General features: G+C 69.5%; 60 protein-coding genes and 1 pseudogene (2 of these 61 cut by a window edge). 27 read left to right on the forward strand and 34 right to left on the reverse strand.

The window, feature by feature from the left end; all coding sequences use genetic code 11:
- A protein-coding gene (locus IE307_RS01385) for an SDR family oxidoreductase (protein WP_191295593.1) crosses the window boundary here: on the reverse strand, positions 1-327 show its beginning. Its footprint begins 417 nt before the window's first position; the window shows 327 of its 744 coding nt (coding positions 1-327); its start codon is at positions 325-327; its stop codon lies off the left edge, out of view.
- Positions 324-1397 (reverse strand): acyl-CoA dehydrogenase family protein, encoded by a 1074-nt coding sequence (locus tag IE307_RS01390; protein WP_191295594.1) that lies wholly within the window; start codon positions 1395-1397, stop codon positions 324-326. Before IE307_RS01390 ends, IE307_RS01385 begins: the two co-directional genes overlap by 4 nt.
- Here IE307_RS01390 and IE307_RS01395 point away from each other — a divergent pair.
- The 6 genes from IE307_RS01395 to IE307_RS01420 all read left to right on the forward strand — a co-directional run bounded on the left by IE307_RS01395 (position 1396) and on the right by IE307_RS01420 (position 7514).
- On the forward strand, positions 1396-2916 hold the full coding sequence (locus IE307_RS01395) for a FadD3 family acyl-CoA ligase (RefSeq protein WP_191295595.1): 1521 nt from the start codon (positions 1396-1398) through the stop codon (positions 2914-2916). The genes IE307_RS01390 and IE307_RS01395 overlap by 2 nt on opposite strands.
- On the forward strand, positions 2913-3743 hold the full coding sequence (locus tag IE307_RS01400; protein ID WP_191295596.1) for an enoyl-CoA hydratase: 831 nt from the start codon (positions 2913-2915) through the stop codon (positions 3741-3743). The genes IE307_RS01395 and IE307_RS01400 overlap by 4 nt, the downstream gene beginning before the upstream one ends.
- On the forward strand, positions 3743-4834 hold the full coding sequence (locus IE307_RS01405) for an acyl-CoA dehydrogenase family protein (RefSeq protein WP_191295597.1): 1092 nt from the start codon (positions 3743-3745) through the stop codon (positions 4832-4834). The genes IE307_RS01400 and IE307_RS01405 overlap by 1 nt, the downstream gene beginning before the upstream one ends.
- Positions 4831-5784: an acyl-CoA dehydrogenase family protein gene (locus IE307_RS47230; RefSeq protein ID WP_191295598.1), complete on the forward strand. Its 954-nt coding sequence runs from the start codon at positions 4831-4833 to the stop codon at positions 5782-5784. Before IE307_RS01405 ends, IE307_RS47230 begins: the two co-directional genes overlap by 4 nt.
- Positions 5781-6749, forward strand: coding sequence for an acyl-CoA dehydrogenase family protein (locus IE307_RS01415; RefSeq protein WP_191295599.1), 969 nt, complete (start codon positions 5781-5783; stop codon positions 6747-6749). The genes IE307_RS47230 and IE307_RS01415 overlap by 4 nt, the downstream gene beginning before the upstream one ends.
- A gap of 171 nt (positions 6750-6920) precedes the next feature.
- Positions 6921-7514 (forward strand): hypothetical protein, encoded by a 594-nt coding sequence (locus IE307_RS01420; RefSeq protein WP_191295600.1) that lies wholly within the window; start codon positions 6921-6923, stop codon positions 7512-7514.
- On the opposite strand, the gene IE307_RS01425 is transcribed toward IE307_RS01420, so the two are convergent.
- Positions 7511-7900 carry a helix-turn-helix domain-containing protein gene (locus IE307_RS01425; protein ID WP_229904273.1) on the reverse strand — a complete coding sequence of 130 codons (390 nt, stop codon included), beginning with the start codon at positions 7898-7900 and terminating at the stop codon, positions 7511-7513. The genes IE307_RS01420 and IE307_RS01425 overlap by 4 nt on opposite strands.
- A 42-nt stretch (positions 7901-7942) precedes the next feature.
- On the opposite strand from IE307_RS01425, the gene IE307_RS01430 reads away from it, so the two are divergent.
- Positions 7943-8758, forward strand: coding sequence for a class I SAM-dependent methyltransferase (locus tag IE307_RS01430; RefSeq protein ID WP_191295601.1), 816 nt, complete (start codon positions 7943-7945; stop codon positions 8756-8758).
- Here the strand turns inward: IE307_RS01430 and hsaB are convergent.
- From hsaB to IE307_RS01470, 8 genes are read right to left on the reverse strand one after another with little or no spacing between them, the layout of a single operon-like run.
- The gene (hsaB, locus tag IE307_RS01435; protein ID WP_229904274.1) at positions 8744-9316 is read right to left on the reverse strand and encodes a 3-hydroxy-9,10-secoandrosta-1,3,5(10)-triene-9,17-dione monooxygenase reductase subunit; all 573 of its coding nucleotides are present in this window, start codon (positions 9314-9316) and stop codon (positions 8744-8746) included. The two genes, IE307_RS01430 and hsaB, sit on opposite strands and share 15 nt — an antisense overlap.
- A complete protein-coding gene (gene hsaC / locus IE307_RS01440; RefSeq protein WP_191295602.1) occupies positions 9280-10182 on the reverse strand; it encodes an iron-dependent extradiol dioxygenase HsaC in 903 nt (300 codons plus the stop codon). The genes hsaB and hsaC overlap by 37 nt, the downstream gene beginning before the upstream one ends.
- Complete coding sequence (gene hsaD, locus IE307_RS01445; RefSeq protein WP_191295603.1) at positions 10182-10991, reverse strand: 4,5:9,10-diseco-3-hydroxy-5,9,17-trioxoandrosta-1(10),2-diene-4-oate hydrolase; 810 nt, start codon at positions 10989-10991, stop codon at positions 10182-10184. The genes hsaC and hsaD overlap by 1 nt, the downstream gene beginning before the upstream one ends.
- Before the next feature lie 10 nt (positions 10992-11001).
- Positions 11002-12168: a 3-hydroxy-9,10-secoandrosta-1,3,5(10)-triene-9,17-dione monooxygenase oxygenase subunit gene (gene hsaA, locus IE307_RS01450; RefSeq protein WP_191295604.1), complete on the reverse strand. Its 1167-nt coding sequence runs from the start codon at positions 12166-12168 to the stop codon at positions 11002-11004.
- A complete protein-coding gene (dmpG, locus tag IE307_RS01455; protein ID WP_191295605.1) occupies positions 12165-13184 on the reverse strand; it encodes a 4-hydroxy-2-oxovalerate aldolase in 1020 nt (339 codons plus the stop codon). The genes hsaA and dmpG overlap by 4 nt, the downstream gene beginning before the upstream one ends.
- Positions 13141-14028: an acetaldehyde dehydrogenase (acetylating) gene (locus tag IE307_RS01460; protein ID WP_191295606.1), complete on the reverse strand. Its 888-nt coding sequence runs from the start codon at positions 14026-14028 to the stop codon at positions 13141-13143. The genes dmpG and IE307_RS01460 overlap by 44 nt, the downstream gene beginning before the upstream one ends.
- Before the next feature lie 9 nt (positions 14029-14037).
- Positions 14038-14808: a 2-keto-4-pentenoate hydratase gene (locus tag IE307_RS01465; protein WP_191295607.1), complete on the reverse strand. Its 771-nt coding sequence runs from the start codon at positions 14806-14808 to the stop codon at positions 14038-14040.
- Positions 14802-16268 carry an FAD-binding protein gene (locus IE307_RS01470; protein ID WP_191295608.1) on the reverse strand — a complete coding sequence of 489 codons (1467 nt, stop codon included), beginning with the start codon at positions 16266-16268 and terminating at the stop codon, positions 14802-14804. Before IE307_RS01470 ends, IE307_RS01465 begins: the two co-directional genes overlap by 7 nt.
- A gap of 115 nt (positions 16269-16383) precedes the next feature.
- Between IE307_RS01470 and IE307_RS01475 the strand changes: the two genes are divergently transcribed.
- From IE307_RS01475 to chsH3, 5 genes are read left to right on the forward strand one after another with little or no spacing between them, the layout of a single operon-like run.
- On the forward strand, positions 16384-17955 hold the full coding sequence (locus tag IE307_RS01475; RefSeq protein WP_191295609.1) for an FAD-dependent oxidoreductase: 1572 nt from the start codon (positions 16384-16386) through the stop codon (positions 17953-17955).
- Positions 17952-19079, forward strand: a complete 1128-nt coding sequence (locus IE307_RS01480; RefSeq protein ID WP_191295610.1) for a 3-ketosteroid-9-alpha-monooxygenase, oxygenase component — start codon at positions 17952-17954, stop codon at positions 19077-19079. The genes IE307_RS01475 and IE307_RS01480 overlap by 4 nt, the downstream gene beginning before the upstream one ends.
- A complete protein-coding gene (locus IE307_RS01485) occupies positions 19076-19315 on the forward strand; it encodes a hypothetical protein (RefSeq protein WP_308436327.1) in 240 nt (79 codons plus the stop codon). The genes IE307_RS01480 and IE307_RS01485 overlap by 4 nt, the downstream gene beginning before the upstream one ends.
- Positions 19308-20270, forward strand: coding sequence for a ferredoxin--NADP reductase (locus IE307_RS01490; RefSeq protein WP_191295611.1), 963 nt, complete (start codon positions 19308-19310; stop codon positions 20268-20270). Before IE307_RS01485 ends, IE307_RS01490 begins: the two co-directional genes overlap by 8 nt.
- A 10-nt stretch (positions 20271-20280) precedes the next feature.
- Positions 20281-21114, forward strand: coding sequence for an enoyl-CoA hydratase ChsH3 (chsH3, locus tag IE307_RS01495; RefSeq protein ID WP_191295612.1), 834 nt, complete (start codon positions 20281-20283; stop codon positions 21112-21114).
- On the opposite strand, the gene IE307_RS01500 is transcribed toward chsH3, so the two are convergent.
- The 6 genes from IE307_RS01500 to IE307_RS01525 are packed head-to-tail and all read right to left on the reverse strand — an operon-like array spanning position 21094 to position 27480.
- Positions 21094-22236, reverse strand: a complete 1143-nt coding sequence (locus IE307_RS01500; protein WP_191295613.1) for a lipid-transfer protein — start codon at positions 22234-22236, stop codon at positions 21094-21096. The genes chsH3 and IE307_RS01500 overlap by 21 nt on opposite strands.
- Entirely contained in the window at positions 22233-22616 is a 384-nt protein-coding gene (locus IE307_RS01505) for a MaoC family dehydratase (RefSeq protein WP_191295614.1), read from the reverse strand. Before IE307_RS01505 ends, IE307_RS01500 begins: the two co-directional genes overlap by 4 nt.
- Positions 22603-23499, reverse strand: coding sequence for a Zn-ribbon domain-containing OB-fold protein (locus IE307_RS01510; RefSeq protein ID WP_229904433.1), 897 nt, complete (start codon positions 23497-23499; stop codon positions 22603-22605). Before IE307_RS01510 ends, IE307_RS01505 begins: the two co-directional genes overlap by 14 nt.
- Entirely contained in the window at positions 23499-24626 is a 1128-nt protein-coding gene (locus tag IE307_RS01515) for an acyl-CoA dehydrogenase family protein (protein WP_191295616.1), read from the reverse strand. The genes IE307_RS01510 and IE307_RS01515 overlap by 1 nt, the downstream gene beginning before the upstream one ends.
- A complete protein-coding gene (locus IE307_RS01520) occupies positions 24616-25578 on the reverse strand; it encodes an acyl-CoA dehydrogenase family protein (protein WP_191295617.1) in 963 nt (320 codons plus the stop codon). Before IE307_RS01520 ends, IE307_RS01515 begins: the two co-directional genes overlap by 11 nt.
- Positions 25579-27480 carry an acyl-CoA dehydrogenase family protein gene (locus tag IE307_RS01525; protein WP_191295618.1) on the reverse strand — a complete coding sequence of 634 codons (1902 nt, stop codon included), beginning with the start codon at positions 27478-27480 and terminating at the stop codon, positions 25579-25581.
- A gap of 159 nt (positions 27481-27639) precedes the next feature.
- On the opposite strand from IE307_RS01525, the gene kstR reads away from it, so the two are divergent.
- The 3 genes from kstR to IE307_RS01540 all read left to right on the forward strand — a co-directional run bounded on the left by kstR (position 27640) and on the right by IE307_RS01540 (position 30113).
- Positions 27640-28218, forward strand: coding sequence for a cholesterol catabolism transcriptional regulator KstR (gene kstR, locus IE307_RS01530; RefSeq protein ID WP_229904434.1), 579 nt, complete (start codon positions 27640-27642; stop codon positions 28216-28218).
- Between the two features lie 10 nt (positions 28219-28228).
- Positions 28229-29638, forward strand: coding sequence for a hypothetical protein (locus IE307_RS01535; protein ID WP_191295620.1), 1410 nt, complete (start codon positions 28229-28231; stop codon positions 29636-29638).
- A 73-nt stretch (positions 29639-29711) separates the two neighbouring features.
- Positions 29712-30113 carry a hypothetical protein gene (locus IE307_RS01540; RefSeq protein WP_191295621.1) on the forward strand — a complete coding sequence of 134 codons (402 nt, stop codon included), beginning with the start codon at positions 29712-29714 and terminating at the stop codon, positions 30111-30113.
- Positions 30114-30193: 80 nt separating this feature from the next.
- On the opposite strand, the gene IE307_RS01545 is transcribed toward IE307_RS01540, so the two are convergent.
- From IE307_RS01545 to IE307_RS01565, 5 genes are read right to left on the reverse strand one after another with little or no spacing between them, the layout of a single operon-like run.
- Positions 30194-31561, reverse strand: a complete 1368-nt coding sequence (locus IE307_RS01545; RefSeq protein ID WP_191295622.1) for a cellulose binding domain-containing protein — start codon at positions 31559-31561, stop codon at positions 30194-30196.
- Complete coding sequence (locus IE307_RS01550; RefSeq protein WP_191295623.1) at positions 31546-32949, reverse strand: beta-N-acetylhexosaminidase; 1404 nt, start codon at positions 32947-32949, stop codon at positions 31546-31548. Before IE307_RS01550 ends, IE307_RS01545 begins: the two co-directional genes overlap by 16 nt.
- Positions 32946-33767 carry a carbohydrate ABC transporter permease gene (locus IE307_RS01555; RefSeq protein ID WP_229904275.1) on the reverse strand — a complete coding sequence of 274 codons (822 nt, stop codon included), beginning with the start codon at positions 33765-33767 and terminating at the stop codon, positions 32946-32948. The genes IE307_RS01550 and IE307_RS01555 overlap by 4 nt, the downstream gene beginning before the upstream one ends.
- On the reverse strand, positions 33764-34708 hold the full coding sequence (locus IE307_RS01560; protein ID WP_191295624.1) for a carbohydrate ABC transporter permease: 945 nt from the start codon (positions 34706-34708) through the stop codon (positions 33764-33766). The genes IE307_RS01555 and IE307_RS01560 overlap by 4 nt, the downstream gene beginning before the upstream one ends.
- A complete protein-coding gene (locus IE307_RS01565; RefSeq protein WP_229904276.1) occupies positions 34705-35940 on the reverse strand; it encodes an extracellular solute-binding protein in 1236 nt (411 codons plus the stop codon). The genes IE307_RS01560 and IE307_RS01565 overlap by 4 nt, the downstream gene beginning before the upstream one ends.
- Positions 35941-36118: 178 nt before the next feature.
- Here IE307_RS01565 and IE307_RS01570 point away from each other — a divergent pair, with 178 nt between their 5' ends.
- Both IE307_RS01570 and IE307_RS01575 read left to right on the forward strand, forming a co-directional pair.
- Positions 36119-36880 carry a GntR family transcriptional regulator gene (locus IE307_RS01570; RefSeq protein ID WP_191295625.1) on the forward strand — a complete coding sequence of 254 codons (762 nt, stop codon included), beginning with the start codon at positions 36119-36121 and terminating at the stop codon, positions 36878-36880.
- Between the two features lie 82 nt (positions 36881-36962).
- A complete protein-coding gene (locus tag IE307_RS01575) occupies positions 36963-38027 on the forward strand; it encodes a hypothetical protein (RefSeq protein ID WP_191295626.1) in 1065 nt (354 codons plus the stop codon).
- Here the strand turns inward: IE307_RS01575 and IE307_RS01580 are convergent.
- From IE307_RS01580 to IE307_RS01595, 4 genes are all read right to left on the reverse strand, one after another.
- Complete coding sequence (locus IE307_RS01580; RefSeq protein ID WP_191295627.1) at positions 38020-39717, reverse strand: cation:proton antiporter; 1698 nt, start codon at positions 39715-39717, stop codon at positions 38020-38022. The genes IE307_RS01575 and IE307_RS01580 overlap by 8 nt on opposite strands.
- Positions 39718-39768: 51 nt before the next feature.
- The gene (locus tag IE307_RS01585) at positions 39769-41382 is read right to left on the reverse strand and encodes a purine-cytosine permease family protein (RefSeq protein ID WP_191295628.1); all 1614 of its coding nucleotides are present in this window, start codon (positions 41380-41382) and stop codon (positions 39769-39771) included.
- 137 nt (positions 41383-41519) lie between these two features.
- Positions 41520-43490 (reverse strand): WD40 repeat domain-containing serine/threonine protein kinase, encoded by a 1971-nt coding sequence (locus IE307_RS01590; protein ID WP_191295629.1) that lies wholly within the window; start codon positions 43488-43490, stop codon positions 41520-41522.
- Between the two features lie 124 nt (positions 43491-43614).
- A complete protein-coding gene (locus IE307_RS01595; RefSeq protein WP_191295630.1) occupies positions 43615-44199 on the reverse strand; it encodes a class I SAM-dependent methyltransferase in 585 nt (194 codons plus the stop codon).
- A gap of 70 nt (positions 44200-44269) precedes the next feature.
- On the opposite strand from IE307_RS01595, the gene IE307_RS01600 reads away from it, so the two are divergent.
- Positions 44270-45190 carry a helix-turn-helix transcriptional regulator gene (locus IE307_RS01600; RefSeq protein ID WP_229904277.1) on the forward strand — a complete coding sequence of 307 codons (921 nt, stop codon included), beginning with the start codon at positions 44270-44272 and terminating at the stop codon, positions 45188-45190.
- Positions 45191-45265: 75 nt separating this feature from the next.
- On the forward strand, positions 45266-45754 hold the full coding sequence (locus tag IE307_RS01605) for a GtrA family protein (RefSeq protein ID WP_229904278.1): 489 nt from the start codon (positions 45266-45268) through the stop codon (positions 45752-45754).
- Position 45755: 1 nt separating this feature from the next.
- On the opposite strand, the gene IE307_RS01610 is transcribed toward IE307_RS01605, so the two are convergent.
- Positions 45756-46001, reverse strand: coding sequence for a DUF2630 family protein (locus IE307_RS01610; protein ID WP_191295631.1), 246 nt, complete (start codon positions 45999-46001; stop codon positions 45756-45758).
- 209 nt (positions 46002-46210) lie between these two features.
- Here IE307_RS01610 and IE307_RS01615 point away from each other — a divergent pair, with 209 nt between their 5' ends.
- From IE307_RS01615 to IE307_RS01635, 5 genes and pseudogenes are all read left to right on the forward strand, one after another.
- Entirely contained in the window at positions 46211-47065 is an 855-nt protein-coding gene (locus IE307_RS01615; RefSeq protein WP_229904279.1) for a lytic polysaccharide monooxygenase auxiliary activity family 9 protein, read from the forward strand.
- The gene (locus IE307_RS01620) at positions 47065-47598 is read left to right on the forward strand and encodes a DUF305 domain-containing protein (RefSeq protein ID WP_229904280.1); all 534 of its coding nucleotides are present in this window, start codon (positions 47065-47067) and stop codon (positions 47596-47598) included. The genes IE307_RS01615 and IE307_RS01620 overlap by 1 nt, the downstream gene beginning before the upstream one ends.
- A gap of 40 nt (positions 47599-47638) precedes the next feature.
- Positions 47639-48061, forward strand: a complete 423-nt coding sequence (locus IE307_RS01625; protein WP_191295632.1) for a hypothetical protein — start codon at positions 47639-47641, stop codon at positions 48059-48061.
- Positions 48062-48072: 11 nt separating this feature from the next.
- Entirely contained in the window at positions 48073-48468 is a 396-nt protein-coding gene (locus IE307_RS01630) for a PRC-barrel domain containing protein (RefSeq protein WP_191295633.1), read from the forward strand.
- Between the two features lie 21 nt (positions 48469-48489).
- A pseudogene (locus IE307_RS01635) lies at positions 48490-48856 on the forward strand (VOC family protein).
- Here the strand turns inward: IE307_RS01635 and IE307_RS01640 are convergent.
- Positions 48853-49227 carry an STAS domain-containing protein gene (locus IE307_RS01640; protein ID WP_191295634.1) on the reverse strand — a complete coding sequence of 125 codons (375 nt, stop codon included), beginning with the start codon at positions 49225-49227 and terminating at the stop codon, positions 48853-48855. The pseudogene IE307_RS01635 and the gene IE307_RS01640 sit on opposite strands and share 4 nt — an antisense overlap.
- A 173-nt stretch (positions 49228-49400) precedes the next feature.
- Between IE307_RS01640 and IE307_RS01645 the strand changes: the two genes are divergently transcribed.
- Positions 49401-50318: an anti-sigma factor RsbA family regulatory protein gene (locus tag IE307_RS01645; RefSeq protein WP_229904281.1), complete on the forward strand. Its 918-nt coding sequence runs from the start codon at positions 49401-49403 to the stop codon at positions 50316-50318.
- On the opposite strand, the gene IE307_RS01650 is transcribed toward IE307_RS01645, so the two are convergent.
- The 6 genes from IE307_RS01650 to IE307_RS01675 form a co-directional block, all read right to left on the reverse strand.
- The gene (locus tag IE307_RS01650) at positions 50252-50752 is read right to left on the reverse strand and encodes an MSMEG_6728 family protein (RefSeq protein WP_191295636.1); all 501 of its coding nucleotides are present in this window, start codon (positions 50750-50752) and stop codon (positions 50252-50254) included. The two genes, IE307_RS01645 and IE307_RS01650, sit on opposite strands and share 67 nt — an antisense overlap.
- A gap of 3 nt (positions 50753-50755) precedes the next feature.
- Positions 50756-51193 carry a general stress protein gene (locus IE307_RS01655; RefSeq protein WP_229904282.1) on the reverse strand — a complete coding sequence of 146 codons (438 nt, stop codon included), beginning with the start codon at positions 51191-51193 and terminating at the stop codon, positions 50756-50758.
- A gap of 61 nt (positions 51194-51254) precedes the next feature.
- On the reverse strand, positions 51255-51443 hold the full coding sequence (locus IE307_RS01660; protein ID WP_191295637.1) for a DUF3072 domain-containing protein: 189 nt from the start codon (positions 51441-51443) through the stop codon (positions 51255-51257).
- Between the two features lie 57 nt (positions 51444-51500).
- A complete protein-coding gene (locus IE307_RS01665) occupies positions 51501-51842 on the reverse strand; it encodes a hypothetical protein (RefSeq protein ID WP_191295638.1) in 342 nt (113 codons plus the stop codon).
- 169 nt (positions 51843-52011) lie between these two features.
- Positions 52012-52188, reverse strand: coding sequence for a hypothetical protein (locus IE307_RS01670; RefSeq protein ID WP_191295639.1), 177 nt, complete (start codon positions 52186-52188; stop codon positions 52012-52014).
- 124 nt (positions 52189-52312) lie between these two features.
- Entirely contained in the window at positions 52313-54091 is a 1779-nt protein-coding gene (locus tag IE307_RS01675) for a hypothetical protein (protein WP_191295640.1), read from the reverse strand.
- Positions 54092-54226: 135 nt separating this feature from the next.
- Here IE307_RS01675 and IE307_RS01680 point away from each other — a divergent pair, with 135 nt between their 5' ends.
- Together IE307_RS01680 and IE307_RS01685 are read left to right on the forward strand one after the other, a co-directional pair.
- The gene (locus tag IE307_RS01680) at positions 54227-55216 is read left to right on the forward strand and encodes a LacI family DNA-binding transcriptional regulator (protein ID WP_191295641.1); all 990 of its coding nucleotides are present in this window, start codon (positions 54227-54229) and stop codon (positions 55214-55216) included.
- A gap of 14 nt (positions 55217-55230) precedes the next feature.
- Positions 55231-55887, forward strand: partial view of an FAD-dependent oxidoreductase gene (locus IE307_RS01685; RefSeq protein ID WP_229904283.1) — the beginning only. Its footprint extends 939 nt past the window's final position; the window shows 657 of its 1596 coding nt (coding positions 1-657); it begins with the start codon at positions 55231-55233; the stop codon falls past the right edge of the window.

A 55887-nucleotide genomic window follows, 5' to 3' on the forward strand; every position in this document is an offset into this window, starting at 1 on the left:
GCGCGACCACTCGTCGTCGGCCATCTCCAGCACGGACTTCTCACCGCCGAGGCCGGCGTTGTTGACCATCACGTCGATGCGGCCGTACCGCTCGACCGTCTCGTCGACCAGGTACTGCACCTGCTGCTCGTTGGTGACGTCGCACGGGATGGCGTGCGCGGTGCCCAGTGCTTCGTGGGTCTCCTTGAGGCGGCGCTCGTGCCAGTCGCTGATCACGACCGTCGCGCCTTCCTCGAGACACCGCTTCGCCGTCGCCGACCCGATGCCGGTGCCCGCCGCGGCCGTGACCACGACGATCTTGTCCTTGAGCAGGTCGTGGCCGGTCATCGCGGCAGCCCCAGGATCCGGTGGGCGATGATCTCGCGCTGGATCTCGTCCGAGCCGCCGTAGATCGTCTCCGCGCGGCTGAACAGGAACAGGCGCTGCCACTCGTTGTCGTCGATCATCGACTCGGGACCGAGCGAGTCCATCGCGAGCTCACCGAGCCTGCGGTGCCAGCCCGCCCAGAACAGTTTCAGCACGGACGCCTCCGGCCCGGGGTCGTCGTTCAGCGTTCTCATCGTGTGCGAGCGCATGACGTGCAGTTCGAGCCACGCCCTGGTGAGGCGTTCGTCCTCGGGCGCCTGCGCTCTGATGGCGTCGAGCTGCCGCCGGAAGCCGACCTGGTGGCCGAGCATGGCGGTGCCGCGCTCGAAGCCGAGGGTGGCCATGGCGATCTTCCAGCCCTCGCCGGGCTCGCCGACGACGTTCTCCCGCGCCGTGACCGCGCCGTCGAAGAAGACCTCGTTGAACTCCGACGTGCCGGTGAGCTGGCGGATCGGGCGCACCTCGATGCCCGGCTGGTTCATCGGCACCAGCAGGTACGAGAGGCCCTTGTGCCGCTGCGAACCGGGTTCGGTGCGGCACAGGACGAAGATCCAGTCCGAGTAGTGCGCGTTCGACGTCCAGATCTTCCGGCCGTTGATCACCCACTGGCCGCCTTCGAGGGTGGCCCTGGTGGCGACCGAGGCGAGGTCCGATCCGGCGCCCGGTTCGGAGTAGCCCTGGCACCACAGCTCGTCGAGCGTGCGGATCTTCGGCAGGAAGCGCGCCTTCTGCTCCGGCGTGCCGAACGCGACGAGCGTCGGGCCGAGCAGGCCCTCCCCGACGATGTCGACCTTCGCCGGGGCGTCGGCCTCCGCGTACTCCTCGTGGAAGATCACCTGTTCTTCCACGCTGCGCTCACCGGGCCAGCCGAGGCACGTCCACCCGCTCCGCGCGAGGTGCCGGTGCCAGCGCAGCCTGCCCTCGAACGCCTCGTGCTCGCGACCCGGTCCACCCAGGCCGCGCAGCTCAGCGAACTCACCGACGAGGTTGGCGGACAACCATTCCCGCACCTCGCGCCGGAAGGACTCCATGCGCCATACTCTAACCTACCAAGCACTTGCTTTGGAGGGCGTCGTGTCGAACGTTCCAAGCAGGCAAACGGTTTCAGCCGTGCTCGACCGCGCAGCTGCTTCGTACATCGACGCGGAGGCGTTGGTGGACGGGGAGGTTCGCCTCACCTGGCTGGAGCTGCGCTCGGCGGTGCGGGACGCCGCCCGCGCGCTCGCGGGAATGGGCGTGCTGCCCGGCGACCGGGTGGCGTTGTGCGCGCCCAACTCGGCGCAGTGGGTGGTCGCGGCACTCGGAGCGTTGCACGCCGGCGCGGCGCTCGTGCCGATCAACACGCGGTTCACCGCGACCGAAACGCTGGACGTGGTGCGGCGCAGCGCCGCGCGTGTGCTGGTCGTGGAGGGCGAGTTCCTCGGTCGTGACCGCGAGGAGGAGTTGCGGGCGTTGTCACCGGAACTCCCGGCCGTGGTGCGATTACCGGCGTCGTGGGTCGCTTCTGAGGTAGACCTTCCCGCGCTGTCGGAAGATCAGCTGTGCGACGTCATGTACACGTCGGGCACGACTGGGCGCAGCAAGGGTGCGATGAGCGCGCACAGGCAGTCGCTGGGGGTGGCCGAGGCCTGGGCGTCCTGTGGTGAGCTGACGGCCGCTGATCGCTACCTTATCGTCAACCCCTTCTTCCACACCTTTGGTTACAAGGCCGGGATCCTGGCCTGCCTGCTGACGGGCGCGGCGATCGTGCCGCAGCCGGTGTTCGACGTCGTGGAGACGATGCGGCTGATCGAACGGGAACGGATCACCGTGCTGCCCGGGCCGCCGACGATCTTCCAGGCGTTGCTCGACCACCCCGAGCGCGCCTCGTTCGACCTGTCGAGCCTGCGGCTAGCGGTCACCGGAGCGGCGGTGGTGCCCGTGGTGCTGATCGAACGGATGCGGGCGGAGCTGTCGCTGACCGTGCTGACCGCGTACGGGCTGACCGAGGCCGTCGTCGCCACCATGTGCCGTCCCGGGGACTCACCGGAGACCGTCGCGCACACGTGCGGTGCGCCGACGGCCGGGTTCGAATTGCGGTTGGGCGCCCAGGACGAGGTGCTGTTGCGCGGCCCGAACGTGATGCTCGGTTACCTGGACGACCCCGGGGCCACCGCGGCCGCGATCGACGCCGACGGCTGGCTGCACACCGGTGACGTCGGGAAGATCGACGAACGCGGCTACCTCTCGATCACCGACCGGCTCAAGGACATGTACATCTGCGGCGGCTTCAACGTCTACCCCGCCGAGATCGAGCAGGCGCTGGCACGGCTGCCGGGGGTCGCGGAGTCGGCCGTGGTCGGGATGACCGACGCACGGCTCGGCGAGGTCGGCGTCGCGCACATCGTTCTGGGCGCTGGTTCTTCGCTGACGGCGGACGAGGTGATCGCGTTCTGCCGTTCGTTCCTCGCGAACTACAAGGTGCCGCGCGCCGTCGAGTTCCACCCCTCACTCCCCCGCAACGCCATGGGCAAGGTCCTCAAGACCCAACTGCGCAAGGAGAACGCGTGACAGTCTCGTATGAGCGGCGGGACGCGGTCGCCGTCGTGACCATGAACCGCCCGGAGTACCGCAACGCGCAGAACTCGGCGATGACCTACGCGTTGGACGAGGCCTTCACCCGCGCGGTGGACGACGACGAGGTCAAGGTGATCGTCCTGGCCGGCGCCGGCGACCACTTCTCCGCGGGCCACGACATCGGCTCGCCCGGCCGTGACGTCGGCACCTCCTTCGAGCGCAAGGCCGTGATGTGGTGGGACCACGTCGGCCGCGAGGGCGGTGACCTCCGGTTCGCCCGCGAGATGGAGGTCTACCTCGGCATGTGCCGGCGGTGGCGGGAGATCCCGAAGCCGACGATCGCGATGGTGCAGGGCGCTTGCGTCGCCGGTGGCCTGATGCTCGCGTGGGTGTGCGACCTGATCGTCGCTGCCGAGGACGCGTTCTTCGCCGATCCCGTGGTGCGCATGGGAATTCCGGGCGTCGAGTACTTCGCGCACCCGTGGATGCTCGGCCCTCGCGCCGCCAAGGAGGTGCTCTTCACCGGCGACCGGTTCTCGGCCCAGCGCGCCTACGAGTGGGGCATGGTGTCGCGCGTCGTTCCGCGTGCCTCGCTGGAGTCGTCGACCTTCGAGCTGGCCGGGCGGATCTCGGCGATGCCCCGGTTCGGGCTCGCGCTGGCCAAGAAGGCGGTCAACCAGTCCGAGGACCTGATGGGGATGCGCGCCGGGATGGACTCGGTGTTCGGGTTGCACCACTTCGCGCACGCGCACAACGCCGAGGTGAGCTCCGACGCGCTGGCCGGGATGGACGCCCGTTCGATGAAGAAGGCCTCCGGCTGATGGACCTCTCGCTGGACGCCGGGACCCTGTCGTTCCAGGCCGAGGTGCGCGCCTGGCTGGCTTCGCACGTCCGTCCTCTGTCCTCGATGGACACCGCCGGCGGGTTCGAGGAGCACCGCTCGTGGGAACGGCTGCTGGCCTCCGAACGGCTGTCGGTGGTCTCGTGGCCCGCTGAGTTCGGTGGCAGGGAGGCGTCTTTGCTGCAGTGGCTGGTGTTCGAGGAGGAGTACCACGCCTCGGGGGCGCCGGGCCGCGTCTCGCAGAACGGCATCTTCCTGCTGGCGCCGACGTTGTTCGCCCACGGCACCGACGAGCAACGTGCCCGGATCCTGCCCTCGATGGCCCGCGCGGACGTGGTGTGGGCGCAGGCCTGGTCCGAGCCCGAGGCCGGGTCGGACCTGGCATCGTTGCGCAGCACGGCCGTCCGCTCCGACGGCGGCTGGCTGCTGCGCGGCCAGAAGACCTGGAGCTCACGCGCGGCATTCGCGGACAGGGCGTTCGGCCTGTTCCGCACCGGCCCCGGCGAACGACACCGCGGCCTGACCTACCTGCTCTTCGACCTGCGCGCCCCCGGCGTCACGGTCCGCCCGATCACCCAGCTCGACGGCGAACCGGGCTTCGCCGAGATCTTCCTCGACGACGTGTTCGTGCCGGACCACGACGTGGTGGGCGAGGTCGGCGACGGCTGGCGCGTGGCGATGAGCACCGCGGGCAACGAACGCGGCCTGACCCTGCGTTCCCCAGGCCGTTTCACGGCCGCCGCGTCGAGGCTGGTCGAGCTGTACCGCAAGAACCCCGACCCGGCGTTGCGCGACCGCGTCGTCGACGCGTGGATCGGCGCGCAGGCCTACCGGCTCCACACGTTCGGCGCACTGGCGCAGCCGTTGAGCGGGCCGGCCGCGAGCGTGACGAAGGTGTTCTGGTCCGAGCTCGACGTGGCCCTGCACGAGACCGCGATGGACCTGCTCGGCGAGGTCGCGCCGGGATGGCGGGACGGATGGCTGTTCTCGCTGTCGGGCCCGATCTACGCCGGCACCAACGAGATCCAGCGCAACGTGATCGCCGAACGACTCCTGGGGCTGCCGCGATGATGTTCACGCTGTCGTCGGAGCAGACGGACCTGGGCGGGGTGCTGCACGGCTTTCTGGGAGCCGGGAGAACCGACCTGGCCTCGCTCGGGGTGGACGAGGTGAGCGATCCGGTCGACCTGGTGGTGGTGTTCGAGGAGTTGGGACATCACGCGGTGGCGGGGCCCTGGGTGGAGTCGCTGGCGGTCGTGCCGGCGTTGCGGGCTGAAGTTGGGCCTGGGCCTGGTGCCGGGGCTGGGGTCGGGGTCAGGGCTGAAACTGGGGCTGGGGCTGGGGCTGAAACTGGGGCTGGGCCTGGTGTCGGGGCTGGGGCTGGGGCTGGGGCTGGGGCTGGGGCTGGGGCTGGGGAAGCGAGTGGGACGTGGTCCGTCGCCTTCCCGCCTCTCCTCCCCCACGCCGTCGAAGCCGACCACTACCTGCTCGTCGAGGGCGACACGCTCCGCGAGGCCACCCCCACCACCGAACTCCCCTCGATCGACCCGGCCCGCCGCCTGCACGAACTGTCCGCCGGCCAGGTCCTCGCCACCGACGTCCCAGCGGCCCGCGCGTTCGACCTCGGCGTCCTCACCACCTCCGCTCAACTCCTGGGCCTCGGCCGCGCCATGCTCGAGATGACCACCGAGCACGCCAAGGCGCGTGCCCAGTTCGGCAAGCCCATCGGCCAGTTCCAGGCGGTCAAGCACCACCTCGCGAACGTCCTGATCGGCCTGGAAATGGCCCGCCCACTGGTGTTCGGCGCGGCCGTGACCCTGTCGTCGCGCGACGTCTCGGCCGCCAAGGTCGCCACCTCCGACGCCGCCTGGCAGGCCGCCCGCACCGCGCTGCAGGTGCACGGCGCCATCGGTTACACCGCCGAGCACGACCTCGGCCGGTTCCTGCTGCAGACCCGAGCCCTGCGCACGGCGTGGGGCAGTCCGTCGATGCACCGAGCACGCGTGCTGGAGGCGTTGTGACACCGGAACAACTCGCGTTGCGGGACGCCGTCCGCAGCCTGCTCGACAAGCACTCGGACGTCCGCGCGGCCGTCGAGACCCCGCACGGCCACGACAAGGACGTGTGGGCGCGGCTGTGCGACATCGGCGTCCTCCCGATCCCCGAGCAGTACGGCGGATCCGGCGCCGAGCTGCCGGAAACCCTGGTGGTGCTGCAAGAACTCGGCCGCACCCTCACCCCGGCACCGCTGCTGGCCTCGATGATGGCCGCAAGAGCACTGCTGGAGGCGGGTAACGAGGAGGCGTGCGCCCGGTTGTTGCCACGGATCGCGGACGGCGCCGTCGCCACGCTCGTCTGGCCGTGGGACAACGCCCAGACCGGCCTCGACGGCACGGCGCGGTACGTCCTGGACGGCGACACCGCCGAGATCCTCCTCGCCACCGACGGCACCGACCTCTACGAGGTCGACCTCGCCACCGTCACCCGTGAACACACCCCGGCGATGGACCAGACGCGCCGCCTGGCCACCGTTCACCTCGACGGCGCGGAGACCACTCGCCTGGGCCGTTGGTCGCCTCGGATCCGTGACGTCGCACTGGCCGCGCTGAGCGCGGAACAGGTCGGTGCCGCGGCAAGGGCACTCGAACTCACCGTCGAGTACACGAAGACGCGGGTCCAGTTCGGCAAGCCGATCGGCTCGTTCCAGGCGCTGAAGCACCGCATGGCCGACATGCACGTCCTGGTGGAGACGGCCAGGTCGGCAGCGGAGGCCGCGACCGACGAGGTGTCCGCGGCGGTGGCGAAGGTGTACTGCTCGGAGGCGTTCTTCAAGGTCGCGGCCGAGATGGTCCAGCTGCACGGCGGCATCGCGATCACGTGGGAGCACGACGCGCACCTCTACCTCAAACGGGCGCACGGCAGCGGCCAGCTGTTCGGCAGTCCGCGCGAGCACCTGGACCGACTCTCCCGTTCCACCCTCGGGTGATCATCGTTCTCCCTGGACTCGACGCCCCAAACCCACCAAGAACACCAACGGCGACCCGGCATGGGCCTATAACTACGCGGGCGTGGTCGACGGGGTGCTCGTGCCGACGACGGTGTTGTCGAACGTCGTTCCCGCCCGGCGCCGGCGGCAACGGCAGCTGGACCTGGGAGCGTGGATGTGAAGACCTACGCCGCAGTCACCGACCTGTGCGCGCGACTTGCGGGCCGGTTGGAAGACGACACGCTGCGGTCGGTGCGCGAGGACTACTTCGGTGGCGAGCCCGCGCAGGCCGAGGCGACGCTGCTGCTGTCCATGGCCTACGAGAACATCGGCATCACGGCCGAGGAGCGCGAGCTCATCGCGACCACTTTGGATGATCCCGACAGCCCTGATCTCGCCGCGGTGCCGAGCATCGACGAGGTGCCGCCCGTCGCGTACCGCTTCAGCGCCGTCGCCCCGCCGAACGCGGCCGACCCGGCCAAGGCGGACGTGGTGCTGTCCGCCGACGCCGCCCGGCACGGAGGCCGCCGCCTGCGCCGCGCCTGGCGCGAACCGCTCGACGGCGCGCGGGACGGCGCGAAGTGGGTCTACGTGCTGCAGACCACCGAGAACGCCAACCTGCTGGGCGCGTTCGCCGGGCTGTCGGGGCGGTTGTGGGTCGTGCTGAAGGAGAAGTGGCCGCTCGAGGTCGTGGTCGAGGGCAGGCTGCTGCCGCCCTACCAGGCCGCCGCCGTGACGGTCGCCCCGCAGGTCTGGAGCATCTAGGTCTGCCCCAGCACGCGGCGGAACGCCGGACACTCCAGGTGCGTCGGCGCCGGGCACGCCGCCGCGTGCCGCAGGTCGTCGCGCATCGACGCCAGCTTCTGGATCGTCGCGTCCAGCTCGTCGGCCTTGGCGGCGAGCATCGCGCGGTTCGGCGACGGGCGGCCGTCCGGCGAGAACATCAGGGTGATCTCGTCCAGCGAGAACCCCGCCGTGCGGCACACCGCGATCAACGCCAGCTGGTCCAGCACGGCCGACGTGAACACCCGCGTCAGGCCCTGCCTCCGCACGGACGCGATCAGGCCGCGTTCCTCGTAGTAGCGCAGAGTGGAGGCGGGCACGCCCGAACGGCGGACCACTTCGCCGATGCCGATCTCAACGGAGTCCACGACACTTGACCTCAAGCCGACTTGAAGTAGGACGGTAGGAGCATGACATCTGAGGCGAACAGCGCACAGGCCGCCCTCTGGAACGCCGCCGGGCAGGGGTGGGCCCAGGCGCAGGAGATCGTGGGCCTGATGCTCGAACCCTTCCAGGACGTGCTCGTGCAGGCCGCGACCCGCCGGCCGCGCACCAGGGTCCTCGACGTCGGGTGCGGCACGGGTGCCGTGACCCGGGCGATCGCCGGGGCCACCGGCGCGGACTGCCTGGGCGTCGACATCGCCGAGTCGATGCTGGCGGCGGCACGCGAGCGCGGCGGAGCGGAGTACCTCCTGGCCGACGCGCAGGTGCACGCGTTCGACACGAGCTTCGACCTGGTCGTGAGCAGGTTCGGGGTGATGTTCTTCGACGACCCGGCGGCCGCTTTCGGCAACCTGCTCAAGGCCACCGCGGCCGGCGGTGAGCTGTGCTTCGTCACGTGGCGGACCAGGGACGAGAACCCGTTCATGACCACCGCGTCCGAGGTCGCCGCGACCCTGGCCCCCGACGCACCCGCGCCCGACCCGGACGGCCCGGGCCCGCACTCGCTCGCGGACCCCGGCCGGACCCGCGCGGTGCTCGGCAGCGCGGGCTGGAGCGAGATCGGCATCGAGCGCGTCGACCGGACCTGCACGATCCCCGAGTCCCTGTTGGTGCCGTACCTGAGCAACCTCGGCCCGATCTCCCGTGCGCTGCGCGCCGCGCCGGAGGAGGACCGCGGCGCGATGATGGCCGAGGTCCGGGGCGCGTTCGACTCCTTCGTGCACGGCGACGAGGTGCGGGTGCCGGGCGCCTGCTGGCTGGTCACCGCGTCAGCTCCACTCTGACTGCCGCTGCCAGGTCAGCAGGTTGTCCAGGACCTCGCCGGACCAGCCGCGGGTGTCCAGTTCGGCGTGCGAGGCGTAGCGGCCGCGGTAGAACAGCAGCGGCTGCGCCTCGCGCACCGGGCCGAGTTCAACGACGGAACCGACGACCATGTGGTGGTCGCCGGCGTCGTGCACGACCGACACCTCGCAGTCGACCCACGTCAGAGCGCCGTCGAGCACCGGAGCGCCCGTGGCCGACGGCGTCCAGGAGATCCCGGAGAACTTGTCCGCACCGGCCCTGCCGAAGACCGACGAGATCTCACGCTGGTCCTCCGCCAGCACGTTCACGCAGAACGAGCCGGAGGACGCCATCGCCGCCCAACTGCGCGAGGTCCGTTGTGGACAGAACACGACCAGCGGCGGGTCGAGCGACAGCGCGGCGAACGACTGGCAGGCGAACCCCACCGGGCCGTCCGGCGACATGCCGGTCACCACCGTCACACCGGTGCAGAAGTGCCCGAGGACGGAGCGGTAGCGGGCTCCTACTTCTGGTGGCCAACGCTGAAGTCGTGTCCCCACAGGCTCACCGCCGTGCTCTCGCGTGCGATCCAGTCCTCATCGGACACCTGCCGTCCCTCGCAACCGAACTCGACGTCGAACCCGCCGGGCGTCTTCATGTAGAACGACAACATCAGGTCGTTGACGTGCCGGCCGAGCGTCGCCGACATCGGGACCTTTCGCCGCAGAGCCCGGTCCAAGGTCAGGCCGACGTCGTCGGTGTTCTCGACCTCGACCATGAGGTGCACGATCCCGCTGGGTGTCGGCATGGGCAGGAACGCGAGGCTGTGGTGGCGCGGGTTGCAGCCGAAGAACCGCAGCCACGCGGGTGGGCCGTCGGCGGGCCTGCCGACGAACTGCGGGGGCAGGCGCATCGAGTCGCGCAGCCGGAACCCCAGCACGTCGCGGTAGAAGTGCAGCGCGGCCTCGTCGTCCGAAGTGGACAGCACGACGTGCCCGAGTCCCTGGTCCTCCGTCACGAACCGGTGCCCGTAGGGCGACACGACGCGCCGGTGTTCCAAAGCCGCGCCGTGGAACACCTCCAGCGTGTTGCCGGACGGGTCCTCGAAGCGGATCAGCCCGTTGACGCGCCGTTCGGCCAGGTCCTCGGCGGTGCCCTCGACGTACGCGACGCCGGCCGAGGCCAGGCGTTTCGCGACCTCTTCCAGTTCGGCCTCGGTGGCGGCCTCCCAGCCGGAGACCTGCAACCGGTCCTGCGCACCGGGCACGATCACCAGCCGTGCCGGGAAGTCGTCCATGCGCAGGTACAACGCGCCTTCGACGGACCCCTTGCCTTCCACCATGCCGAGGACCTTGAGCCCGAACTCGCGCCACCGGCCCATGTCGGTGGCCTCGATCCGGAGGTACGCAAGCGATCGGATGCCCATCACGCCTCCGTGAGAAAGTCGAGGGCGAGCCTGTTGAACTCGTCGAACTTCTCGAGCTGCGCCCAATGTCCGCAGCCGCCGAACACGTGCAGCTGTGCGCGCGGGATCAGCTTCGTCGCCAGCAACGCGCCGTCGAGCGGGTTGACCCGGTCCTCGCGGCCCCACACCAGCAACACCCGCTGGCGCAACCGGTACGCCTCGCGCCAGAGCATGCCCTGCTCGAAGTCGGGGCCGGAGAACGACTTGCCCAGCGCGGCCATGGCGCGCAACGACTCCGGCTTCGACGCCGCCTCGAACCGTTCGTCGATCAGCTCGTCGGTGATCAGCGACTGGTCGAACACCATGATCCGCAGGAACTCCTCGATCTTCTCCCGCGTGGGCGTCCTGGCGAACGCGCTGAGCTTGCGCACGCCTTCGGTCGGGTCGGGCGAGAAGACGTTCAACGACAACCCGCCCGGCCCCATCAGGACCAGGCGACCGGCGCGCTTGCCGTGGTCCAGGGCGAACCGGACCGCCGTGCCGCCGCCGAGCGAGTTGCCCAGGATGTGGGCCTGTTCGACCTCGAGCGAGTCCAGCAGGTCCTTCAACGCCCTGGAGGCGAAGGAGAAGTACTGGTCGTGCTCGGCCGGCTTGTCCGACTGGCCGTACCCCGGCATGTCGACCGCCAGCACGCGGAACGACTTCGCGAACACCGGGATGTTGGCGCGGAAGTTAGACAGGGACGACGCGCCGGGCCCGCCGCCGTGCAGCATGACCAGCGTCTCGGCGTTGTCCGCGCCCGCCTCGTGGTAGTGCAATCGCACGCTCATCAACGCCCCCTCAGAACAGCCCGTCGCGGACCTGGATGCCGAGCTCGTTCTTGCCGTACAGCACGAGCACGCGCTCCGGGTCGTTGCCCGCGTGCACCCGTGCGGCGTGCGCGTCGCGCCAGAAGCGGGGCAACGGCAGTCCGGCGTTGATCGCCTTGCCGCCCGCGCTCTCGAAGAGCAGATCGATCGCGGCGAGCGCCCGCCCGCTGCCGAGCACCTGGTCGCGCCGCGCCCGCAGGCGGAGGTCGATCGGGATCTTCGTGCCGGCGACGGCGTGCGCCCACTCGTCGTTGATGTCCTTCTCCAGCGTCCACCACGCGATGTCGACGTCTGCCGCCGCGGTCGCGATCCTGACCTGTGCGAACGGGTCGTCGACCGACTTCTCCCCCAGGTAGGCCGCGCGGACGCGGTCCCGGGTCGCGCCGACGTGGAGTGCGTACGCCCCGGTCGCCATGCCGATGATCGGCGCCGTCACCGCGTACGGGTGGATCGTCCCGTACGGCATGCGGAACAACGGACCGGGGTTGACCTCCTGGCCAGGGCACTTGCAGCGCGCGGTGTGGGACATGCTCAGCGCCCGGTGCTCCGGCACGAACACGTCGTCCACCACGATGTCGTTGCTGCCCGTGCCGCGCAGGCCGACCGTGTCCCACACGTCGTTGATCGTGTAGTCGGCGATCGGCAGCAGGAACGTCCGGAAGTCGATCGGCTTGCCCTCGTCGTTCATCACGAGGCCGCCGAGCAGCACCCACGTCGCGTGGTCGCAGCCGGACGAGAAGCTCCACTTGCCGCTGAACCGGAACCCGCCCTCCACCGCAGTCGCACGACCTGTTGGCGCATAAGAAGATGAGATCCGCGTGTCCTGGTCCTCGCCGAACACCTCGTCCTGCGCCTTCACGTCGAACAGCCCGACGTGCCACGGGTGCACGCCCAGCACCGACGCGACCCAGCCCGTCGACCCGCACGCGCTGCCGATCATCCTGACCGCGGTGTAGAAGTCGAGCGGGTGCGACTCGAAGCCGCCGTACCGCGCGGGCTGCAGCATCCGGAAGAAACCGGCCTCCTGCAACGCCTTCACCGACTCCGGCGGCACCCTGCGCAACTCCTCCGCCTCGGCCGCGCGTTCGGCGAGAGCAGGCAGCAGTTCCCGCACCTTGCCGAGGATCTCCTCGCTCATCGGACTCCCTCCCGGCTCAGCTCCAGTGCGATGTCGATCAGCTGGTCCTCCTGCCCGCCCACGAGCTTGCGCTCGCCCGCCCGGACGAGGATCTGCGCGCCGGACACGCCGTAGCGCTTCGCCTGCGTGTAGGCGTGTTTGAGGAAGCTGGAGTAGACGCCCGCGTAGCCCATCATCAGCGCCATCCGGTCGAGCAGGCACTCCTCGGGCATGACGGGCCGGACCACGTCCTCGGCCGCGTCCACGATCTTGAAGAAGTCGACGCCGGTCTCGAAGCCGAGCTTGTCGCAGACGCCGACGAACGCTTCGAGCGGTGTGTTCCCCGCTCCGGCACCGAAACCGCGCACGCTGCCGTCGATCTGCTTCGCCCCGGCCCGTGCCGCGGCGACGGAGTTCGCGACGCTCAGCCCGAGGTTCTCGTGCCCGTGGAAACCGACCTGGGCGTCCGAGCCCAACTCGGCGACCAGAGCTTCGACGCGCTCGGAAACCTGTTCCAGGACAAGAGCTCCGGCCGAGTCGACCACGTAGACGCACTGGCACCCCGCGTCCGCCATGATGCGGGCCTGCTTCGCCAACGCCTCGGGTGGCTGCGAGTGGGCCATCATCAGGAACCCGACGGTCTCCAGCCCGCGCTCACGAGCCAGCGCGAAGTGCTGCACGGAGACGTCGGCCTCGGTGCAGTGCGTGGCGATCCGGACGATCGAGGCCCCGTTGTCCTGCGACACCAGGATGTCGTCCTTCACCCCGACACCCGGCAGCATCAGCACGGCGATCTTGGCCTGCGTCGCCGTCGCGGCGGCGACCTTGATCAGCTCCTGCTCGGGGGTGTGGCTGAAGCCGTAGTTGAACGACGACCCGCCCAGCCCGTCGCCGTGCGTCACCTCGATGACCGGTACTCCGGCACCATCGAGCGCCGCGACGATCGAGCGCACGTCGTCGGCCGTGAACTGATGGCGCTTGTGGTGCGAGCCGTCACGCAGTGACGTGTCGGTCAGCCGCAGGCTCAGATGCTGCACGGGCGATCTCCTCCCCCACCTTGGTCGCGGCGGCCGTCATGATGTCGAGGTTCCCGGCGTACTCCGGCAGGAAGTCGCCCGCTCCCGCGACCTCCACGAAGATCGCCACGCGGCCTGCGTCGTACTGCGGTTCGCGCAACAGGCGAAATCCCGGGACGTACGACCGCATGTCGGTCTCCATCCGGGCGATCGAGTCGGTGATCGGGTCCGGGTCGACGTCCTCGGGGATCGCGCAGAAGATCGTGTCGCGCATGATCATCGGCGGGTCCGCCGGGTTCAGCACGATGATCGCCTTGCCCTTCGCGGCACCCCCGATCGCCTCGATGCCGTGGCTGGTGGTGCGGGTGAACTCGTCGATGTTGGCGCGTGTGCCCGGTCCCGCCGACACCGACGCGACGCTCGCGACGATCTCCGCGTACGACACCGGCACGACCCGGGACACGGCGTGCACCATGGGGATCGTGGCCTGGCCGCCGCACGTGATCAGGTTGATGTTCGGCGCGTCCCGGTGCTCGCCGAGGTTCACCGGCGGCACGACGTACGGGCCGACCGCGGCCGGTGTCAGGTCGATCGCCCGGATGCCCGCCTCGGCGTAGCGCGGGGCGTTGGCCCTGTGCACCGCCGCAGACGTCGCCTCGAAGACGATGTCCGGCAGCTCGTCCTGGCGCAGCAACCACTCCGCGCCGTCGACCGAGACCTCGAGCCCCAGCGACGCCGCGCGCTTCAGCCCCTCGCTGGACGGGTCGATGCCCACCATCCAGCGCGGGTCGAGCACCTGCGAGCGCAGGAGCTTGTGGAGCAGGTCGGTGCCGATGTTGCCGGAGCCGACGATGGCCGCCTTCACCCAGTCACCTCATTCGAATTTCAGGTCAACGGAGCCGAGTCCGGCGAACTCGGCGTGGAACTCGTCGCCAGGCCTGGCGTCGATGGCACGCGTGCACGAACCGGGCAGCACGATGTCGCCCGCCAGCAGCCGGACGCCGAAGCTCGCGACCTTCGCGGCGAGCCACGCCACCGCGATCGCCGGATCGCCCAGCACGGCGTCACCACGTCCTTCGGCGACGACCTCACCGTTGCGCCGCAACGTGGCCGCGACGGCGCCGATGTCCAGTTCGGACGGACGCACGCGCTCGGAGCCGAGCATGAACCCGGCCGACGAGGCGTTGTCGGCGATGGTGTCCTGCAGCCCGATCCGCCAGTTCTCGATCCGGCTGTCGATCAGCTCGATGGCCGGTGCGACGAACTCGGTGGCGTCCAGCACGTCGGAGACGGTGCAGCCCTCGCCGGGCAGGTCGCGGGCCAGCAGGAACGCGATCTCCACCTCGACCCGCGGGTACAGGTAGGCCGACGCGTCGGCGGTGCCGGCGAGCTGCATGTCGTCGAGCAGGTGGCCGTAGTCGGGTTCGTCGACGCCCATCATCTGCTGCATCGCGAGCGACGAGAGCCCGACCTTGTGGCCGATCACGTCGCGGTTGCGGTGGCGGACGTTGAGCAGCTGGATCTCGTACGCGTCGACGACGTCGATCTCGGGATACAGCTCCACCAGCGGTTTGATCGGCACGCGGTCGCGTTCCGCCGCGCGCAGCAGTGCGGCGGCCGCCTCCCTGGACCCGATCGTCAGCACCTGGCCTCCCCTGTCGATGTGGCAGCGTGGTGCCCCGCGCGACGGCCCGAGAAGACGCAGTCGGCGAGCGCGAGACCGCTGACGTAGGACTCCGAGCACACCCCGACCGCCGACCGGCCCGCCGCGTACAGGCCCGGGACTCCGCGCACCTGACCGGTGTCCTCGTCCACGACGAGGCCTCCGAGCGTGAGCATCGGGCACGGGTAGCCGAACCCCGCGCGCACCGACACGTTGATCAACGAGTACGGCGGCGTCCCGAACGCCTCCGGCGTCGCGATTCCGACCTTCCGGGCCACCTCGTCGATGGTCGGGGCGGTCACCATCCCGCGTCCCAGCAGGTAGCGGACCTGCCAGCGCTGGAACGGCGCGGTCTGCGTCTTCACCTGGGCACGCGCGGTCCGGAGGATCTCGTCGTCGATCAGCAGCCAGGCCTTCCCGCCGCGTCCGACGATCGCGGTGCCGTTGGCCGCGCCGTACAAGGTCGCGTCGCCGAAGCGCTGCCCGGCCGAGTCGACCAGGACCCCGCGCTGCAACGCGCTCGGCGGTGTGACGAACCGCCACACCGAGATCTTGTCCATCCGCGCGGTCGTGCCACCGGCGGCGACGCCCAGGCGGATCCCTCCGCCGTCGTCGCCGGGCGTGCCCAGCGCGAGCCCGCCTCGGTACGCCGGTGCGTGCTCGTGCACCAGGGCCCGGTTCGCGATGAAACCGCCGGCCGCGATGACCACGCCCCGCCCGGCCTTCACCACCACCGGCCGACCGAACCGTTCGAGCCACTCGGCCAGCCCGAACAGCCTTCGGCCCAACGGCGGGTAGTAGAGCCACGGCTTCGCCCCCGCCTTGGACAACGCGCTGTGCAGAGCGCGCGGGAACCCGGTGAGGGTCCGGCACCGCACGCCCGTGACCCGGCCGTCCTCGAGAACCAGTTCCACGGCACGGGTCTGCGGCATGACCCGCACTCCCGCACGCCGGGTGGCCTCGGCCAGCCGGGTGAAGAACGCCCTGCCCGACGTGCCCTTCGCCCTGGTCCGATGTCCGCGCGGTGCCGGGTCGGGCCAGGCGTCCTCGCTGCCGGACAGGTAGAGGTAGTGGTCGTCGGTCGGGTAGGAGGTCTTGAACGGCGACACCCGCGCGTCGAACGGGACGCCCTGGTCCTCGAGCCAGGCCAGCGTCTTGGCACTGTCCTCGCAGAACCGCCGCAGGGTCTGCGGCGACACCGCGTCCCGGACCTCGTGGCGCAGGTAGGAGTACATCGCGTCGACGGAGTCGGCGACACCGGCCTCGACCTGCTGCCGCGTCCCGCCGCCCGCGTAGACGACACCGCCGGACAACGCGGTCGCGCCTCCACCGCCGAACCTGTCCAGCACCACCACGGACGCACCGGTCGACGCGGCCTCGACGGCGGCGCACGCGCCGGCCGCGCCGAAGCCGATGACGACCACGTCAGCGGTGACCTCCACGCCTACCCTCCCGGAACACGTTCTCGGTGAGTCGACTTGCCTGGAACTCCTACACCATAGCGCCAAACCGCCTCAGAACTATAACCTGTTCTAGTCTGAGCTCCGGGGAGGTGCGATGTACGACGTGATCGTCGTCGGCAGCGGCGCGGCGGGCATGACAGCCGCGCTCTGCACCGCTCAAAGCGGCCTGCGGACCTTGATCATCGAGAAGGCCGCGCACTACGGCGGTTCGACCGCGCGGTCGGGCGGCGGCATCTGGGCGCCGAACAACGCCGTGGTCGCCGCCAACGGCGTCAGCGACTCGCCAGAGCGGGCCAGCACCTACCTCGCGCACATCGCGAGCGAGGTCCCGGCCGAACTGCGGGAGGCGTTCCTGGACGCCGGACCGGCCATGCTGGCGTTCGTCTGCGCGCACACGCCGCTGAAGTTCCGCTGGGTCCGCGACTACTCCGACTACTACCCCGAGGCGCCCGGCGGTCAGCCGCGCGGCCGCTCGGTCGAGCCGTTGCCGTTCAACGCGAAGCTGCTCGGCGACGAGATCAACGACCTCGAACCGCCGTACGTGCCGACACCCGCGGGCATCGTGATCACCCAGACCGACTACCGGTGGCTGACGCTGATCGGACGCCACCCGCGCGGCATCGTCACGGCCGCCAAGGTGTTCGCGCGCCGGTTCCTGCCGGGCCGCCGCCTGACCATGGGCCAGGCGCTGACCGCCGGGCTCAGAGCGGGCCTGAAGGCGTTGAACGTCGAGATCAGGCTCAACACCGCGATGACCGACCTGCACCACGAGAACGGCCGCGTGGCAGGGGTTCTCGTCGGAGAGAAGCTCATCCTCGCGAAGCACGTCGTGCTGGCGTCCGGCGGGTTCGAGAACAACGAGCAGATGCGCAAGCAGCACCAGAACATCGGTACGGAGTGGACGGTGGGGGCCAAGGCCAACACGGGCGACGGCATCGAGGCGGGTCAACGGGCCGGCGCCGCCGTCGGGCTGATGGACGACGCCTGGTGGGGCCCGTCCGTCCCGTTGCCGCGCGGCCCGTTCTTCCTGCTGGCCGAACGGTCCCTGCCCGGCTGCGTGCTGGTCGACGAGGTCGGTCGCCGGTTCGTCAACGAGGCCGCGCCCTACATCGACGTGGTCAACGCGATGACCGGCGACACGTGGCTCGTCTTCGACCACTCCTACCGCAGCCGCTACCCGTTCTGCGGCATCCCGCCGCGCCGCCCCCTGCCCCGGCGCTGGAAGGACTCGATCCTCACCGCGCCCAGCCTGGAGGAACTCGCGCAGCAGGCAGACCTCCCGGAACTCGTGGACACCGTGCGGCGGTTCAACACCCTCAGCATCGACGGCGAGGACCCCGACTTCCACCGCGGCGACAGCGCGTACGACCGCTACTACGGCGACCCGCGCACCAAGCCGAACCCCAACCTCGCGCCGCTGACCACCGGCCCGTTCTACGCGGTCAGGATCGTGCCCGGCGACCTCGGCACCAAGGGCGGCCTGCGCACCGACGCCTCCGCACGCGTGCTGCGCGAGGACGGTTCCGTGATCGAGGGCCTGTACGCGGCGGGCAACACCAGCGCTTCCGTCATGGGCCACACCTACGCGGGCGCGGGCGCCACCCTCGGACCGGCGATGACGTTCGGATATCTCGCCGGCCTCGACATCTCTGGAGGAAAGCGATGACGCAGGACGGTGTGCGGACGATCGACGCGGGCGTCCCGCCGGCACGGTTCGCGCGCGGCTGGCACTGCCTCGGCCTCGCGAGCAGCTTCCGTGACGGCAAGCCCCACGCCATCGAGGCGTTCGGCACGAAGCTCGTGGTGTTCGCCTCGGAGGACGGCAAGATCAACGTGCTGGACGGGTACTGCCGGCACATGGGCGGCGACCTCACCCAGGGCACCATCAAGGGCAACAACATCGCGTGCCCGTTCCACGACTGGCGCTGGGCGGGCAACGGCAAGTGCGTCGACATCCCCTACGCCAAGCGGGTTCCGCTGCGGGCACGCACCCGGTCGTGGATCACGCTCGAGGAGAACAAGCAGCTCTTCGTGTGGAACGACCCGCAGGGCAACCCCCCGCCCGAGCACGTCACGATCCCGCGGATCGAGTCGGCGTTCAGCAGCGAGTGGAGCAACTGGACCTGGGACTCGGTCGTGATCGACAACGCGAACTGCCGCGAGATCATCGACAACGTCGTCGACATGGCCCACTTCTTCTACATCCACTTCGCGTTCCCGACCTACTTCAAGAACGTGATGGAGGGCCACGTCGCCTCGCAGTACCTGACCACGCGCGGGCGTCCGGACGTGGCGATGGGCTCGAACTACACCGGTGACGTGGAAGTGCGGTCGGAGGCCGCGTACCACGGGCCGTCGTACATGATCGACTACCTGTGGAACGACTACAAGGGCCTCGAGATCGAGACCGTGCTGATCAACTGCCACTACCCGATCTCGCCGACGTCGTTCAAGCTCCAGTGGGGCGCGATCGTGAAGAAGCTGCCCGGCGTGGACGACGAGCACGCCGACAAGATCGCGGCCAAGTTCGCGCGCGGCATCGGCGTCGGGTTCCTGCAGGACGTGGAGATCTGGCAGAACAAGTCGCGCATCGACAACCCGTTGCTGTGCGAGGAGGACGGGCCGGTCTACCAGCTCCGGCGCTGGTACGAGCAGTTCTACGTCGACGTCGAGGACGTGTCGGACGACATGGTGCGGCGCTTCGAGTTCGAGGTCGACACGAGCCGGGCGATCGAGGTGTGGGAGAAGGAGGTCGCCGAGAATCTCGCACGTCAGGAGCAGGCGACGTGAGCGAGCGCGACGAGTTCCTGGCCGGGGGCATGGTCCCGGTGGGCTGCGACTGCGGGAACCGCGTCCTGGTGAAGAAGAACAGCCCGCAGCACACCAGCGTGCAGTGGCTGTCCGACACCCGGAACTGCCCCGAGCTGTGCGGTGCGAGGCTCGCGTTGGTGCCGACCTGCCTGCGGTTGCGCGACAGCATCGAGAAAGCCGTGCGCGAGGGAACGCTGGAGGTCACCGATGGCTGAGGTGCACCGGCTGCGGGTCGACGCCGTCATCGAGGAGACCGCCGACGCGCGTTCGTTCGTGCTGTCGGGCGCGGACTTCTCACCGCGGCCGGGCCAGTTCCTGACCGTGCGGGCCGGTGACGTGGCGCGCTGCTACTCGCTGTCCAGCGCACCGGGCGAGCCGTTGAAGATCACCGTCAAGCGGACACCGGACGGGTACGGGTCGCTCTGGATGTGCTCCGAGGTGCGGGCGGGCATGGAACTGGACGTGCTGGCACCGGCCGGGGTGTTCACGCCCTCGTCGCTCGACGGCTCGCTGCTCGCGTTCGCCGCGGGCAGCGGGATCACGCCGGTCATGTCGATCATCCGGGCCGTGCTCTCCGGCGGTTCCGGGCGGGTGTTCCTTTTCTACGCCAACCGCGACGAGTCGTCGGTGATCTTCGCGCGCGAGCTGGACTCACTGGCCCGCGCGCACCCCGACCGGCTGACCGTCGTGCACTGGCTGGAGTCGGTGCAGGGCCTGCCGCACGGTCTGCGGGCGTTCGTCCGCCCCTGCGACGAGGCGTTCGTGTGCGGGCCGGCGCCGTTCATGGAGGCCGCCCGCAAGGCGTTGCACGACGTTCCGGTGGTGCACGTCGAGAAGTTCGTGTCGCTGTCCAGCGATCCGTTCGCCGAGGTGGTCCCGGTCGTCGACGACCGGCCGGACGCGGCGGTCGAGGTCTCGCTCGACGGCGAGCTGCACCGGTTGCCGTGGCCCGCGCGGACGAAGCTGCTCGACCTGTTGCTGGAGAAGGGACTCGACGCGCCCTACTCGTGCCGCGAGGGTGCGTGCAGCGCGTGCGCGTGCCGGCTGGTCGAGGGCGAGGTCAAGATGCTCAACAACGACGTGCTCGACTCCGAGGACATCGCCGAGGGCATCGTGCTGGCGTGCCAGTCGGTCCCGGTCACCGACACCGTGAAGATCACCTACGAGTGAGGGGCGCCTGATGCCGATCGATCCTTCCGTCGCCGTCGGGGCGGAGCTGCCCGAGGTCAAGTTCTCCTGGACCGAGTCGGACGTGCTGCTCTACCACCTGGCGCTTGGGGCGACGGAGCTCCGGTACGTCTACGAACAGGGCCTGCGGGTGCTGCCGACCTTCGGCGTCGTCGCGCCCCGCTTCCACGAGACCGCCGCGCCGGTCGTGTCGTTCCCCGGAGTCGACATCGATCTGGCTCGGGTCCTGCACGGCACGCAGGAGATCACCGTGCACGCTCCCCTGCCCGCGTCGGGCGAGGCCTTGCTGCGGACCCGGATCGCGGACGTGTGGGATAAGGGCAAGGCCGCGGTGATCGTGCAGGAGGCCACCGCCGTGACGCCGGACGGGACCGCGTTGTTCACGACCCGGTCCAGCATCTTCGCCCGTGGTGAGGGCGGGTTCGGTGGCGATCGCGGACCTTCCGGCAAGGTCGAGGTGCCGCAACGCGAGCCGGACTTCGTGATCGAGACTCCCACGCTGCCGCAACAGGCTTACCTCTACCGGCTTTGTGGTGACCGGAACCCGTTGCACGCCGACCCCGAGTTCGCTGTCCGCGCAGGGTTCGACGCGCCGATCCTGCACGGGCTGTGCACGTACGGTGTGGTGTGTCGCGCGGTGATCGACGCCGTGCTGGACGGGCCGGAGCAGGTGTTGTCGTTCGGCGCGAAGTTCGCCGGCGTGGTGTTCCCCGGCGAGACGCTGACGACACGGGTGTGGCGGGACGGGCCCCGGCTCGTGGTGCTGACCTCCGCCGGGGACCGTCCCGTGCTCGCTGACGCCGTCCTAACCCTGACCGAGGACTAGGCCGCTGGTCGGGACGCCGGTGCCGGCGGTGACCAGGACGTGCTCGACGCCTCCGACCTGGTTCACCGCGGTGCCGCGGATCTGGCGCACGCCTTCGGCGATGCCGTTCATGCCGTGCAGGTAGGCCTCGCCGAGCTGCCCGCCGTGCGGGTTGAGCGGCAGCGTCCCGTCGAGCTCGAGCGCGCCGGACGCGACGAAGTCCTTGGCCTCTCCCCTGCCGCAGAAGCCCAGTTCCTCGAGCTGGACCAGGACGAACGGGGTGAAGTGGTCGTAGAGCACAGCGACGTCCACATCGGACGGACCTATGCCCGACTTCTCCCACAACCCTCTCGCCACCACGCCCATCTCGGGCAGCCTGGTCAGGTCGTCGCGGTAGTAGCTCGTCATGGTGAACTGGTCGACGCTGCTGCCCTGGGTCGCCGCCTTCACGTGCGCGGGCTTCTGCGGGAGGTCACGCGCTCGTTCCTGTGACGTCACCACGAGCGCGACCCCGCCGTCGCTCTCCTGGCAGCAGTCGAGGAGCCGCAGCGGTTCGGCGATCCAGCGCGACGACTGGTGGTCGTCCAGCGTGATCGGCCGGTCGTGGAACCACGCGTGCGGGTTCGTGGCGGCGTGCTTGCGGTCGATCACCGCGATCCGCCCGAAGTCCTCGCTGGTGGCGCCGTACTCGTGCATGTACCGGCGGGCGAACATGGCGACCATCGCCGCCGGCGTGCCCAGGCCCATCGGGTAGGACCAGCTGTTGTCGATGTTGGCCGCGGCCGCCGTCTGCACCTGCCCGAACCGGTGCCCGGAGCGTTCGTTGAAGGCCCGATAGCAGACGACGACCTTCGCCGCGCCGGTCTCGACGGCCATCGCGGCCTGCTGCACGGTCGCGCACGCCGCCCCGCCGCCGTAGTGCACGCGACTGAAGAACGTCAGCTCCGGTATGCCCAGTTCGCGCGCGACCGCGATCTCGGCGTTGGTGTCCATGGTGAAGCTGACGAGCCCGTCCACATCGGACGGTTCGAGCCCGGCGTCCGCCAGTGCCGCCCGCACCGCCTCGGCGGCCAGCTGGAGCTCGCTACGACCGGAGTCCTTGGAGAAGTCGGTCGCGCCGATCCCCACGATCGCGGCGTTCACGCGGGCACCTCGATCTTCACGGTTCCGGTGACGTGGTCGCCGTGCGCGGTGCGGCCGACGACCTCGATGGTCAGGTCCTGCTGCTCGCGTTCGACGACCTGGCCGAAGAACTTCAACGTGTCGTAGGCGAAGCAGGGCGCGCCGAGGCGGATGTTCACCTGGCGGACGAGCGCGTGCGGGCCGGCCCAGTCCGTGACGTAGCGCTGCACCAGGCCGGTCGTGGTGAGGATGTTGATGAAGATGTCCTTCGAACCGCGCTGGATCGCCAGGTCTCGGTCGTGGTGCACGTCCTGGAAGTCGCGGGTGGCCAGCGCGGTGCTGATCACGAACGTCGGCGTGGCCTCGACGTGCCACTCTGGCAGGGAATCACCGATCCGCACGGGGCCTCCAGCTGGGCATCGTCAACTCGTCGTCGACCTCGGTGAACACGACCTCGACCCGTTGCCCGACACTGGGCTCGCCGTCGAACTCGCCGAGCATCCGCACGCCCTCGTCGAGTTCGACCAGGGCGATGACGAACGGGGTCTGCTTGCCCGGCACCTGCGGGTGGTGGTGCACGACGTAGCTGTAGATCACGCCGTGGCCCTCCGAGACGAGGTACTTCGGTTTGGTGGCACCGCATTCCGGGCACATCGGGCCCGGAGGGTGGCGCAGGAGGCCGCAGCCGCCGCAGCGTTGGATGCGCAGCTCCCCCAGCCGGGTGCCTTCCCAGAAGTACTCGGTGTCGCGGTTGACGGACGGCCGGATCGCCTGGGCCTTCGGGGTTTCCTCGACCGGCTCGGGTTTCTGGGCGGGTTTCTGCGCGGGCCTGAACTTCAGCACCCGGAACCGCATCTCCGCCACGGCCTCGTCGCCGACCCACCACGTGCTGCGGGTCGTGACGAACCAGCCCTCGCCCAGTCCCGTCCGCTTCGGCCCGGTCACGTCCTCCAGGCTCGTCGTCACCGAGAGCTGCTCGCCGAGCCTCAGGTACCGGTGGTAGGTCTGGTCGCTGTTGGTCGCGACCACCGAGGTGTACCCGGCCTCGTCGAGGATGCCCATCATCTGGCCGAGCGGGTCGTCGAGCGTCCGTTGCCCGTGCAGCCCCGCCATCGTCCACACCTGGACCATCGCGGGTGGTGCGACCTCGGTGTAGCCGGGGTGCTGGTCGCCGATGGCCTCCAGCCAGTTGTTGATCATCGGCAGGTTGATCGGATCGCGTGCCAGCCTTGGCGCCGACTCGCCCTGCTCGGCGATGCGGGCGGCCTCCTTCTCGACGTCGATCATCGCACCACCCGCGGTAGGCCGAGCCCGATGTTCGCGATCAGTTCGCGCTGGATCTCCTGCACGCCACCGCCGAAGGTCAGCACGAGGTTGCGGCGGGCCTGGACGTCCAGCCACCGCACCAGTTCCCCGGGCGCGCCGTGCCGTCCGACCAGCTCTTCCAGCAACCGGCCGACGCGCTGGGTCCGGTCGGCGGCGAACACCTTGGTGGCGCTCGCGTCCGCTACCTCCAGCTCACCGCCGGCGACCTGCCAGTTCAGCAGCTCGTTCACCCGGTGCACGGCTCGTGCCTCGGCCAGCGCCCGCCGCACGTCCGGTTCGTCGAGGAGCCCGCGTTCGGAAGCCCAGCCGTGGACCCGTTCCACCAGCGCGCCGATCCGGCCGGACGGGCCGAGCATCACGCGCTCGTGGTTGAGCTGGGTGGTGATCAACCGCCAGCCCCTGTCCTCCTCGCCGACCCGGCGGGTCACGGGCACGCGGACGTCGTTGTAGTAGGTGGCGTTGACGTGGTGGGCTCCGTCGCAGGTGATGATCGGCGTCCACGAGTAGCCGGGGTCGGTGGTGTCGACGATCAGGATCGTGATGCCCTTGTGCCGCGAGTCGGGCGCTCCGGTGCGGCAGGCCAGCCACACGTAGTCCGCGTCGTGGCCGCCCGTCGTGAACGTCTTCTGCCCGTTGACGACGTAGTGGTCGTCGTCGCGGACGGCTTTGGTGCGCAACGCGGCCAGGTCGGTGCCCGCGTCGGGTTCGGTGTAACCGATGGCGAAGTGCAGGTCGCCGCTGAGGATCTTGGGCAGGAAGAAGTCCTTCTGCTCCTGCGTTCCGAACGACTGCAGCGTCGGTCCGACGGTCTGCAGCGTCACGTACGGCAGCGGCACGTCGGCGCGCGCGGCCTCGTTGACGAAGATCTGCTGCTCGACGGCCCCGAAGCCCAGGCCCCCGTACTCCTCCGGCCAGCCGACGCCCAGCCTGCCGTCCCTGCCGAGTCGTTTGACCAGCTCGCGGTAGGTCGCGCCGTGCCGTTCGGTCAGCATGGCCGCGCGTTCGGCCTCGGACATGACGGTCGCGAAGTACTCGCGGAGCTCGTCGCGCAGCTTGCGCTGCTCGGCGGTGAGGTCAATGAACATCGATGGCCCCCAAGCGGTGCTCCACTCCGCCGACGAACGTCGTCAGCTCCTTGGCCATGCCGTAGTAGCGGTGCATCGGGTAGGTGATGTCGAGCCCGAGGCCGCCGTGCAGGTGGTGGCAGGTGTGCACGGCGGGCAGGGCCTCGGCCGCGAGCCAGTAGGCGGCGGTGTCGAGGTCGTTGTCGTCGAGGCTCCAGCTCGCGGTCAGCGCGGCCAGGTGCAGGGTCCGCGACGCGATGTAGACGTCCGCGACCAGTGCTGCGGCGATCTGGAAGGTGGCCAGCGGTTTGCCGAACTGGTGCCGGGTGCCGACGTGCTTCACCGTGAGGTCGAGGGCTCCGGCCAGGACGCCGTCCGCCACCGCGCAGGCTCCGGCGAGGGCGAACCGGCGGATGTCCTGCTCCGCGCCTTCCAGCAGTTCGCCTCGGGCGCCCTCGAGGTGCACGGTTCCGTCCGAAATGGACACGCCGGGTTGCGCGGGATCGACGACGAAGACGCCGGCGTCCGTGCTGACGAGGATCCTGGAGGCCTCGGCCGCGTACGGCACGTTGATCTTCGTGCCGAAGATGCCGTCCTGGCCGGCTCTCGTCCCAGGCGATGAGGGAAGGGGCTGGGACGGTTCGCTCAACGCCGCCGTCAGCACCTCGTGCTGCTCGGTCACCAACGGCAGCAAGGCGTCCTGCTGCGCCGGTGTCCCGTGCCGCACGATCGGCAGCACGCCCAGCGCGAGCGTGGCCAGCGCCGGAACGTCCACCGCCCGCCGGCCGACCTCGGTCAGCAGCACGGCCGTCTCCAGCACGCCGAGCCCGTCACCGCCGAGCCGTTGCGGAACGGCCAGCGCCAGCAGTCCCGCCTCCCCCAGCGCCTTCCAGGGGGTGTCGCTCTCCCTGCCCAGCACGCCGGCCGCCAGAGCGGCGATCTCCCGCTGGGTCTCGTCGAGCTGGAAATCCATCTAGGGCTCCCTCGGTAAGCCGAGAATCCGCTCGCCTGCCAGGTTCATCAACACTTGTGTCGTGCCACCAGCGATGCTCAGACAACGGCTGAGCAGGAACTCGTGCATCTCGCCGCTGTCCGCCGCGGCGTCCGGCCCGAGCAGGTCGACCGCGAACTCGGCGACGTCCTGCCGTTGCCGCACCCCGACGAGCTTGCGCACGCTCGACTCCGCACCCGGTTCCTGCCCGCCCAGCACCCGCAGGCTCGCCCGCAGGTCCAGCACCGACACCGCGAGTCCCTGCGCCACCAACGCACCCAGCCGTTCCGCGTGGTCGTGAGCGGCCGGCGACCTCAGGACGTTCTCCAGGGGCTCGCCGAGCGACGAGCCCATCGCCACGCGCTCGTTGGCCAGCGTCGTGCGCGCGAGCCGCCAGCCGTCGTTCACGGCGCCGACCACGCAGTCGTCCGGCACGAACACGTCGTCGAGGAACACCTCGTTGAACCGCGCGTCGCCGGTGATCTCCCGCAGCGGCCGCACGTCGACGCCCTCGGAGCGCATGTCGACCAGGAAGTAGGTGATGCCCTTGTGCTTCGGCACGCTCGTGTCCGTGCGGGCCAGGCAGATCGCCCAGTCGGCCTGGTGCGCGAGCGACGTCCACACCTTCTGCCCGGTGAGCTTCCAGCCGCCGTCGGCCTTCACGGCCTTCGTGCGCAACGACGCCAGGTCCGAGCCGGCCTCGGGTTCGCTGAACAGTTGGCACCAGGTCAGCTCCCCGCGCAACGTCGGCCGCACGAACCGCTCCTGCTGCTCCGGCGTCCCGTGGCGCAGGATCGTCGGCCCCGCCCAGCCGCCGATGATCAGGTCCGGCCTGCGCACCCCGGCCCGCGCGAACTCGCTGTCGACCACCACCTGCCGCGCGGGATCGGCGTCCTGCCCGTACGGCTTCGGCCAGTGCGGCACCAGGAACCCGCTGTCCGCCAGCCGTTGCCGCTGAGCGGCGGCGTCGAGCCCGGAGATCTCCTCCGCGAACGCCCGCACGTCCGCATCGGACTCGACCTGCACGGACAGCGACCGGCGCTCCCCCGCCAGTGCCAACTGCGCGACCCGCCGCCGCCAGAACGCCACACCACCCGCGAGTTGCTGCAACGCCAACGCCCTCCGCAGGTAGCGGTGCGCGTCGTGCTCCCAGGTGAACCCGATGCCACCGAGCACCTGGATGCAGTCCTTGGCGTTGCGGACCGCCGCGTCGAACGCGACAGCGCCCGCCACCGCCGCGGCCAGCGGATGTTCGTCTTCACCGACGGACCGAGCGGCGTCCCACGCGACCGACGACGCCTGCTCCGCCCTGCACAGCATCTCCACGCACAGGTGCTTCACGGCCTGGAACGACCCGATGACACGCCCGAACTGCTGACGCTGTTTCGCGTACTCCACAGCGGTGTTCAGGCACCACGCGGCCACCCCGCTCGCCTCGGCGGCCATCAACGTCACCGCGAGGTCGGTCGGATCCGCCACCGCCTCCCCCGGCCCGTTGACCGCGACCGAGCCGAGCGAACGTGAGTGGTCCACGGCTTCGAGGGGTGTGACGGTCACCTGCGAGGTCGGGACGAGCATCCAGCTGTCCGTTCTGACCAGCAGGTGCGTCGCTTCGGCGGCACCGACCACATGCTGCGACGTGAACCCGAACCCGGCGATCCCGTCGAAACCGGGGAACAGCACCGACACCAGCGCCGTGGGCAGCAACGGCCCCGGCACCAGGTTCTCGGCCGCCCGCTCCAGCATCACCGCGAGATCGGCGACCGTGCCGCCCTCCCGCGTCACCTCGAAGAACCCGACCCTGACGAGATCTGCCCACTCGGTCTTGGCGGCGTCCACGCTGTCGCGGAGCGCTCGTTGTTCCCCGGTCGTGGCGATCGGCATGCGGCCTCCTCCAGTACATGAAGAAGTTTATAGAACGTGTTCTATTTCCGGCAACAGATCATGGCTGCGAAACCGATCGAGTATGATGCGAAGGCAGCTGCAACACGTTCCAGGAGGATCATCTCCGTGTCACCTTCGAAGTCGCGCACGGACGCGCTCATGGCGGGCGACGAGCTCAGCTCCGCCGCCCAGCGCGAGCGTCGCAAGCGCATCGTCGACGCGACCATCGCGCTGGCGTCCAAGGGCGGGTTCGACGCCGTCCAGATGCGCGCCGTGGCCGACCGGGCGGACGTCGCACTGGGCACGTTGTACCGCTACTTCCCCTCGAAGGTCCACCTGCTCGTCTCGAGCCTCGCCGTGGAACTCGAGCGCGCCCAGGAGAAGATGGACCGCACCACGGTCCCCGGCGACAGCCCCTACGAGCGAGTCCTGTTCGTCCTGGGCCGCATCACCAGGGGCCTGCAGCGCAACCCGCACCTCACCGAGGCGATGACCCGCGCCTTCACCTTCGCCGACGCCTCTGCGGGCGCCGAGATCGACAGGGTCTCGCTGCTCATGGAGAGCATGTTCACCAAGGCCATGAGCGACGACGCCCCGACCGACGAGCAGAAGGCCATCGCCCGCGTCATCGGCGACGTGTGGCTGTCGAACCTCGTCGCCTGGGTCACGCGCCGCGCCACCGCGACGGACGTCGCGAACCGACTCGAACTCACGGTGCGCCTGCTGCTGAAGTCCTAGGATCGAGGGCATGGGTCTGCACGGCGACGCCGCCTTCCGGTTCCTCGTTCCCGACGCGCCCCCGTACCGGCGCACGGACGGCGATCGTGTCCCGTCGCTCGCCCCGTCCCGCATCGGCGTGCTGAACCAGCTGCGCACCACCCCCGGCATCGCCCGGCCCAGCCTCGTCTCCTCCTGGTCAGGCTCGATCGACCGGCTGTTGCTCGCGTTCCCGTCCTACGGCGTGCACACCCCGGAACTGGCAGCGGGCTACCGCTCGGTGATCGGCGCGATGCGTCCGGGCACGGAGTTCGTCGTGGTGCACCACGAGAGCGACCGCTCGACCGTCGAGGGCTGGTTCACCGAGGCCGGGCACATCGCCCAGTACGTCCCGATGCCCGACTACGTGGACTTCACGGACTGGGCAGAGGACGGCTACCTCGCGCTCACCGACCAGGGCGAGGCGGGGACATACCTGCTGGAGCCGTGGTCGTTCCCCCGCTCCGGCGACTCGCTGATCGCGGACGCCGTCGAGGAGTTCGGCCCGGTCCGCGCCACCCAGGCGCCGCTGGTGTTCCAGGGCGGCAACTGCCTGATCGGCGACGACTTCTGGCTGCTCGGCACCGACTACTTCCTCGACACCCTGGAACTCGTCCAGAGCGGTGAGCTGCCGATCTCCGTGCCACCGGGCCGGACGGCGGTCGAGTTCGTCCGCGAGCTGTTCACCAGGCACGTCGACAGCGACCGCGAACTGGTCCTGGTCGGCACGAAACGCCCGTTGGGCCTGAAGGCGTACTACGCGACGGTGGAGGCCGGCGAGTACCACCTGGACATCCCGGGCGGAGGCGTCGGCGACGTCCAGCCGATCTTCCACATCGACATGTTCGTCACCCTGGTCGGTCCGGTCGACGGGCGCTTCCGCGTCCTGGTGGGCAACCCCGCGCTCGCGGACACCGTCCTCGGCACCAAGTCGCCGTTCAGCCTGCAGAACGCCTACGACGAGATCGCGGCGGACTTCGAGGCACGTGGCTTCGACGTCGTGCGCAATCCGCTCGTGCACCGGCCCCACATCTCCCAGCAGCTCACCTTCGCGGCGCTGCGCGCGTTCGCCGACACTCCCGACGGCGCCGAACTGCGCGAGGTGATCGGCGAGTTCGCAGCGGCGGGCGCGGTCGCCGACACCACGATCAACGTCAGGCCGTGGCACCACATCACCTGGAACAACTGCTTGGTGGAGAACAGCGCCGACAAGGGCAAGAACGTCTACCTGCCCACGTTCGGCCACGGTGAGAACGCCGACCTCGCCGCGATCGACGCCGAGATGGAGCGCCTGTGGTCCAGCATGGGCTTCACGGTGCACCGGCTCGCCGACTTCAACGCCTTCGCGAGCAGGCAGGGCGTGGTCCACTGCATCAAGAAGTACCTCGAACGCGGCGAGTAGTCCCTCGGAAGGACCCGCGAGTCACACCACCGAACGATGCCCGCGCACCGCGAGCACCCCTAACGTCTGTCCTATGAAGACGACACTCATCGTCCTCGTCGTGCTGGCCGCGATCGGCACCGGCACCGCGGTGCTGGTGAACCACTTCGGCGGCTGGAACACGCTGACAGGCAAGGCGTGGGCCATCACCTACGAGGTGAAGGCCCAGCCCGCCGAGACGGCCGTCGACGTGACGTTCCTGCAGTCGCCCTCCCGCTACCGCAAGGAGGCACCGCAGTCCGCGACCGTCTCGACGCCGCTGCCGTGGTCGTTCGAGGTCGTCATCGGTGCCGGTGAGAAGGCCCGGGTCTCGGCCACGCCCCTGGGGGATCAGGTGCTGTCGTGCAGGATCCTGCTGGACGGGGTGAAGGAACTGGCGACGGCAACCGGGAAGCCCGGCGAGGAGGTCGGCTGCGAGACGGTGACCGCCAGCTGATCAACGGCGCTCGTCCGGGGTTTCCCGGTTCCACGCAAACGTGAACGGGCGCCCCGAAGACCTCCGAGGCGCCCGCGCGGTCACACGTTGTCGGTGTGCGTGACCCCCGCGTTGCGGTAGTCCTGCACCGCCGTCTTCACCTGGGCCGGGCTCAGCACCTGGTCCTTGGCGAAGTACACGTAGTCGACCTCCTGCTGGTACGCGCGCTCAGCCGAGCTGCCCTGCAGGCCGCCCGAGATGAACCACAGGTTGAAGTTGATCGACATCGGCGTCTCCGGGTAGTACTTGTCGCCGTGGTCGGCCACGAGCACGCCGTCGATGTAGTACTTCACCCGGCCGTTGGCGACCTGGAAGACCAGGTCGTGCCAACCGTTGTAGCTGACGCGCTGCTCGTTGTGGATGTTGTCCGCGACCCAGGGCTCGTTCTGGTAGGTCTCCCAGGTGGTCTCGTACATGATGTTGCCCTGCTCGCCCCAGCCGCCGTTGGGCAGGTACTCGAAGTCGATCTCCCCGTAGTTCGGGGCCATCGGCGCGTCGAGCGGGGTGATGGTGAAGAACGTCTGCACGACGTGGTCGCCGTCGGGGCCGAAGACCGGCACGTCGCTGAACTTCACGCGCGAGGCGTAGGTGCCCTCGAAGAACTTGCGCTGGTGGAACAGCTCCGTCTGCTTCGCGGCAGAGCCGTTGTTCCACGAGTCGAGGCGCAGGACCTTCTGGCCGTCGACGGTCGGGAACGTCACGCGCGAGGCGTCCCATTCGGCGCCGGGGACGCCGGGGCCGCCACCGCCCGAGCGGACGGTCCAGCCGCGCTGGCTGATGCGCGAGTCGCTCGAGTTGTTGTAGGCGAAGTCGTCGAAGAGCTTGGGGCCGTTGGGGTTCGGTGGCGTGGAGCTGGTCGTCGTGGTCGTGGGCGGGGTGCCGCCGGGCGGGGTGCCCCACAGCAGCGTGCCGCCGCGGTGGACCGTGATCTTGTTCGACGCCGAGTAGTTGCTGTCGGCGCGGAACGAGTAGTCGTCGGTCTGGTTGATGGGGCCCCAGTTGGTGCGGTAGAAGCGCAGCTGGAGGTCACCGGAGTCGGCGCCGGGGTTGATCGTGCCGGCGCCGGAGGTGAAGCCGACCTCCAGGTAGCGGTCGGCGGGGCCGCCGGTCAGGGTGCCGAACTGGCCGGTCACGTTGCCGCAGCCGCGCACGGCCCACGAGCAGGCGAACCGGTAGCCGACGTCCGGGGTGTCGCTCTTGAAGTAGTAGCGGATCTTCACGTCGGACAGCGGGATGCTGGTGGTGCCCGAGTTGACCAGCTTGAACCACGGTTCGGCCTGGTCGGTGGTCGCGCCGGAGGCGCTGGTGCGGTACTGGGCGGTGATCGCGTCGGCGGCGAACGCGGTCGGGGCGACGGCCAGTGCGGCCACCGCCAGGGCCGCGCAGGACGCGGCTAGGAGTGCTCGCAACGTTCTCTCCTCATTTCGGCAGGGACGGACAGGGCGGCGAGCCTTTCCGAGTGGAGGCGCATCCTGGTGGTGAAGCCCTCCCACTCGGGACGCTGGGACCAGAGGGTGTCGGCCAGCGCTGCTAGACGGGGAAATGCCAGGTATTCGAGGTGGTCGCGGGAGCGGACGTGTTCGGTCCACAGCTGGCACTGGGCGCCGAGCACGCCGTCGGGCAGCGGCACGTGGTAGACGTCGCGGGTGGTGACGACGTACCCGGGCTGGCCGGGCGGTTCGTGCGGGCCGTCCGACTGCGGGTAGTCGAGGTAGGTGGAGGTGTGCGGGGTCATCACGACCGGCTGGCCGCGCTCGAGTGCCTTGGCCGCCTGGGTTTCGTCCTTCCAGGGCATGACGACGGCGCGGGTGTCGCCCGTCGGTTCCCAGGCCGCCGGGACGCGGCCGTGGTCGAGCAGGTACTTGCTCGCCTGGCGGAGGAACTGGCCGTGCACGTCCTGCGGCAGCAGGCACTCGTCGCCGCCGAGGTGGACGTGCTCGCCGGGGAAGACCTCCAGCACCTCGGCCAGCACCTCGCGGACGAACCCCAGGGCGTGCAGCCCGAACGCCGCATCGCTGATGCCCCACCGGGTCCAGACCGGCAGCGGTTCGGGAGCGACGCCGAGGTCGGGGTAGGCGGCCAGTGCGGCGCGGGCGTGGCCGGGCATCTCGATCTCCGGCATGACCCGGATCCCCCGCTCGGCGGCGAACGCCACCAGGCCTTCCAGCTCGCCGCGGGTGTAGGTGCCGCCGTGGGGGACGCCGTCGCCGTTGGTCTCGGTGCGCCACCCGCCGACGGAGGTCAGCAGCGGGTGCGCGGGCACCGGCATGCGCCAGCCCTGGTCGTCGGTCAGGTGCAGGTGCAGGACGTTGAGCTTGTGGAACGCCATCAGGTCGATGAACCGGCGGACCACGTGCACCGGCTGGAAGTGCCGGGCGACGTCGAGCATGAACCCGCGCCACGGCAGCCTGGGCACGTCGCGGATGTCGACGCCGGGCAGCACCCAGTCCACATCGGACACCCGCGATGATCTCAGCGCCTCGGCCGGGAGGAGCTGCCTGATCGTCTGGACGCCGTGCGCCAGGCCGTCCTTGGTCGCCGCGCGCAGCATGACGCCGTGTTCGTTGACGGTCAGTGCGTAACCCTCCGCGCCAAGACCGACGAGCTTGGCGTCGAGGGCGATGAGGACCTGGCCGTGGTCCGCGATCGGCAGCGGGAGTCCCGTGGCCGGCCGCAGCAGCGCGCGCAGGAGCCTGGCCGCGGGTTCGGCTCCCGGTGTGACCCGGATGCCCGTCTCGGCGTCCAGCGCGAAACCCTTGCTGCGGCGCACGATCCTGGTCGGGAGTGGGACGATCATCCCTTCACCGCCCCTCCGACGATGCCGGTGGTGACCCGGCCCTGCAGCACGATGAAGATCAGCAGCACGGGCAGCATGAACAGCGTCGACGCGGCCATGGTGGCCCCCCAGTCGGTGCCGAAGGTGTTGTTGAACGAGGACAGCCAGACCGGCAGCGTGCGGTCGTCCTGGTCCTTGATGATCAGCACGTTGGCGAAGGCGAACTCGTTCCAGGCGGTGATGAACCCGAACAGCGACGTCGCCAGCAGACCGGGCGCCAGCAGCGGGAACACGACCTTGCGGAACGCCTGCCCGCGCGTGCAGCCGTCGACCTGCGCCGCCTCTTCCAGGTCCACCGGGATGGCGGCGAGGAACCCGCGCAGCGTCACGATGGTGAACGGCAGCGTCATCATGAAGTAGACCAGCGTGAGGATCCAGAGCGTGTCGAGCATGCCGGTGTCGCGCGCGATCACGTAGATCGGGATCAGCAACGCCTCCCAGGGCGTCATCTGCGCAATGAACACCATGAGCACGAACGCCCTGCGGCCCTTCCACTGCAGGCGCGCGATCGCGAACGACGCGAGCAGCGCCACCAGCAGTGCCAGCAGAACCGCACCACCGGCGACCAGGAGGCTGTTGCGCCAGAACGAGAAGAACCCCTTCGCGGCGATCGCGGTGCCGAAGTGGTCGAACGTGATCGGGATCGGGAAGAACGTCGGTGTCGCGCTCTGGATGTCCTTGGTGGGCTTGAAGGCCGTGAGGACCATCCAGTACACGGGGAACACGGAGAGGACGAAGACGATGAGCGCCGCCGTGGTGCGCGAGATCCGGCCGATCACGTTTCCTGCTCCTGCCGGTAGAGCTGGCGGAAGTACGCCAGGAGTGCGAGCACGAGCAGCACGACCATGAGCATCGACACGGCCGCACCGAGGTCGTAGCGCTGCAACGACTGCGCGACCTGGAAGGCGTAGACCGGCAACGTCGTCGTGGCCTGCCCGGGACCGCCCTGACTGATCACCCAGATCTGCACGAACGCCTTGACGACCCAGATCACCTCCAGGCACGTGATGAGCCCGAACATGGCGCGCAGCATGGGGAACGTGATGGTGGTGAACACCCGCCACGCGCCGGCGCCGTCGATGCGCGCGGACTCGTACAGCTCCTGCGGAACGGTGATCATCGCCGCGTACAGCGACAGCGCGGCGAACGGGATCGACTGCCAGACGATCAGCGTCACGAGGATGCCGAACGTCGCCTCGCCGTCCGCGAACCACGTGTAGTCGCGGTACTCCTCGAAGCCCAGCGCCACCAGCGCCCAGTTCACGACCCCGAGCCGGGACTGGAAGAGCCACTGGAACACCGTGGTGGCCGCGATGATCGGCGTGGCCCAGGTGAGCACGAGCCCGCCCATCACCAGCAGCCGCAGCCCCTTGCCGAGCCGGACGAGCAGCAGCGCGACCAAGGTGGACAAGACCATGATCAGCACGACGTTGATCGCGGTGAACCACAGCGTCCGCTTGACCACGGCCCAGAACTCGGGGTCCGACAGCACCTTCGCGTAGTTCGCGAGCCCGACGAACTTCGCGTCGCCGCGCACGAGCTGCGGCAGCCCGAACTCCTGCAACGAGATGACCACGTTGCGGACCAGCGGGTAGAACAGCAGGTACGCGGTGGTGAGGAGCGTCGGAGCGATCAGCAGGTACGGCAGCACCGAGAACTTGCGGCGCTTCGGCGGGGCCGGTGCGGTCTTCCGCACCGGCCTCTCGGCGAGGAGCGTCATTTGCCGGAGTTGAGCGCTTGGGTGATCACCTCGTCGGCCTTCGAGGCCGCTGTCCTCGGATCCGTTCCGGTCAGGACGGCGGTCTGGAACTCCTTGATCGGGTTGCGGGCCTCGACCGCGGCCCAGTTCGGCGAGTTCGGCGTGGCATGACCGTTGGCCGCACCCTGCGCCATCGCCGCCGTGCCGGGATCACCGCCCACCGAGGACGCGAGCGACTTGCGGTTCGGCACGTAGTTCATCGCCTTCGCGAGCTCGACCTGCCACTTCTCGCCGGCGAGCGCCTTGACGACCTCGTACGCGCCGTCCTGCCTGCTCGACGCCAGCGGGATGATCAGGTCGGAGCCACCGGTGAACACCGCGCCGGGCTTGTCCGCGGTCTTGCCGGGGATCGGGAAGAAGCCGATCTTGCCCGCCAGCTCCGGGTTGGCCTTCTCCACGAGCTTCGCCGCGCCGGGCGCCGCGATGAACTGCGCGACCTTGCCGCCCGCGACGACGTCCGTCTGCTGCGGCTTGGCCTCGTCGGCGTCCTTCGGCCCGTCGCCGAGCGCCTGGAGCTGCTTGTAGAAGTCCATGCCCGCCAACGCCTCCGGCGTGTTCAGCGAGCCCTTCCAGCTGCCGCCGTCCTGCTTCGCGAGGTCGCCGCCCTCGTCCCAGACGAACCCGGACAGCGTGTACCAGTTCTGACCGGGCAGGTAGATCCCCTGCTGCTCGCCCTGGTCGAGCTTGGCGGTGGCGGCGAGCCACTCCTCGCGGGTCTTCGGCGGCGTCACTTGCGCGGCCTCGAACAGGTCCTTGCGGTAGATGACCACCCGGTTGGCCGCGTAGAACGGGACGCCGAACTGCTTGCCGTCCACCGCGCCGGGTTCGGACAGGCCGGGAATCCAGTCGTCACCCTGCAGCTCGGACTTCTTGGCCGAGAGGTCGGTGACGCCCTTGCTGGCCACGTACTGCGCGACCTGGGTGTTGCCGACCTCGATCACGTCGGGCGGATCGGTGCTGGCCAGAGCACTGGTGACCTTCTGCGTGATCCCGTTCCACTCCTGGATCTGGATCTTCAGGTCGAGGTTCGCGTGATCGCGTTCGAACTCGCTCTCGAACTTCGACACGAACTCCTCGGTGGCCGTGTCCTTCATGAGCCACACGGTGATCTCCTGCTTCTCACCCCCACCCGCGGACGTTCCGCAGGCGGACAACGTGAGAGCCAGGACGAGTAAGGCAGCGGAGCGCGACACGACTCACCTCTCGCTGGGATGTGACCAATTGGTCAGGTCCAATGGAGTGGGTAGAAAGTGGCATAGACCACTTCTCAGGTCAATCCCCTGGTTGGACGCGTGGGAGCGCTGCCGAGCTTCAACAGACTGGTTACTTACCAGTGGTATGCCATACTGGCCGCCGACGGAGCGGAGGGGCATGGGCGAGGCGATCCTCAAACGCGAGCAGGTCCGCGACTACCTGCTGGAGCTCATCGAGACCCACCCGGCCGGCGCCCCGATCCCCGCTGAACGCGTGCTGTGCCAGCAACTCTCGGTCTCCCGGCCCACCGTCCGCTCGGCCGTGGAGGAACTGGTCAACACCGGCCTGCTGGTCCGCCAGCACGGCCGCGGCACGTTCGTGGCACGCGCCAAGATCACCCAGGAGATGGTGTCCGACACCGGTTCCATGTCCCTGCCCCAGGCCTCGGGCACGTGGTCGTCCCGCGTGCTCGAACACGCCCGCATCCCGGCCGGCGCACGGGTGGGCCGGCGCCTGCACGTCTCCCCCGCCGCCGACATCCACTACATCGCCCGCCTGCGCCTGGTCGACGGCGAGCCCATGGCGTTGGAGTACCTGCACGTCCCGGCTCTGGTCGCGCCCTCGCTGACGTTGCACGACATGGAGTCCGGCGACTTCTACGAACGGCTGCGCGAGCACGGCGTCCACGTCTCCGATGCCGTGCAGTCGATCGAGCCGACCGTGGTCAACGAGTCCGAGGCGTCGCTGCTCGGCGTGCCCGAACTGGCGCCCGCGCTGTTGTTCGAGCGCCTCACCACCGACGCGGAGGGGCGGCAGGTCGAGTACGTGCACTCGATCTACCGCGGGGACCGGTACAAGATCGTGTCGCGGCTGAAGCTCGGGGCCTCAACGCACAACACAGTCGACGTGCGGGCGCGGATCGGCGGCGACCCGTTCTGATCTTCGGGTAACGACGAACTCCCACGGTGCGACGTGAAGTCATGTGCATGGTACGAGAGTCGTTCAACTAGCTGCTGCCTTCTTGGCAACTGTCGCGTTCATCTCCGGACTGCTGAGCCTGTGGCGACCAACAGACATCCGCTCTTTGGAGGGAGAGGTGGTTGACCGATTTCAGCGCACCCAGGTCGACGCGAGAATCGAGCATGTGCGCTTTGTCATAACAGCAACAACTCTCACCCCAGGAGAACGTCGCCTCCAGGCATCTTTGATGCCACTGCCGGTTAAGCCTGAATCGCTTCCAAGGATCGTTGACAATACGGGAAGATCGGTATTTCAGGACGGTGTCATCAGATCCGAATTCGCCGATGCAAAGTTGGAGGTATTGGTAAGCAACTCTTCCTTCGGAACAACGACGGTTAATTTTCCGCTGGCTAGTGCCATCATCACTACTGGCTCAAGCGACGCCCGGAGGGTGACCGTTTCTATTCCGGTAGAAGCCAACCCGCCCCAGTTTCCCAATGATACTTACTCCTTAAACCTCACATTGGTTGTATCCCTACCTCCCGGCATGACTCTCCAATCAACTGCGCGCCCGGACGCATCGTTTTCGGCCAGCAGCCAGACCAGAAACCTTCCGGTTGGCTTCACCTTTGCTGTCGACGGCAGGCTCGGACAGTGGGCTGTTGACAAGGACTACACCGACCAGATCAAGAATCCCGTTAGCACCAGCACCACTCCGCTGCCAGGATTCAAGGTCCTTTTCAGTAGGCCACTGCCGTTCGCGGCGTTCGTGTACGCGGTGAGTCTGATGCCAGCGTTGATCGCTCTTAGCTTCTGGGTCCGCACCAGGCGCCGCGGCGCGGGCACGAGAGACACCTCAGCGGCCTTGGAACTCGCGTCTGCACTACTCGCGCTCATCGCGTTGCGGCAGGTATTCGTGCCAACGGATATCATTGCCCTGACACGCCTTGACTTCGTGCTGGGCGTGCAGCTTCTCGCCGTGTGCTGGCTGATGGCCGTGACCTACGTAGCCGAACCTCCACCTGCAATTCCCGAAAAGCTCGCTACGGGAAAGCCCCGGTTACCCCGCGTTCGCAGACGATTGACCGCGTCTGTTCCCAACGGCGCGACCCGCCGGATCAGGTGAAGCGCGCCGTCTGGCTGTCGATGAAGTTCTGCGCGCGCTCCAGGGTGTGCGAGCCGTAGGTCCCACCCGCCCGCGCATCCAGCAACGCGTTCTGCTGCGCGTCCATCATCATCCGTTGCAGCTCACGACCTTGGTGCATCTTGCTGTCGGGGTCGTGCTCGGTCAGCATCCTGTCGAAGGCCTCGCCCATGGCGGCGGAACGTTCGCGGGTCTTCTCCAGCAGCGCGGAGTCGAACGGCTTGCCGTTCTCGCGGCGGAGGTCCGGGTTCTCGAGCATGTCCTGGGTGGCGATGACCAGTTCGCCGGCCAGGCGGGCGTACTCGCGTCGCTCGTGCTCCTCGTCGTTGCCGCGGATGCCGAGCCAGCGGATCACCAGCGGCAGGGAGCCGCCCTGCACGACCAGGGTGAGGATCGCGACGCTGAAGGCGATCAGGATCAGCTCGTCGCGGTGCGCGAGGTCGGTCGGCAGGGTCTGGGCGGCGGCCAAGGTGACGACGCCGCGCATGCCCGACCAGGCGAGCACGGCGCCACCGCGCCAGCCCAGGCCCTCGCTGGCGTAGAAGGCGATGTCGGCCTGTTTGCGTTGCAGCGAGCGGACTCCGCGGTCGTAGCGCTTCTCGGAGCCGGGTTGCGGGCCTCGTGCGAGGAAGCGGTCCACAAAGGAGTCGAGTTTGCTCGTGAACGCGTCCGCGCGGCGTTGCTGGCGGCGCAGCATGGCGATGAGCGGGATCATGAACGCCACCCGCAGCACCACCAGGGCCGCAGTGGCCAGCGCGCCGATCAGCAGCGTCCGCGCCACGCCGTCGTCCGCGACGGCGCTGATGACCGCGGTGAGCTCGAAGCCCATCAGCAGGAAGACGCCGTTCTCCAGCAGCAGCTGGATCGTGCGCCAGTTGGTGCGTTCGGACATGCGGTCGTGCGCGCTGAACTTGCGCGCGCTCAGGTGCCCGGTGATCAGGCCGGCCACGACCACGGCGATCACACCGGACGCGTGCACCTCCTCGGCGGGGATGAACGCGAGGAACGGCACGACGTACGAGATCGCGGTCGTCAGCACCGGCTGGCCCTGGATCTTCGACCGCGCCCACACCGACACGATGCCGACGGCCGCGCCGATCGCCACGCCGACCGACACGGCGAAGGCGAAGTCGCCCAGCGCGCTGCCGAACGTGACGCTGGCCGAGATCGCGACGATCGCCGTGCGCAGCAGGACGAGCGCGGTCGCGTCGTTGACCAGGCCCTCGCCCTCCAGGATCGTGACCAGGCGGGGTGGCAGGCCGAGCTTCTTGCCGATCGAGGTGGCGGCGACGGCGTCCGGCGGGCTGATCACGGCGCCCAGCGCGAGGGCGGCGGCGAAGCCGATCTGGGGCAGCAGCCACCAGATCAGCAGGCCGGTTCCGAACGCCGACACGGCCACGAGCAGCACCGAGAGCGACCCGATGGTGGCGAAGTTCCGCCGGAAGTCGACCACCGGCACGTTGACCGCCGCCGAGTAGAGGATCGGCGGCAGCACGATCGTCAGGATCCACTCGGGCTCGACGAACAGGTGCGGTGCTCCCGGCAGCTGGCTGCAGGCCATGCCGACCAGCACGAGCAGCACAGGTGCCGCCACTCCCAGCTTCGGCGCGAAGTACGACACCACGACGATGATCAGCACGGCCGTGACGGCGAGCAAGGCCCATTCCTGCATGACGTGCAGTTTGTCTGATCGGAACGGACCTCGCCCGTGGAGCCACGCCGGTCAGGTCGCCGGCAGCACGTGGCGGCCGTCACGGTCGGTGCTCAGGCACAGCGAGCAGATCTCACCGCCCTGGGCGCTGGCCGTCATGTCCGGGCGCTCGTACGACTCCGCGCACACCACGCAGTCGTAGCGCGTCCCGCTCGGGTTGCCGTCCTCGTCGAGCATCGGCTCGGCGATGCCGTCGTCGGTGCGGCGCAGGTAGAACCGGCCCCGCGTCACCACCGCGAGCAACGGCGTCAGCACGATCGGGATGCCGACCGCGACCAGCGGCGAGTACGGCTGGACCGCCGCGCCGAAGAGTCCGAAGTAGACGGAGATGGACAGGATCGACGAGGCGAGGAACGATCCGACGCCCACCGGGTTGACCGCGAACAGCATGCCGCGGCGGAACTCCGGCTGCTTGGGCGACAGCTTCAGCAGGTACTTGTTGATCGCGATGTCCGCCGCGACCGTGACGACCCAGGCCATCGCGCAGTTCGAGTAGAAGCTCAGCAGGTTGTTGAGGAAGCTGAACATGTCCGCCTCCATCAGCACCAGCGCGATGGCGAGGTTGACGATCACGAACACCAGCCGCCCCGGGTAGTGCTTGGTCACGCGCGTGAACGAGTTCGTCCACGCCAGCGAGCCCGAGTAGGCGTTGGTGACGTTGATCTTCACCTGGCTCAGCACCACGAGCACCAGTGCCAGCGGCACCACCAGCCACGCCGGCATGAACTGCTTGAACACCCCGGTGAACTGCTCGATCGGCTCCACCGCCGCGACCTTGCCGACGGCGTCGAGCACGTAGATCGCCAGGAACGCGCCGATGGCCTGCTTCAAAGCACCGAACACCACCCAGCCCGGTCCGGCCATGACCACCGAAGTCCACCACGCCCGCCGGTTCGCCGCGGTGCGCGGCGGCATGAACCGCAGGTAGTCGATCTGCTCACCGATCTGCCCCATCAACGACAGGCACACGCCCGCGCCGAGCATCACCGCCGCGGTGTTCACCCCGGTGTCCCCGTACGCGAGCCAGCGGCTCACCGAGGACGGCTCCGCGATCACCAGGAAGAGCAGCGGTGCCACCATCAGCAGCAGCCACAACGGGTTCGTCCAGCTCTGCAGCTTCGCCAGCACCTTCATCCCGTAGATCACCAGCGGGATGATCACCAGGGTCGACGCGAGGTACCCCAGCCACAGCGGCATCCCCAGCGCGTACCGCAGGCCCTGCGCCATGATCGAGCCCTCGAGCGCGAAGAAGATGAACGTGAAGCTCGCGAAGATCACGCTGGTGATCACCGAGCCGTAGTAGCCGAACCCCGATCCGCGCGTGATCAGGTCGAGGTCGATGTTGTAGCGGGCGGCGTAGTAGGCCAGCGGGAAGCCGGTCACGAAGATGACGATCGCGGCGAACCCGATGGCCAGCAACGCGTTCCCGGTGCCGTGGGTGAGGGCGATGCCCGCACCGATCGAGAAGTCCGCCATGTAGGCGATGCCGCCCAGCGCGGACGCCCCGACGACAGCGGGGGTCCAGCGCCGGTACGTCCGCGGGGCGAACCGCAGCGTGTAGTCCTCGAGCGTCTCCTTGGACGCCGCGGGAGCCGGTGCGCGCTCCACAACCTCATCAAGGGTCATGGAGTCCGACGCTACGAAACCCGCGTTTCCTGCGATCGCACCGTTTGTGTCAGGACGATGACGCTGTGTTCACCTGTCGTGGATGATCTCGTGACCTCCGTGGAGCGGCGCAGGCCGGACACGACCCCGCGGGTCCTCTAGATCTTCCAGATGCGCACGGTCTTGTCGTCGCCCCCGGCCGCGATCCGCTTGCCGTCCGGTGAGAACGCCACCGTCTGGATCTGCCCGCCCGCACCGATCACCGTGGCGCGGACCTTCTTGGTCTTCACGTCCCACAACTGGACGAAGTTGCCCTGCCCCCAGGTCGCGACCGTCTTGCCGTCGGGGTGGAACAGCGCGCTCGAGAGGGTCAGGCCGTCGTCCGCGCGCGGGAACACCGCCTTGCTCTGACCGGACTCCACGTCCCAGAGCTGCATGCTGTTCTTGCCGTCGCCGTCGACGACCGCCAGGGTCTTGCCGTCGGGCGAGAACGAGCCGCCGTCGCCGGTCGAGTCGTTGATGGTCTTGACCGTCTTGCCGCTGGCGGGGTCGACGATCTTGATCTCCTGGTACTTGGTGCCCGCGTAGGCGAGCAGCTTGCCGTCCGGGCTGAACGAGAGCTCGCTGCTGCCCTGCGCCTCGGTCAGGCCGATCTTGACCTTGCGCGTCGCCACGTCCCAGACCAGCAGGCGGCCGGTGTGGGTGATGCCGACCAGCGTCTTGCCGTCCGGGTGGAAGCGCAGGGTCTTCATGATGGACCGGCTGTCGTCCAGGCCGCCGATCATCGAGCGGTCGGCGATGTTCCACAGGTACGTGGTGAAGTCGCCGGTGCGGTTGCCGCCCGCCGCGAGGACCTTGCCGTCCGGGCTGATGGCGACCGCGCACGCCGAGGCGCCGCCGGGGCCGTCGGGGTTCTGGACGGTGCCGATGAGCTTGTTCGTCGTGGTGTCCCAGATGCGGACGAGTGCTCCGCCGTCACCCAGGCCGTCCTCGGCGCTGGCGAGGATCTTGCCGTCCGGGCTCCACGCCACCGACGACACCGATTCCTTGTGGTCGACCAGCTGGACGTGCTCGGTGAACTCCTCCGGACGGCCCGGCTCGGCCACCGACGAGGTCGTCGACTGCTCGGAGCCGCCCTCCTTGTTCGAGCCCGCCTGCTTGTCGCCGGTGGACGGCAGTTCCGCCCCCTGACCGCTCGTGTCGTTCCTCGAGTTGAGCCACCACGCCGTTCCGCCGCCGATCGCCACGACGGCGCCGACGCCGGCCAGCAGCGCCGTGCGCCTGCGGACTCCTGGCTTGGCCACCACCGGCAGCACCACGGGCGCGCCGGCGAGCATCGCGAGGGCCTGGTCGACCGTGGCGCGGTCGGCGGGGTTCTTGCGCAGCAACGCACCCAGCAGCGACGCGAGGTGCCCGGCGCGCTGCGGGGGCGGCGGGTCCTGGGTGAGCAGCATCGACAGGGTCGTCATGAAGTCCTGGCCCTGGTACGGCGGCCTGCCCTCGACGGCGGCGTACAGGGTGGCGCCGAGCGACCACAGGTCCGTCGCCGGGGTGATCGGCGCGCCGGTGCCCTGCTCGGGCGCCATGTACGCGGGCGTGCCGACGATCGAGCCGTCCGTGGTCAGCGGGACGTCGCCGGTGAGCCTGGCGATGCCGAAGTCGGTGATCACGACCCGGTCGCCGGAGAGCAACACGTTGGCGGGCTTGAGATCGCGGTGCACGATCCCGGCCTGGTGCGCCACCCGCAACGCGCTCAGCATCGACGTGGCCACGTACGCGACCTGGTCCGGGGGCAGCGCGCCCTGGGCCTTGACCACGTCGGCCAGCGACCCGCCCCGCACGAACTCCATCACGATCATCGGGGTGCCGTTGTACTCGACCACGTCGTGCACGGTGACGATGCCGGGGTGGTTGAGCTGGCCCGCGAGCTGCGCCTCGCGCATGGCGCGCTGGCACAGCAACGCCCGCTGCTGCGCGTCGAGCCCGGCGGGCAGCAGCAGCTCCTTGATCGCCACCTCACGGCCGATGACCTCGTCGCGGCCGAGCCACACCCGGCCCATGCCGCCGGTGCCGATCACCTGAACGAGCCGGTAGCGCTGCGCCACCAGACTTCCCGTCGCATCTGTCACGGCGGGCAGCATAGAGGGGAGCGCGCTCTCACCCGCGGGTCTTCGGCAAGTTCGTTGACGAATTGGATTCGTTGGCACCAAAGCAACATCGTGCGCAATAAATAGGTCGACAATGGACCTGTCCCTAGTGGACCTTCGCGACCTCGATCCCGACGTCCCCGAACATCCGCAGCCTCCGCGTCCTGGTCGGCTCGACGGTGAACCCGGCCGCGGCGATGCCGTGCGCGACGTGCCCGTGGTGCGCGATGTCCGCGAGCACGAGCAGACCTCCCGGCTTCAGCACGCGACGCACCTCGGCGAGCATCTCCCCCTTCGACTCGCCGTCCAGGTGGTGCAGCATCAGGCTGGAGAAGACGCGGTCGAACGACGCGTCGGGGAACGCCAGCTCCTGCGCGAACCCCCGGTCCAGCCTCACCTTCAGCCCGGCTCGCCGCAGCTTGCGCTCGGCCCGCGCCAGCATCTTCAGGTCCGGGTCCACGCCGACGAGTTCGACGTCCCGGTGCCGCTTTCCCGTGGTGCGCAGCAGGTTGCCGGTCCCGCACCCGATGTCGAGCACGCGGTGCCCGGCGCCCGGACCGGCCACCTCGACCATCTGCCGGTGGACGGCGTGCAGCCCGGACACCCGGTGGAGCACGTCGTAGAACGGCATCAGGTAGTGCTTGCCCAGGCCGGGCAGGTAGTCACGCTCTTGGGACGATTTTTCGGTCATGCCTGGATTCTGACCGTTGTCACAGCATGATTTCTGCGTCGATCCACGGTTTGGGTGGGACGATTCGACGGTGCGAACCCAGCGAACGCCCCTGAAGGGCGACGAGCCCGCGAAGTACGCCTGGCGGCCCGCCCCCGGCGAGTTGTCCATCGCGGCCGTGCGGCTCGGGCACGGCACCGACGTCGACGGCGCGCACGAGGCGCACTCCCACGACTTCCCCGGCATCGCCTACTTCGAGGCGGCGGGCGGCGTGGTCCGCCACGGCGCGCAGGTCAGGGACGCCGAGGCGGGCGACCTGTTCGTCATCGCGCCCGGCGACGTGATGGGCAGGGCCCGCAACGACGACCTCCACGGCGCGAGGGGCTGGGGCGTCTTCTTCACCGCCGACGTGCTCGGGCGGGACACGCCGGGCGCGCATCTGGCGTGGCGCACCCACCCGCTGCTGTTCCCGTTCGTCCACGGCGGCGCGACCGGAGCGTTGCGGCTCAGCGTCCCCGAGGAGCACCGCCCCGAGTGGACCGCTCGCGTCCGGGCACTGGACGACGAGCTCCGGCACCGCCGCGACGGCTACCGCGAGGCTGTGTCGGCGCACCTCACGCTGCTGCTCGTCGGGGTGTCGAGACTGGCCGCGGACGTCGTCGGCGACCTGCGCGAAAACGCAGAACCGCTGCTGGCCGAGGTGTTCGACGTGATCGAGCGGCGGTATGCGGAACCGTTGTCGTTGCGCGAGGTGGCCGCCGCGGTCAGCATCTCCCCCGGCCACCTGACCTCGACGGTGCGCAGGCGGACCGGCCGCACGGTGCAGGAGTGGATCACCGAGCGCCGGATGGTCCAGGCCCGCCGCCTGCTCGCCGTGACGGACCTGCCGGTCGGCGACGTCGGACGCCAGGTGGGCATCACCGACGCCGGCTACTTCGCGCGGACATTCGGCAAGGTGCACGGCATGAGCCCGACCCGATGGCGGGCGTCCGGCCACCTGAACACCCGCTGAACTCCTGTCGACGGCCTGTGGCCCACCAGGCTTTTCGTCGTTTTCGTCCCTTCGGGCCGTGGCACTGTCGTGACCATGACCGGCGGCACGCCCACCTTGAGCAACGACCAGGACCTCGGCGCGAGGTTCCACGACCTGATGGAAGTCGTGGTGCGGTGGCTGCCGTTCGGCCTTTGCCGCGTCATCGCGCCGAGCCTGCTCGGGTTCGCCCTGATCAACGGCTTCACGTTCGGCGTCGACCTGCTGCTGCTCACGCTGTTCCGCAGCGGCCTCGGCCTGCCGGTGCCGCTCGCGTTCACGATCGCCTACGTGCTCGCGTTCGGCCTGAGCTTCGTGCTCAACCGCGCGCTGAACTTCCGCTCGCACGCGCCGGTCGGCCCGCAGGCCGGGCTCTACGCCGTGGCGATCCTGATCAACTACCTGGCCTTCATCCTCGGCGTGGGCAGCGCGCTGACCGAGATCGGCCTGCAGTACCACCTGTCCCGGATCGTCGCCGGCGCGTGCGAGGCCGCGTTCATGTACAGCGTCATGCGCTGGGTGATCTTCCGCGACGCCAGGCCCTGACCTACTGCAGGTACCCCTCGACCTCGCCGACCGAGCGCGCCGGGACGTCCTCGGCGTTCTCCCCCTGCGACCGCGCCGACCGGCGGCGCCGCAGCAGGTCCCAGCATTGGTCGAGGGCTTCCTCGAGCGACCGCAGCCGTGCGTGCTCCTCGTCGCTGGAGATCTCGCCGGACACGAGCTGCTGACGGAGCTTGTGCTCCTCGTCGACCAGCTCGTTGATGCGGCCCAGCACGTTCTCGTCGCTCATCTGCCCGACTCTACGACGAACCGCGATCAGGCGCGCCGCGCCGTTGCCCGCGGCCAACGCCCGGAACTCGTCGCTCGGGGTGATTCGTCCGGTTGGTCCAGTGAAATGGTTCAACCACTTGTTTACGCTTGTGAACAGGGCCGCCGACCCGTCACGCGACCACCTCCCCCCGCGGAAGTGGTCGCCACCTCCGCCTGCCAGGAGGCGTTTTGAAGACACGCACTCGGCTTGTCCTAGCGAGCCTCACCTCCACTGCCGCGGTGGTCGTCGCGTTCCTCGTCCCCACGACGCCCGCGATCGCCCACGGCACGATGTCCGATCCGGCCAGCCGGGTGTACACGTGCAAGAACGAGGGTCCGGAGACCCCGAAGTCCGACGCGTGCAAGGCGGCCGTGGCCGCCGGTGGCACGCAGGCCTACTACGACTGGAACGAGGTCTCGCTGCTCGAGGCCGGCGGGCGCCACCGCCAGCTCATCCCGGACGGCAAGCTGTGCAGCGCGGGCCGAGACAAGTACCGCGGTCTCGACCTGCAGCGCGCCGATTGGCCCGCCAAGCGCGTCTCGGCCGGGCCGCTGACGGTGACCTACCACGCGTCGGCACCGCACTCGAACAGCAACTTCGAGTTCTACATCACCAGGGACGGCTGGAACCCGACGCAGCCGCTGCGCTGGTCGGACCTCGTGCACCTGCAGACGTTCAACAACCAGAACCCGTCCACGTTCACGAACTGGACGCTGAACCTGCCCGGCCGTTCGGGCCGCCACATCGTCTACTCGATCTGGCAGCGCGTGGTCGGCAGCAACGAGGCGTTCTACACGTGCTCCGACGTCGACTTCGGCGGCGGCAGCACTCCGCCTCCGACCACGACGACCACCACGCCCCCGCCGACCACGACCACCACCACGACTCCCCCGCCCGCGGGCGGAACGTGGGCCGCGGGCACGGCGTACTCGGTCGGCAACCGCGTCACCTACGGCGGCGTGAACTACGAGTGCCAGCTCGCGCACACCGCGCTCGCCGGCTGGGAACCGCCGAACACGCCCGCCCTGTGGCGACGCCTCTGATGCGGTTCCTCTTGCTGGTGCTCGCCTTCATGGTGTCCGGCTGCGCGACCACGCAGCCGGACGCCGTGTTGCGCGGCGATCCGCTGGACGTGATGTTCCTGCAGATGATGCTCCCCCATCACCAGCAGGGAGTGGAGATGGTCGCCCTCGCGAAGGACCGCGCGCAGAACGAGGAACTGCGCGTGCTGGCGGTCGCGATCGAGAAGACCCAGGCGACCGAGGCCGAGACGATGCGGAACTGGCTGACGTCGTGGGGCGAGCCGCTGACGGCACCGCCGGACTCCCACTCGGGCCACGGCGGCATGCGCGAGTCCGATCCCAAAGAGGTCGAGCGCCTGTCCGCGCTGCGCGGAGCGGAGTTCGACGAGCGCCTGCTCAACGTCATGATCGCCCACCAGGACGACGCCGTGCAGATGGCGAGGTGGGAGACGGGCAGCGGCGCGAACCAGCAGGTGAAGGACCTCGCCGACCGGATCGACAAGTCCCGCACCGCGCAGATCGGGATGATGAAGACGTTCCTGGGCAGGACCTAGCGGGTACTCGATGGCCCCGAGCCACCGAGGAGGTCAGCCCATGGTCAGCCGCTCGCTCCTGCGGCAACTGCCCGTTCGCGCCGTCACAGGTGCGTTCGTGCTGCACTCCGGGCTCGGCAAGCGCAACGCCGACCAAGAGGCGGCCGAGCAGATGCACGGCTGGGCGTCGAGCACCTACCCGGTGCTGAGCGGGATGGACTCCCGCCGGTTCGCCAAGCTGCTCGCGGCGGGCGAGATCGCGACAGGGGCGGCGTTGCTGCTGCCCTTCGTGCCGGCGGTCGTCGCGGGCGCCGCGCTCACCGGCTTCGCCGGGGCGTTGCTCGGCCTCTACGCGAAGACGCCGGGCATGCGGAAGGAAGGCAGCATCTGGCCGACCGAGCAGGGCATCGGCCTCGCCAAGGACGTCTGGATGCTGGGCATCGGCCTGTCGCTCGTGGTCGACGGCGTCACCCGGAACGACTGAAGGAGGCGGACATGCAACCGATCCCGTTCATCCCGTGGGTGTGGCGCGACGCGTCCTGGACCGAGGAGCCGCGCCAGGACCTCGACGACCGCCCCGACACCGGCCTGATCGGCTACGACGTCGAGGCCACCGACGGGAGCATCGGCAAGATCGACGAGGACAACGCCGAGGTGCCCCACGACTGCCTGATGGTCGACACCGGGCCGTGGATCTTCGGCCGCAAGGTCGTGCTCCCGGTCGGCACCGTGCGCCACGTCGACCACGCCGAGCGCAAGGTCCACGTCGACCGCACCAAGGAACAGATCAAGAACGCGCCCGAGTACGACGCGGACGACCACGACGGCTATCGGCAGCGCACCGACGACTACTACGCCGACAGCTACAAGATGATGCCGCCGATGCTCTAGTGGCGAAATAGGCTGTCGCGCATGACTTCGGTGTTGCAGAACGTGGCGATCGACTGCGCGAACGCCTACGAACTGGCTCGGTTCTGGAGCGAGGTGACCGGTCGCCCGATGCACCCGGACGACGAGCCGGGCGACCGAGGTGCTGCTGGCCGAGGGACCGGTCCTGTTCTTCAACCAGGTGCCGGAACCCAAGACCGTCAAGAACCGGCTGCACCTCTGCCTGCGCCCGGACACCACTCGTGACGAAGAGGTCGAACGACTGCTCGGGCTGGGCGCGACCCTCGTCGGTGACCACCGCAACCCCGACGGCACCGGCTGGGCGATCCTGGCCGATCCCGAGGGCAACGAGTTCTGCGTGCTGCGCAGCGAGTCCGAGCGGAGCGCCTAAGCCGTCACCTCGGGAGGCGTCACCGCTTCCCGCACGGAGGGGCGCACGCCCAGGACGCTCATCAGTTCGAGCGCCTGCAACGGCCGCAGGACCGCCGCCGCGGTGGCGACGACCACGAGGGCGCTGCCCCGGCGCAGGCAGAGGTCCTGGTGGTCGAGCAGCAGGCCGATGCCCTGGGCGCCGAGGAACCGCACCGCGGTCAGATCGGCCACGACCGGCGCGGGCGGGGTGACCGACCTGACCGCTTCGCTGAGGCATTCGGCGAGGTCAGGAGCTGTGGAGTAGTCGATTTCGCCGGCGACGTGCACCAGGACGGCGGGGCCTGCGCTCTCGAAGGAGGCGCGGAAGGGGACTTGACCGTCGGTGAGCACGGGGCAACCTCCAGTGACGACGGTGTGATCGTCCGTCAGAAGGGCTGGCTGCTCAACCCGACACGACCGTAGCGCAGCAGGGGGTGCGCGTGCGGTAGGGCGGTCAACTGATGTCGGACGAAGTGCACGTTCCCTCGGATGGTTCACGCGAGGCGCGCGTAACATCGGTCGTTGTGACCGGTTTCTACCACGAGACCGCCTTCTACGGCTCTGACGACGACTTCCTCGCACACGCCGTGCCGTTCCTCGAGGACGGTCTGCGCGCTGGGGAGCCGTCGGTGGTGGCGTGCACGGAATCGAACTCCTCGCTGCTCCGCGCCGCTCTCGGCGACGCCGCCGTGATCTACCGGCCGGGGGCGGACCAGTACTCCCGGCCGTCCGACGCGATCTCCAGCTACCGCGACCTGTTCCGCGAGCACACGGCGGACGGCGCGCAGCAGATGCGCGTGGTCGGTGACGTCCCCCACCCCGGCATGGGCGCGCGCTGGGACTGGTGGGCCCGGTACGAGGCCGCGGTGAACCAGGCGTACGCCGAGTTCCCGGTGTGGGGCCTGTGCCCGTACGACACCAGGACGACCCCCGCCGAGGTTTTGGCCGACGTGGTGCGCACGCACCCGAACGTCGCCACCACCCCCGGCACGCACGAGGCCAACTCCGGCTACCGCGAAGGGCTGGCCGCGTCGTCACAGGTCCCGGACGTGCTCGAACAGGGCGCACCGGTGGTCGAACTGGTCGATCCGAGCGCCGGCGCGGTGCGCGAAGCCGTCGGAGCGGCGATCGGCGGGATGAGCCTGAGCGAGGACGACGCGCACGACGTCGTCTACGCGGCGAGCGAGGTCGTCACGAACGGCCTGACGCACGGCGTCGCGCCGGTCCGGTTCCGGCTGTGGGCGGACGGCTCGCGGGTGCTGGTGGCGGTGACCGATCGCGGCAACGGCCCGTCGGACCCGCTGGCGGGTCTGGTGCCGACCACCGAGACGCTGTCCGCCGGGCTCGGGTTGTGGATCCTGCACCGCACGTGCGACTACGTGTCCATGGGCCGTGAAGGAGACGGGTTCACCGTGCGGGTGAGCGTCGGCGGCCAGACGTAGGGCAGGTCGTCCGGCACGTCCGGGAAGAACCGGCGGTAGTGCGCGGGATCCTTGCGGACGAGCGACGACTGGTGGCTGAGGTGCAGGTCGTGGTCACCGAGCCAGCCGGGCAGCTCCCCCGCGGCGGCCAGTTCCTCCTGGGTCCGGACGACCGCGATGTCCCTTGCCTGGGCCAGGTCGAACCGCAGGGTCGCCTCGCACGTGTCGGTGAACCCCTGCGCACGCCACTCGGCGCAGACCTCCAGGCCGTACCGCACGAGCGCTTCCTCGTAGCCGGCCCACATCTTCACGGCCGGGTGGTGGCGCCAGCCGTAGCCGGGCACCACCAGCCCGCGTTGCACCTGGATGGTCTCGACCCGTTGCTTGCCGAGCCGGCTCCGGTCCAGCACACGGGCTGAGGCGGCGAAGTCCGGATACGGCAAGAAGGTCTGCATTGCTCAGAGCACGTACTTCGCTGCCTCGGCGGCCCGCTCCCGGTCGACGTGCACCTCGTAACGACGCGCCTGCAACGTCATGACGCTCGCGAAGTCACGGCGGCCGCGGGTGCTCCAGTGCGCCACGAACCCGAACACCGCGCCCCAGAACGCACCGACCGCGAGGCTGATGAATACGAACCACGCCCAGGTCTGGCCCGCGCTGAACAGACCGAACAGCAGGCCGATGAACACACCGAACCAGGCGCCGCTGGCCGCGCCCGCCACCGCGGCGCGGCCTCGCGTCATGCGGCCCGTCACCTGTTCGACCGTCCGGACACCGTCACCGATGATCCGCACGCTCTCCACGGGGAACCCGTCGTCCGACATCCGGTCCACGAGCCGCTGGGCGCCCAGGTAGTCCGGGAAGCTGGCCAGCAGCGACGATTCGGTCTGGGTCACGTCTTCGTGCTTGATGTCCACTTCGTCCGGCTACCCGTGCTCACGCAAAGTAAACGACCAGTCAGCTTCCGCGACCGGTCTTCTCCTGGAGACGGTCGATGAGCTGGGACGCCTCGACCTTGGTGAGCTCGGCGGGCACCTCCTCGCCGGCTTCCTGGGCGAGGGTGTTCAGGTACGACTCCTGCGGACCGGTCATGGGCTCGTCGCCCGTCGTCCAGTCCTGCGGGTCCTTCTCCGGTGTGCGGTTCACTTCCGTCCCCTTTCACTCGAACGCCCGTTCGAGATACCCGGCGTGACGGAGGGTCAATCATCGACCCAGGACGACGTCTCCCGGAGTGGAGGGTTCGGGCAGGACCATCGGGGGGTGCGCGCCCGACAGCAGGCGGTGGGCGACTGTCAGCAGCATCCGCGCTTCCATCCGTTCGCCGTAGCGAAGGTGCTCCCCCGCGGCCTCGACAGAACCCAGGACCTGCGCCGACACGGGCGCGCCCGCCTCCGCGCACGCGGCCAGCGCCTCTTCCAGAGCCCTGTGCCCCGCGTCTTCCCCGGCACCGGACAGCGCGGTGCGGACGGCGTTGTCGAGCTTCTGCAGCGCGATCGTGCGCAGGTGCTGCAACGCCATGTCGTCGAGTTCGGTGGCCACGGTCATCGCCCGCCTTCACAGCCGAGGTGCCAGCGCAGACTGCTTGACGCAATCGGGCCCGAGTACCCCTCCCGGACGCCGGCAAACTGACACTTCCCGCCCACGAAGAACGAGGCGCACCCCGTCGGGTACGCCTCGTTGGTCGGCTCGTCCGCGGACGCAGTGCGCCCGGACTTCACGACACCTGGCGGAGCTCGCGGTCGCAGGCGATCAGGTGCTCCCAGGTCCGGCCGCGCTGGCTCGGCGGCGCGGAGCCGTCGGCCGTGCAGATCGGGTAGACGAGGCCGAAGGGAACCGGCTGATCGAACTCATCTCCGGTGTGGACGTCGACCAGACGACGCACGTGTGCCATCACGACCACTCCTTCGCGTGAACCGCGGGACCAAGGGGTTTCGGACCATCGAATACCCCGCGACCTGCGAGAACATGCGCGTTGCCGTTGCGACATAAGAGTGAAGCCATCTGTCCTCAGTGGACTAACGCGCCGTGACGGTCAGCATGAAGGTCCCGTCGTGCGGCACGGTGAGGACGTGCATCCGGCGGCCCGGGTAGGTGATCGACGACGCCGGTCGCAGCCGCGGATCCAGCGAACGTCCCCAGTCGAACCGGACGACGGTCCTGCCGCGAGTGAGCGTCAGGCCGCGCGAGTCGAGCGCGACGGTGTCGGAATCCCTCACCACCAAGGGAATCTGCTCGGTGGCGGCGGACTGGGCCCGCACGGACCGCACGATCCGCTCCCCGACGGTCACCTCGGTCACCACGGACCCGGACGCCGTGCGGTAGCGGAACCGGTAGGGCTCGCCGCCGGGGAACTCCGCCTGCTGCGGACCGTTCGAGTCCACCACCTGGCCGGGGAACACGGTGCCCCAGCACGCGTGGTCGTTGTTGTTCACCGACTGCACGAGCGCACCCGCCGCGGGATGCCACAGGAACGTCAAACCGGTGCGCGCCAACGAGGTCGCCCTGCGCACGCCGAAGTACCCGCCCACGTACCACCAGGGACGCCGCACGAACAGGAAGTCCTGCCCCTGATCACTGCGCCGCTCGGTGAAGTGCGCGCGCTGGTACGGCAATCGCGCGATCGCCGCCGTCCGTTGGGCACGAGTCGGGTAGCGCTCGCCGTACATGGCGTGCGCGAGGATGCGCGGTGACGTGTCCGGCTTGACCAGCGCCGGCACCGGGTCCGGCGAGGACGCCCAGGCCCTGCGTACGGCGGCCAGGTCCTCACGACTGGACAGGAACGCGGCCAGGCCGGGCACCACGGGCACGAACTGGGCGTTGAGCGCGGTCCGTTCGGGGTCGGGCCGGACGTCGGCGTAGAACCTCGAGGACGTCCGCGAGTTCGTGGCGATGTTGGCGAACCACCCGGAGCCGTCCGGTTCGCGCAGCAGGTTGTAGCCGAGCCAGTCGGTGTACCTCCTCGTCATCACGACGAGATTCGGGTCGCCCGACTGCCGCCACGCGTCGGCGAGCTCCGGCAGCATGACCTCGAAGTTGTAGTTCGTGTCCGCACCGGACTCCTCGTAGAAGAACCCGGCGGGGCTCTGCCCGGTCCTGGCCAGTCGTGCGAACGCCTCGGTGAGCAGCCCGCCCAGCCGCGGGTCCGGGTCCTGCCTCAACGCGAGTGCCGCACCGGCGAGCCCGGAGGTCGTCTGGTTGGCCCACGTGAGCGGCGACTGCCAGACGACGTCGTTGGAGCCGTCGAGGAACCACGTCATCGCCCTGTGCAGTGACGCGGTGATCTGCGCCTGCCGCGACGGCAGGATCCCGGCGCGCCGGAGCAGTGCGTTCGTCTTGCTCAGGTAGCCCAGGGCGAACCCGGTCGCGGCCAGCGAGTGCTGGCCGCGCGAGTACTCGGGCCACGACCCGTTCGCGTGCTGCAGCCCCAGGTAGTGGCCAAGGCCTGCGTCCAGGGCGGCGATCACCTGGGCGTTGCCGCGGTAGGGGTTCCACGGGCGGGACTGCGTCGCGAACCAGGCCAGCGTGTGGACGTGTTCCTGGACTCGGGCGTTGTACGACGAGTTCGGGCTGCGCCACCAGCCGCCGCCGAAGAAGCCGCCCGCGTCCATGGCGGCGACCATCGGCGAGACCGCCGTCAGGTACGGCGCGAACCGTTGTTCGGCGGGGTCGAAGGCGCGGCGGTCGGGAGTGACGGGCGGGGGCGCCGGCAGGGCGAGCGCCTGCGCGGGCAGAGCGGCGAGCAGTCCGGCCGCGGTCGCACCGGTGATCAGGCTGCGACGGCTGAATGCGTTCACGGGCCTACCTCCTTGGCGGAGCACCCTCGCTCCCCCGGCTGCGGCCCGTCAAGGTGCTAATTCGAATTATTACAGGGTTGACGGCGATGCGGGTGCTGACGCAGACTCCCTGCCAATTCGAATTGGCAGGTGCTCATGGCCAAGAGGCTCACCCAGCAGGACATCGCCCGGATGGCAGGCGTCAGCCAGGCCACGGTGTCGCTGGTGCTCAACAACCGGACCGACGGCGGCGTCCGCATCGCGCCGGAGACCCGTGCGCGGGTGCTGGAGGTCATCCGCAGGACGGGCTACGTCGCGAACCCGATCGCGCGCCGGCTGCACGACCAGCGCAACCGCATCCTCGGCGTCTTCACCTACGAGGCCGTCTTCCCGAGCACCCGCGCCGACTTCTACCAGCCGTTCCTCGAGGGCATCGAGGAACAGGCGGAGGTGGCGGGCTGCGACCTGCTGCTGTTCACGAGCGCCAAGGCGACCGAGGGCAAGCGGCGGATCTTCAGCGACGACAGCAGGATCCGGCTGGCGGACGGGTGCGTGCTGCTCGGTCGTTCCATCGACCGCGACGACCTGGCCCAGCTCGTGAGCGAGGGCATCCCGTTCGTCTCGATCGGCCGCCGGGACGACGCGGGCGGTCCGGTGCCGCACGTCGGCGCCGACTACGTCTCCGCGGTGCGGAACCTGGTGGACCGCGCGGTCGCCCTCGGGCACCGCGAGTTCGTCTACGTGGGCGCCGGAACGGGCGCGGAGTCGTCGGCCGACAGGCTGCGGGGCTTCAAGCAAGCCGTTGCGGCGCACCGCGTCGCGGGCACGCACGTGCAGTTCGCCGGGCTCGACCAGGTGCTGGACGCCGGAATCACGGCCGTGCTCACCGAGGAGGTCTCGGACGGTGCGGCGCTCGTCCTCGCGGCCCGCGAACGCGGTCTGTCCGTCCCCGGCGACCTGTCCGTGATGACGCTCGGCGCGGCCACCCGGCCCGCGCCGGACGACGTGGCGCTCACCGGTTTCCGCATCCCCCGCCGCGAGATGGGGCGGCGGGCGGTGCAGGCGCTGACCGAGGTGCTCGAACACGGCACCACCCCTCGGGAGCTGCTCGCCTGCGAGTTCGTCGCGGGCACGACTCTCGGTTGATCTGGAGGAACCTGTTGTCGCACAACACTGACGTCGTCGTCGTAGGCGGCGGACTCGGCGGAGTCGCCGCAGCCCTCGCGTTGCTGCGCGCCGGACGCCGGGTCGTGCTCACCGAGGAGATCGAGTGGCTCGGCGGGCAGCTCACCAGCCAGGCCGTGCCGCCGGACGAGCACAGCTGGGTCGAGCGCTTCGGCGTCACCGCCTCGTACCGGGCGTTGCGGGACGGCATCCGCGAGTACTACCGCCGCCACTACCCGCTGACCCCGCGGGCGCGGGCGTGGCGCGAGCTCAACCCCGGCGCCGGCAACGTGAGCAGGCTCTGCCACGAGCCCCGCGTGGCCGTCGCCGTGATCGACGAGATGCTGGCGCCCTACCGCGGCAGCGGCAAGCTCACGGTCCTGCAGCCCGCACGGCCGATCGCCGCGCGGACCGACGGCGACCGGATCGTGTCGGTGACCGTCGAGCACCACGGTTGCGAGGTCGAACTGGCCGCGCCCTACGTCCTCGACGCGACCGAGACCGGCGAGCTGCTCCCGTTGTCCGGCACGGAGTACGTGACGGGCTTCGAGTCCACACTGGACACCGGTGAGCCGAGCGCGCCCGAGGTCGCGCAACCGGCGAACATGCAGGCGATGTCGGTGTGCTTCGCGATCGACCACGTCGACGGCGAC

The organism is Lentzea cavernae (genome assembly GCF_014653695.1).
Classification (GTDB): Bacteria; Actinomycetota; Actinomycetes; order Mycobacteriales; family Pseudonocardiaceae; genus Lentzea; species Lentzea cavernae.

Bases quoted from the DNA above. Each gene is read 5' to 3' on its own strand.
- IE307_RS01480 (WP_191295610.1), top strand. From the start codon at position 17,952: ATGACGCAGGACGGTGTGCGGACGATCGACGCGGGCGTCCCGCCGGCA.
- IE307_RS01535 (WP_191295620.1), top strand. From the start codon at position 28,229: ATGGGTCTGCACGGCGACGCCGCCTTCCGGTTCCTCGTTCCCGACGCG.
- IE307_RS47230 (WP_191295598.1), top strand. From the start codon at position 4,831: ATGATGTTCACGCTGTCGTCGGAGCAGACGGACCTGGGCGGGGTGCTG.
- IE307_RS01650 (WP_191295636.1), bottom strand. From the start codon at position 50,752: ATGCAGACCTTCTTGCCGTATCCGGACTTCGCCGCCTCAGCCCGTGTG.
- IE307_RS01585 (WP_191295628.1), bottom strand. From the start codon at position 41,382: ATGACCCTTGATGAGGTTGTGGAGCGCGCACCGGCTCCCGCGGCGTCC.
- IE307_RS01670 (WP_191295639.1), bottom strand. From the start codon at position 52,188: ATGGCACACGTGCGTCGTCTGGTCGACGTCCACACCGGAGATGAGTTC.
- IE307_RS01680 (WP_191295641.1), top strand. From the start codon at position 54,227: ATGGCCAAGAGGCTCACCCAGCAGGACATCGCCCGGATGGCAGGCGTC.
- IE307_RS01620 (WP_229904280.1), top strand. From the start codon at position 47,065: ATGCGGTTCCTCTTGCTGGTGCTCGCCTTCATGGTGTCCGGCTGCGCG.
- hsaC (WP_191295602.1), bottom strand. From the start codon at position 10,182: ATGGGCATCCGATCGCTTGCGTACCTCCGGATCGAGGCCACCGACATG.
- IE307_RS01610 (WP_191295631.1), bottom strand. From the start codon at position 46,001: ATGAGCGACGAGAACGTGCTGGGCCGCATCAACGAGCTGGTCGACGAG.
- IE307_RS01515 (WP_191295616.1), bottom strand. From the start codon at position 24,626: ATGTTCATTGACCTCACCGCCGAGCAGCGCAAGCTGCGCGACGAGCTC.
- IE307_RS01570 (WP_191295625.1), top strand. From the start codon at position 36,119: ATGGGCGAGGCGATCCTCAAACGCGAGCAGGTCCGCGACTACCTGCTG.
- IE307_RS01490 (WP_191295611.1), top strand. From the start codon at position 19,308: ATGGCTGAGGTGCACCGGCTGCGGGTCGACGCCGTCATCGAGGAGACC.
- IE307_RS01525 (WP_191295618.1), bottom strand. From the start codon at position 27,480: ATGCCGATCGCCACGACCGGGGAACAACGAGCGCTCCGCGACAGCGTG.
- IE307_RS01390 (WP_191295594.1), bottom strand. From the start codon at position 1,397: ATGGAGTCCTTCCGGCGCGAGGTGCGGGAATGGTTGTCCGCCAACCTC.
- kstR (WP_229904434.1), top strand. From the start codon at position 27,640: ATGGCGGGCGACGAGCTCAGCTCCGCCGCCCAGCGCGAGCGTCGCAAG.
- IE307_RS01395 (WP_191295595.1), top strand. From the start codon at position 1,396: ATGCGCCATACTCTAACCTACCAAGCACTTGCTTTGGAGGGCGTCGTG.
- IE307_RS01540 (WP_191295621.1), top strand. From the start codon at position 29,712: ATGAAGACGACACTCATCGTCCTCGTCGTGCTGGCCGCGATCGGCACC.
- IE307_RS01630 (WP_191295633.1), top strand. From the start codon at position 48,073: ATGCAACCGATCCCGTTCATCCCGTGGGTGTGGCGCGACGCGTCCTGG.
- hsaA (WP_191295604.1), bottom strand. From the start codon at position 12,168: ATGAGCGAGGAGATCCTCGGCAAGGTGCGGGAACTGCTGCCTGCTCTC.
- IE307_RS01550 (WP_191295623.1), bottom strand. From the start codon at position 32,949: ATGATCGTCCCACTCCCGACCAGGATCGTGCGCCGCAGCAAGGGTTTC.
- IE307_RS01605 (WP_229904278.1), top strand. From the start codon at position 45,266: ATGACCGGCGGCACGCCCACCTTGAGCAACGACCAGGACCTCGGCGCG.
- IE307_RS01520 (WP_191295617.1), bottom strand. From the start codon at position 25,578: ATGGATTTCCAGCTCGACGAGACCCAGCGGGAGATCGCCGCTCTGGCG.
- IE307_RS01430 (WP_191295601.1), top strand. From the start codon at position 7,943: ATGACATCTGAGGCGAACAGCGCACAGGCCGCCCTCTGGAACGCCGCC.
- chsH3 (WP_191295612.1), top strand. From the start codon at position 20,281: ATGCCGATCGATCCTTCCGTCGCCGTCGGGGCGGAGCTGCCCGAGGTC.
- IE307_RS01405 (WP_191295597.1), top strand. From the start codon at position 3,743: ATGGACCTCTCGCTGGACGCCGGGACCCTGTCGTTCCAGGCCGAGGTG.
- hsaD (WP_191295603.1), bottom strand. From the start codon at position 10,991: ATGAGCGTGCGATTGCACTACCACGAGGCGGGCGCGGACAACGCCGAG.
- IE307_RS01665 (WP_191295638.1), bottom strand. From the start codon at position 51,842: ATGACCGTGGCCACCGAACTCGACGACATGGCGTTGCAGCACCTGCGC.
- IE307_RS01595 (WP_191295630.1), bottom strand. From the start codon at position 44,199: ATGACCGAAAAATCGTCCCAAGAGCGTGACTACCTGCCCGGCCTGGGC.
- IE307_RS01580 (WP_191295627.1), bottom strand. From the start codon at position 39,717: ATGCAGGAATGGGCCTTGCTCGCCGTCACGGCCGTGCTGATCATCGTC.
- IE307_RS01560 (WP_191295624.1), bottom strand. From the start codon at position 34,708: ATGACGCTCCTCGCCGAGAGGCCGGTGCGGAAGACCGCACCGGCCCCG.
- IE307_RS01475 (WP_191295609.1), top strand. From the start codon at position 16,384: ATGTACGACGTGATCGTCGTCGGCAGCGGCGCGGCGGGCATGACAGCC.
- IE307_RS01625 (WP_191295632.1), top strand. From the start codon at position 47,639: ATGGTCAGCCGCTCGCTCCTGCGGCAACTGCCCGTTCGCGCCGTCACA.